53 protein-coding genes (1 of these 53 running past the window's edge) are annotated in these 57,671 nt (G+C 60.4%); 43 read left to right on the top strand and 10 right to left on the bottom strand.

Features of this window, described 5'->3' with window-relative positions:
* The 34 genes from ACESY8_RS09675 to ACESY8_RS09510 all read left to right on the top strand — a co-directional run.
* On the top strand, nt 1-2,432 hold the 3' portion of the coding sequence (locus tag ACESY8_RS09675) for an S-layer homology domain-containing protein (RefSeq protein WP_054339534.1). It extends 2,446 nt beyond the left edge of the window; only the last 2,432 of its 4,878 coding nucleotides appear in the window; the start codon falls outside the window, past its left edge; it ends in the stop codon at nt 2,430-2,432.
* A gap of 80 nt (nt 2,433-2,512) precedes the next feature.
* Nucleotides 2,513-6,067: an S-layer homology domain-containing protein gene (locus ACESY8_RS09670; protein ID WP_434307781.1), complete on the top strand. Its 3,555-nt coding sequence runs from the start codon at nt 2,513-2,515 to the stop codon at nt 6,065-6,067.
* Nucleotides 6,068-6,238: 171 nt separating this feature from the next.
* Entirely contained in the window at nt 6,239-7,171 is a 933-nt protein-coding gene (locus ACESY8_RS09665) for a tyrosine-type recombinase/integrase (protein ID WP_195447735.1), read from the top strand.
* A gap of 285 nt (nt 7,172-7,456) precedes the next feature.
* On the top strand, nt 7,457-7,840 hold the full coding sequence (gene flgB, locus ACESY8_RS09660) for a flagellar basal body rod protein FlgB (RefSeq protein WP_050001717.1): 384 nt from the start codon (nt 7,457-7,459) through the stop codon (nt 7,838-7,840).
* A 12-nt stretch (nt 7,841-7,852) separates the two neighbouring features.
* Nucleotides 7,853-8,302 carry a flagellar basal body rod protein FlgC gene (gene flgC, locus ACESY8_RS09655; RefSeq protein ID WP_009260624.1) on the top strand — a complete coding sequence of 150 codons (450 nt, stop codon included), beginning with the start codon at nt 7,853-7,855 and terminating at the stop codon, nt 8,300-8,302.
* Nucleotides 8,303-8,359: 57 nt separating this feature from the next.
* Nucleotides 8,360-8,689, top strand: coding sequence for a flagellar hook-basal body complex protein FliE (fliE, locus tag ACESY8_RS09650; RefSeq protein ID WP_007489248.1), 330 nt, complete (start codon nt 8,360-8,362; stop codon nt 8,687-8,689).
* Nucleotides 8,690-8,716: 27 nt separating this feature from the next.
* Nucleotides 8,717-10,324 carry a flagellar basal-body MS-ring/collar protein FliF gene (gene fliF, locus ACESY8_RS09645; RefSeq protein WP_498794720.1) on the top strand — a complete coding sequence of 536 codons (1,608 nt, stop codon included), beginning with the start codon at nt 8,717-8,719 and terminating at the stop codon, nt 10,322-10,324.
* Nucleotides 10,321-11,364, top strand: coding sequence for a flagellar motor switch protein FliG (gene fliG / locus ACESY8_RS09640; protein WP_007489250.1), 1,044 nt, complete (start codon nt 10,321-10,323; stop codon nt 11,362-11,364). Before fliF ends, fliG begins: the two co-directional genes overlap by 4 nt.
* A complete protein-coding gene (locus ACESY8_RS09635; RefSeq protein WP_434307780.1) occupies nt 11,357-12,148 on the top strand; it encodes a FliH/SctL family protein in 792 nt (263 codons plus the stop codon). Before fliG ends, ACESY8_RS09635 begins: the two co-directional genes overlap by 8 nt.
* A gap of 33 nt (nt 12,149-12,181) precedes the next feature.
* On the top strand, nt 12,182-13,483 hold the full coding sequence (locus ACESY8_RS09630; protein ID WP_009260627.1) for a FliI/YscN family ATPase: 1,302 nt from the start codon (nt 12,182-12,184) through the stop codon (nt 13,481-13,483).
* 17 nt (nt 13,484-13,500) lie between these two features.
* Complete coding sequence (locus tag ACESY8_RS09625; protein ID WP_009260628.1) at nt 13,501-13,947, top strand: flagellar export protein FliJ; 447 nt, start codon at nt 13,501-13,503, stop codon at nt 13,945-13,947.
* Nucleotides 13,948-13,983: 36 nt separating this feature from the next.
* Entirely contained in the window at nt 13,984-15,132 is a 1,149-nt protein-coding gene (locus ACESY8_RS09620) for a flagellar hook-length control protein FliK (RefSeq protein ID WP_434307779.1), read from the top strand.
* 22 nt (nt 15,133-15,154) lie between these two features.
* Entirely contained in the window at nt 15,155-15,760 is a 606-nt protein-coding gene (locus ACESY8_RS09615; protein WP_007489259.1) for a flagellar hook assembly protein FlgD, read from the top strand.
* Nucleotides 15,761-15,799: 39 nt separating this feature from the next.
* Nucleotides 15,800-16,180: a TIGR02530 family flagellar biosynthesis protein gene (locus ACESY8_RS09610; protein WP_007489260.1), complete on the top strand. Its 381-nt coding sequence runs from the start codon at nt 15,800-15,802 to the stop codon at nt 16,178-16,180.
* 112 nt (nt 16,181-16,292) lie between these two features.
* Nucleotides 16,293-17,369, top strand: a complete 1,077-nt coding sequence (locus ACESY8_RS09605) for a flagellar hook-basal body complex protein (protein WP_054339423.1) — start codon at nt 16,293-16,295, stop codon at nt 17,367-17,369.
* 67 nt (nt 17,370-17,436) lie between these two features.
* Entirely contained in the window at nt 17,437-17,658 is a 222-nt protein-coding gene (locus ACESY8_RS09600; protein WP_007489263.1) for a flagellar FlbD family protein, read from the top strand.
* Nucleotides 17,659-17,698: 40 nt separating this feature from the next.
* A complete protein-coding gene (locus tag ACESY8_RS09595) occupies nt 17,699-18,556 on the top strand; it encodes a motility protein A (protein WP_009260631.1) in 858 nt (285 codons plus the stop codon).
* 33 nt (nt 18,557-18,589) lie between these two features.
* The gene (locus ACESY8_RS09590) at nt 18,590-19,357 is read left to right on the top strand and encodes an OmpA/MotB family protein (protein WP_054339424.1); all 768 of its coding nucleotides are present in this window, start codon (nt 18,590-18,592) and stop codon (nt 19,355-19,357) included.
* A gap of 51 nt (nt 19,358-19,408) precedes the next feature.
* Nucleotides 19,409-20,422 carry a flagellar motor switch protein FliM gene (locus tag ACESY8_RS09585; RefSeq protein WP_009260633.1) on the top strand — a complete coding sequence of 338 codons (1,014 nt, stop codon included), beginning with the start codon at nt 19,409-19,411 and terminating at the stop codon, nt 20,420-20,422.
* 5 nt (nt 20,423-20,427) lie between these two features.
* On the top strand, nt 20,428-21,684 hold the full coding sequence (gene fliY / locus ACESY8_RS09580; protein ID WP_007489267.1) for a flagellar motor switch phosphatase FliY: 1,257 nt from the start codon (nt 20,428-20,430) through the stop codon (nt 21,682-21,684).
* 28 nt (nt 21,685-21,712) lie between these two features.
* Complete coding sequence (locus ACESY8_RS09575) at nt 21,713-22,078, top strand: response regulator (RefSeq protein ID WP_007489268.1); 366 nt, start codon at nt 21,713-21,715, stop codon at nt 22,076-22,078.
* Nucleotides 22,079-22,091: 13 nt separating this feature from the next.
* On the top strand, nt 22,092-22,454 hold the full coding sequence (locus ACESY8_RS09570) for a FliO/MopB family protein (RefSeq protein ID WP_007489269.1): 363 nt from the start codon (nt 22,092-22,094) through the stop codon (nt 22,452-22,454).
* A gap of 3 nt (nt 22,455-22,457) precedes the next feature.
* Nucleotides 22,458-23,117, top strand: a complete 660-nt coding sequence (gene fliP, locus ACESY8_RS09565; protein ID WP_007489270.1) for a flagellar type III secretion system pore protein FliP — start codon at nt 22,458-22,460, stop codon at nt 23,115-23,117.
* A 12-nt stretch (nt 23,118-23,129) separates the two neighbouring features.
* Nucleotides 23,130-23,375, top strand: coding sequence for a flagellar biosynthetic protein FliQ (locus ACESY8_RS09560; protein ID WP_007489271.1), 246 nt, complete (start codon nt 23,130-23,132; stop codon nt 23,373-23,375).
* Between the two features lie 11 nt (nt 23,376-23,386).
* Nucleotides 23,387-24,157 (top strand): flagellar biosynthetic protein FliR, encoded by a 771-nt coding sequence (locus tag ACESY8_RS09555; RefSeq protein WP_007489273.1) that lies wholly within the window; start codon nt 23,387-23,389, stop codon nt 24,155-24,157.
* A 7-nt stretch (nt 24,158-24,164) separates the two neighbouring features.
* Complete coding sequence (gene flhB, locus ACESY8_RS09550; RefSeq protein WP_009260636.1) at nt 24,165-25,229, top strand: flagellar biosynthesis protein FlhB; 1,065 nt, start codon at nt 24,165-24,167, stop codon at nt 25,227-25,229.
* Nucleotides 25,230-25,258: 29 nt separating this feature from the next.
* Nucleotides 25,259-27,346 (top strand): flagellar biosynthesis protein FlhA, encoded by a 2,088-nt coding sequence (flhA, locus tag ACESY8_RS09545; RefSeq protein ID WP_007489277.1) that lies wholly within the window; start codon nt 25,259-25,261, stop codon nt 27,344-27,346.
* A 20-nt stretch (nt 27,347-27,366) separates the two neighbouring features.
* The gene (locus tag ACESY8_RS09540; protein WP_225123287.1) at nt 27,367-28,170 is read left to right on the top strand and encodes a sigma-70 family RNA polymerase sigma factor; all 804 of its coding nucleotides are present in this window, start codon (nt 27,367-27,369) and stop codon (nt 28,168-28,170) included.
* Between the two features lie 25 nt (nt 28,171-28,195).
* Nucleotides 28,196-28,948, top strand: a complete 753-nt coding sequence (locus ACESY8_RS09535; protein ID WP_009260639.1) for a flagellar hook-basal body protein — start codon at nt 28,196-28,198, stop codon at nt 28,946-28,948.
* A gap of 16 nt (nt 28,949-28,964) precedes the next feature.
* Nucleotides 28,965-29,696: a flagellar hook-basal body protein gene (locus ACESY8_RS09530; RefSeq protein WP_054339425.1), complete on the top strand. Its 732-nt coding sequence runs from the start codon at nt 28,965-28,967 to the stop codon at nt 29,694-29,696.
* A 13-nt stretch (nt 29,697-29,709) separates the two neighbouring features.
* Nucleotides 29,710-30,330 carry a chemotaxis protein CheC gene (locus ACESY8_RS09525; protein WP_007489282.1) on the top strand — a complete coding sequence of 207 codons (621 nt, stop codon included), beginning with the start codon at nt 29,710-29,712 and terminating at the stop codon, nt 30,328-30,330.
* The gene (locus ACESY8_RS09520; RefSeq protein WP_007489283.1) at nt 30,323-30,805 is read left to right on the top strand and encodes a chemotaxis protein CheD; all 483 of its coding nucleotides are present in this window, start codon (nt 30,323-30,325) and stop codon (nt 30,803-30,805) included. Before ACESY8_RS09525 ends, ACESY8_RS09520 begins: the two co-directional genes overlap by 8 nt.
* 40 nt (nt 30,806-30,845) lie before the next feature.
* Nucleotides 30,846-31,787 (top strand): chemotaxis protein, encoded by a 942-nt coding sequence (locus tag ACESY8_RS09515; protein ID WP_007489284.1) that lies wholly within the window; start codon nt 30,846-30,848, stop codon nt 31,785-31,787.
* On the top strand, nt 31,784-33,070 hold the full coding sequence (locus ACESY8_RS09510) for an EAL and HDOD domain-containing protein (protein ID WP_007489285.1): 1,287 nt from the start codon (nt 31,784-31,786) through the stop codon (nt 33,068-33,070). The genes ACESY8_RS09515 and ACESY8_RS09510 overlap by 4 nt, the downstream gene beginning before the upstream one ends.
* Nucleotides 33,071-33,086: 16 nt before the next feature.
* On the opposite strand, the gene ACESY8_RS09505 is transcribed toward ACESY8_RS09510, so the two are convergent.
* Complete coding sequence (locus ACESY8_RS09505; protein WP_007489287.1) at nt 33,087-33,377, bottom strand: P-loop domain-containing protein; 291 nt, start codon at nt 33,375-33,377, stop codon at nt 33,087-33,089.
* A 128-nt stretch (nt 33,378-33,505) separates the two neighbouring features.
* Here ACESY8_RS09505 and selD point away from each other — a divergent pair, with 128 nt between their 5' ends.
* Both selD and udk read left to right on the top strand, forming a co-directional pair.
* A complete protein-coding gene (selD, locus tag ACESY8_RS09500; protein ID WP_082382948.1) occupies nt 33,506-34,549 on the top strand; it encodes a selenide, water dikinase SelD in 1,044 nt (347 codons plus the stop codon).
* An 87-nt stretch (nt 34,550-34,636) separates the two neighbouring features.
* Nucleotides 34,637-35,254 carry a uridine kinase gene (gene udk / locus ACESY8_RS09495; protein ID WP_054339427.1) on the top strand — a complete coding sequence of 206 codons (618 nt, stop codon included), beginning with the start codon at nt 34,637-34,639 and terminating at the stop codon, nt 35,252-35,254.
* A 233-nt stretch (nt 35,255-35,487) separates the two neighbouring features.
* On the opposite strand, the gene ACESY8_RS09490 is transcribed toward udk, so the two are convergent.
* The 3 genes from ACESY8_RS09490 to ACESY8_RS09480 are packed head-to-tail and all read right to left on the bottom strand — an operon-like array spanning nt 35,488 to nt 38,327.
* Nucleotides 35,488-36,063, bottom strand: coding sequence for a hypothetical protein (locus ACESY8_RS09490; RefSeq protein ID WP_204681612.1), 576 nt, complete (start codon nt 36,061-36,063; stop codon nt 35,488-35,490).
* The gene (locus ACESY8_RS09485; RefSeq protein WP_054339342.1) at nt 36,060-37,958 is read right to left on the bottom strand and encodes a M56 family metallopeptidase; all 1,899 of its coding nucleotides are present in this window, start codon (nt 37,956-37,958) and stop codon (nt 36,060-36,062) included. Before ACESY8_RS09485 ends, ACESY8_RS09490 begins: the two co-directional genes overlap by 4 nt.
* A 3-nt stretch (nt 37,959-37,961) precedes the next feature.
* Nucleotides 37,962-38,327, bottom strand: a complete 366-nt coding sequence (locus ACESY8_RS09480; protein ID WP_009260644.1) for a BlaI/MecI/CopY family transcriptional regulator — start codon at nt 38,325-38,327, stop codon at nt 37,962-37,964.
* Nucleotides 38,328-38,493: 166 nt separating this feature from the next.
* Here ACESY8_RS09480 and ACESY8_RS09475 point away from each other — a divergent pair, with 166 nt between their 5' ends.
* The 3 genes from ACESY8_RS09475 (at nt 38,494) to ACESY8_RS09465 (ending at nt 41,713) form a co-directional block, all read left to right on the top strand.
* Nucleotides 38,494-39,978: a DUF1846 domain-containing protein gene (locus ACESY8_RS09475; RefSeq protein WP_054339343.1), complete on the top strand. Its 1,485-nt coding sequence runs from the start codon at nt 38,494-38,496 to the stop codon at nt 39,976-39,978.
* A gap of 130 nt (nt 39,979-40,108) precedes the next feature.
* A complete protein-coding gene (locus ACESY8_RS09470; protein WP_009260646.1) occupies nt 40,109-41,050 on the top strand; it encodes a helix-turn-helix transcriptional regulator in 942 nt (313 codons plus the stop codon).
* A gap of 57 nt (nt 41,051-41,107) precedes the next feature.
* Nucleotides 41,108-41,713 carry a type 1 glutamine amidotransferase family protein gene (locus tag ACESY8_RS09465; protein WP_007494186.1) on the top strand — a complete coding sequence of 202 codons (606 nt, stop codon included), beginning with the start codon at nt 41,108-41,110 and terminating at the stop codon, nt 41,711-41,713.
* Between the two features lie 105 nt (nt 41,714-41,818).
* On the opposite strand, the gene ACESY8_RS09460 is transcribed toward ACESY8_RS09465, so the two are convergent.
* The 4 genes from ACESY8_RS09460 to dusB all read right to left on the bottom strand — a co-directional run bounded on the left by ACESY8_RS09460 (nt 41,819) and on the right by dusB (nt 46,700).
* Complete coding sequence (locus ACESY8_RS09460; protein WP_498794719.1) at nt 41,819-43,897, bottom strand: elongation factor G; 2,079 nt, start codon at nt 43,895-43,897, stop codon at nt 41,819-41,821.
* Nucleotides 43,898-44,188: 291 nt separating this feature from the next.
* Nucleotides 44,189-45,058, bottom strand: a complete 870-nt coding sequence (locus ACESY8_RS09455; RefSeq protein ID WP_054339344.1) for a zf-HC2 domain-containing protein — start codon at nt 45,056-45,058, stop codon at nt 44,189-44,191.
* 33 nt (nt 45,059-45,091) lie between these two features.
* Nucleotides 45,092-45,688, bottom strand: a complete 597-nt coding sequence (locus ACESY8_RS09450) for an RNA polymerase sigma factor (protein ID WP_007494176.1) — start codon at nt 45,686-45,688, stop codon at nt 45,092-45,094.
* Nucleotides 45,689-45,725: 37 nt separating this feature from the next.
* Entirely contained in the window at nt 45,726-46,700 is a 975-nt protein-coding gene (gene dusB / locus ACESY8_RS09445; protein WP_009260650.1) for a tRNA dihydrouridine synthase DusB, read from the bottom strand.
* A 128-nt stretch (nt 46,701-46,828) separates the two neighbouring features.
* On the opposite strand from dusB, the gene rd reads away from it, so the two are divergent.
* On the top strand, nt 46,829-46,987 hold the full coding sequence (gene rd / locus ACESY8_RS09440; RefSeq protein ID WP_009260651.1) for a rubredoxin: 159 nt from the start codon (nt 46,829-46,831) through the stop codon (nt 46,985-46,987).
* A 61-nt stretch (nt 46,988-47,048) separates the two neighbouring features.
* Here rd and ACESY8_RS09435 read toward each other — a convergent pair whose 3' ends face one another.
* On the bottom strand, nt 47,049-50,357 hold the full coding sequence (locus ACESY8_RS09435; protein WP_204681602.1) for an S-layer homology domain-containing protein: 3,309 nt from the start codon (nt 50,355-50,357) through the stop codon (nt 47,049-47,051).
* Between the two features lie 295 nt (nt 50,358-50,652).
* Entirely contained in the window at nt 50,653-52,896 is a 2,244-nt protein-coding gene (locus ACESY8_RS09430; RefSeq protein WP_498794718.1) for a SpoIIE family protein phosphatase, read from the bottom strand.
* Nucleotides 52,897-53,314: 418 nt separating this feature from the next.
* Between ACESY8_RS09430 and ACESY8_RS09425 the strand changes: the two genes are divergently transcribed.
* From ACESY8_RS09425 to ACESY8_RS09415, 3 genes are all read left to right on the top strand, one after another.
* Nucleotides 53,315-53,884: an RNA polymerase sigma factor gene (locus ACESY8_RS09425; protein WP_044945252.1), complete on the top strand. Its 570-nt coding sequence runs from the start codon at nt 53,315-53,317 to the stop codon at nt 53,882-53,884.
* On the top strand, nt 53,865-55,259 hold the full coding sequence (locus ACESY8_RS09420) for a DUF4179 domain-containing protein (RefSeq protein WP_434307776.1): 1,395 nt from the start codon (nt 53,865-53,867) through the stop codon (nt 55,257-55,259). The genes ACESY8_RS09425 and ACESY8_RS09420 overlap by 20 nt, the downstream gene beginning before the upstream one ends.
* 88 nt (nt 55,260-55,347) lie before the next feature.
* Complete coding sequence (locus ACESY8_RS09415) at nt 55,348-57,618, top strand: copper amine oxidase N-terminal domain-containing protein (protein ID WP_054339351.1); 2,271 nt, start codon at nt 55,348-55,350, stop codon at nt 57,616-57,618.
* The last annotated feature ends 53 nt before the right edge of the window (nt 57,619-57,671 follow it).

Genomic DNA, 57,671 nt, shown 5'->3' with positions numbered 1-57,671 from the left:
CCAATACCGATGTCCGGCTGGTGTTCAGCGAGGGGATTCAGGACGCGGGGACGAACCAGAACCTGTATGAGCTCTATCAGAAGGTGGCGGCTGGCACCGAGCCGAAGTCAAAGCTGGCCGGGCTGCTGCGGGACAGCATCAAGCTCTACCAGGACACCGGAAACGGCCCGGCCACTCAGGTTGTGGATTACAAGGATGACAAGGACAACTGGACGATCAATTACGAAAATGTGGTGATCAAGCAGGAGGATGGCAAGACGGTGGTCGTGTTCCCGGGTTCGGGCGGAAGTGCCGATGCCGCCCTCAACCTCCAGAGCGGTGCGACTTATTACTTTGAGATTGAGGCCGGAAAGATCGCGGATACCTCTGAGAGTAAGAATGTCATGGGTAAGGTGACTCTGGACAAGTTTACAACGGTATTTGCCCAGGTAAATATTTCCACTGTCAACCAGGCTGAAATCACGGTCGGATCGGGTCCCGATAATAAGAAAACGGTTAATGCGGTATGGAAGCTGGACCCTGTGACCACAGATAAAGTAGGCGACTTCATTGATTGGGATATGCTCATTTGGACGGATACCAATCTGAGCTTTAACCTCTATCGGAGCACCGACGGAGGTCCGTGGGAGCAGTTGAACAAGAAGGGCGAAGTTACAATTACGCTTTCCTCTGCAACTGAAGGCTTTCTGGGCGTCAGTCTGACCAAGGATTTCTTGAAGGTGGGCGAAACGATGACCGATTTTGACCCGCTTAACGAACTCAAGGAAGGACAGACCTACGAGTACGCCATGGAATTTACCAGCGTGAACGGGGAGAGGGACAAGCAGGCGTGGAACGGACGGGTCAATATCCGCGTCAACGTGGTGGCGGGAAAAGACAATGATCTGCGTATGATGGCGACATCGGTGACGGAACAAAACTGGATGGACACAGTGGTAAACGGCGATCTCACAGACATTGGGCTGCCGAAAGACTTTACGTTGAAAGTGCCCTTCAGCGACCAGAGTATCCCGGAGTTTACAAGCGGATACCCCAAGTTTACTCCTGGTGCGACCGATGCACAGATGGAGCTGCTGCTGAACCGGCCGGGTACGGTCTACTATGTAGTGGCGCCGAAAGGGGATATCCTGACAACGGACAAGGACGGCAATAACTATAAGGATGAGCCTCACTATTCCAGCCTCCCTATAGAAGGCGACAGTACAATTACTATGCCCTCTTTCAATCAGCCGCAGGTCATGGATATTTTGAATCCGGAGAAGAGTTACAGTAAAAATCCCAGTATCAAGTATGACAATACTGCATGCCAGTCCAGCGTGGTAAAGCTTTCGGTGGAGGATCTGTCTCCACAGACAGACTATATCGTTTACTTTGTCATTCAGAATACGGCGCAGAACTATTCTGAGGTACAGTGTTACCGGTTTACCACGACAGATGTGGGGACGCCCTATATTACGTTGAACAACCAGAGCCCGGATGTACAATTTAAAACCTCGGAGAGCTCGGAGCTGAATTATGTTCTGGTGGCATATAATCAGATTCCCGATTTTCTGAAAGGAAAATTTGCCACTGAGGCCAATATGGACCAAGAAGATTTAAAGAAGTTCCAGAGCTCTGGCTTGAATCCGGATATGACTATCCTTGAGGCGCTGATTGAAACGGTGCGTCAGGGAAGCGGAAATGAAGGGCCCTCTGTCTTTGATATGTATGCAAAGGCATCTCTCCGCGACCGTGTTGGGAAATTGATTCGGCGGAATCAATCCGGCGACAGCATGACTACCGTGGCGTCCGGCCCGATCAGCCTGGAGAAAAATGTACCGCAGGTAAAGCAGTTTGAGCAGTACATGAACATGAATACACTCTATTACTGTCTCGCGGTTGCCCGGAACAAGGACGGCACGGAGGATGGCTTTAAGGCGATCGGCGGGGTCAACATCCCGGACAATGATCCGCCGGTTCTCACCGTAACGGGTGGAAAGGCCAACGCCACGGGTACAGGCTGGTCGGGAACCGTGACGCTTTCGTTCAGTGAAAATCTGTATTGGCTCAGCGAGGACCGGCAGACGCTCAAGGAGGTCTGGACCAAGAAGCCTGAAAATGCAACCCAGGGCCAGAAGGCGGTCTATATTCTGGACGAGGCATTCGGCATCGGCGGGAGTGCGGCGAAAAAGCTGAAACTGGCGAGCGGGGCTCTCGCCTCCCCGAGCGGCACATTCACATTCAGCTATGAGGGAGTCGTGGAGGGAGACACGCTGGTGTTCTTTACCACCGGTTACGCCAGCGATATGAACATGAACGGACGTGGGATGGAAGCAAAGACAAAAACAATCCTGACCTATGTGACAGAGGCAGGCGGCACCGGGCAGTTCCTGACAAACGGACGTTTTGTCATTACGCAAGGTGCGATTGAGGGGGATTCTCCCACTACGTAGCCGCGAATCATGTTGGAAAGCAGGGGACGGGCAGACCCTGCCCGTCCCCTGCTTTCCAGAGAACAAAGGAGTGATTTTCCGTGAAAAAGAAGGTGGGGGTAAGGGTGCTTTCCCTCCTCCTTTCCTGTGTTTTGTTGGGGACAATGCTCCCGGCGGCGGTGGCTTCGGCTGATCCGGCGCCGACCTACAGCATAAAGGTGGAGCCGTCGAGTATTGACCTGGTAGAGGGCGAGTCCCTCCCGCTTAAGGCCATCGTAACATCGGATACAGGCCCGCTTGATGAGGATGGACTGAAAGGCGCGGGGCTGTCGATCCGCTGGGAGAGCGGGGACATTGGCCGGGTAAGCGTGGAATCAACAGGCACCCTGACCACCAAAGTGATGGCCGTAAAAACAGGGGAAACGACCGACGAAAAAAAGGTTACCATTACTGCCTATCTGAACAGTGGGACAGGTGATATCGGCAATGCAAGCTGTGAGATCACGGTAAAACCGGCGGTCACTCCTGGAATATCCATTGACCCGCCTGCCGTTACGGAGATTGATATTGGGCAGACCCTCCAACTCAATGCCAAGGTTACACCGGAGGGGGCCCCTTTGACCTGGAGAAGCGAAAGCCCCTCGGTTGCCACCGTGAACAGCGCTACGGGTGAAGTCAAAGGCATGGCCCCCGGCAAGGCCGTCATCACGGCGATTTCGGAGAGCAATACGGACACCTGCGAGATCACAGTAAAGGGTATCCTTCTGGATGAAACCTCTCTGACCATGAACGAGCGGGACACCCACACGCTGAAAGCGAATCCGTATGGCTCGCTGGGGACGTTGAAGTGGACAAGCAGCAAACCGGAAATCGTCACGGTCACCGGGGACGGCTACCTCTATGCCAAGGCCCAGGGCGACGCGGTGATTACAGTTTCCGATGCCAGCGGGAATTATCAGGCCGCCTGCTCCGTCACCGTCAAGCGCAACACCGCTGATATCATTTTCGGCTCGGCGGGGGCGGGGGAGCCGCTGGCCTTCTCCTCCCTTCGCTCCAAACTGCAAAACCAGTGCAGCAGCGTGTTGGGAAGCTCTCTGCGCTATATCAGCGGACTGACAGTGGACACCCGGCAGGGTACGCTCTACTACCAGTACAAATCTGAGGGAGATACCGGAAAGGGCGTGGGCACCGGGGAACAATATTATGCCGATCCGTCTCTGGGGCAGATGTCCCTCTCGGAGCTGTATTTTGTGCCGAAGCCGGATTTCAGCGGAACCGCCGTCATCCACTATACCGGCTATGCCAGCGGGAGCTCCTTTTTCCAGGGGACGATTGAGGTCACGGTGGAGGAGCAGGAGGATGTCTCCTACTCCGTGGCCGGACAGCAGCCCCTCTCACTGAACGCGGATGACTTTAACCGGATTTGCCGCAGCCACACGGGCCGGGAATTGAGCTATGTCATCTTTTCCCAGCCGGACAGCGGCCGGGGGACACTCTATTACAACTATATCTCCGAGCAGAATTACGGCAGCAAGGTGGACACCTCCAAGCAGTATAAGCGCAGCGGAAGCCCCAACCTGTCCGACATCACCTTTGTGGCTGCCGCAGGCTACCGGGGAGAGGTGGTGATCCCCTATACCGGCTATGACAGCAACGGAAGCTCCTTCCGCGGACGCATTACCATCCGCGTCTCTCAGGCTCAGAACACCGGGGATCTCACCTACACCATTGCCCAGGGCGGCAAGGTGACCTTTGATGACGACGATTTTAACGACCTGTCCAAGGCTGTGACGGGCTACCCCCTGGATTACGTGCAGTTTGAGCGGCCGGATTCCTCCAAAGGGGCGCTTTACTACGACTACTCCAGCAATGGCAGCTATGACAGCCAGGTGACGGAGGGACGCAGCTACTACCGTTCCTCCTCCCCCTATCTCCGGCGAGTTACATTTGTAGCGGGGAAGGATTATTCCGGCACGGTTCATATCCCGTTTACCGGCTGGGACACCAAGGGCAACCGCTTTTCCGGCACAGTGGCGGTGGAGGTGGGGCGCACGGGTGACGGCGATGTGCGCTACTCCACCTACCGGAACGGACGGATCACCTTTGATGACGGCGATTTCAATACCCTGTGCCGGGAGCTGACCGGCACTACGCTGAACTATGTGCGCTTTGAACTCCCGGACGCTTCGGAGGGGACGCTGTATTACAATTACAGAAACGGCAGCTACGACAGCAAGGTATCCGAAAGCCGGAACTACTACCGTTCCAGCAGCCCCTATGTGGACCGGATTACATTTGTCCCCAAGAAGGACTTCTCCGGCACCGTAGACATCCCGTTTACCGGCTGGAGCTCCGCGGGAGAGAAATTCTATGGAACGGTAATCATCGGCGTGGACAGCGGCGACACAACGATACGCTATCAGACTAAACATGGAAAGCCTGCCGCATTCGCGGACGGGGACTTTGACGATTTGTCGGAGCTGCTGACCGGAGAGCACCTGAACTATGTGCGGTTCCAACTGCCGGACTCCGGCGAGGGCACTCTCTACTACGACTATGATGACGGGAAATACGCCAGCAAAGTGTCCGCCAGCCGGAATTACTACCGCTCCAGCAGCGCCTATTTGGACCGGGTCTCCTTCGTTCCGGACGAAAATTTTTATGGTACGGTGAAAATCGGCTTTACCGGATGGAACACAAAGGGGGAGCGCTTTGAGGGCACCATCGAGATTACAGTGGAAGAACCGGCCGGCGCCAGCGAAATTGTATATACCACCCTGGGGACGGCGCTGCCCTTCCGTAGCCAGGACTTTCGTACCGCCTGCGCCGCACGCGGAGAGGGCGAGCTGCGGGAGGTGCGCTTTACCTCCCTGCCCTCCGGGAGCGCGGGGCGGCTGTACTACAACTACCGGGATATCAGCGAAAAGGGGACCGAAGTGCGCACCGGTACCCAGTACACCCCGGACGGCAGTCCGAACCTCTCAGATCTCACTTTCCTGCCCAAAGCGGGCTTCACAGGCAGCGTCCAGATTGGCTATGAGGGCACGGACAGCCGTGGAAAGACCTTCCGTGGGCAGATCCGCATCCAGGTAAATCAGGGATCGGGCTCCCGTTACTTCCAGGATATGGGCAGCTATGCCTGGGCTGCGCCCTATGTGGACCTGCTGTATGAGGCCGGCGTAATCACTGGTACCGGCGGCCAGCGCTACCGCCCCGCCGACGCGGTGAGCCGGGGGGATTTCATGCTGATGCTCTACCGGGCGTTCCAGCTTACCCCGGCCAGCGGCTCCGGGTTCCCCGACGTTCCGCCGGGCAGCTACTACGCCCAGGCAATCCAGGCGGCACGGGCCGCCGGGATCGCCAGCGGCTATCCGGACGGGGGCTTCCATCCCCAGGAGCCTGTCACCCGGCAGGATGCCATGGTGCTTCTGGAGCGCACCATGCAGGCCACGGGCTGGAGCCTCGGGGCAGCGAATACCGGCTATCTCTCCGGATTCCGGGACGGCGGAATGGTGGCGCCCTATGCGCAGGAGGCCATGTCCCATATGATAGAGTATGGTATCATCACCGGTACGCCGGAACAAAAACTGAATCCCATACAGTCGATTTCACGGGCGGAAATGGCGGTTATGCTCGCGCGTGCAATCACTTTCTAAAAGAATTCAAAGGCCCCCCGGCCATAGTGGAAACACTATGGCCGGGGGGCCTTTTGCGTTTTATGGACTAATAGTGTAAGAAATATCTAAAATAATAGCTTTCTGGATTTCATTATGTGAAAAGACTAAAATGGGTATTACTATAAATGAAATGGAGGGAATAAAACCAGTATGCAAAAATTAGTGAATCAGACCTATCAATTGGCGGAAAATGCAGTGGAATCGTTTAGAAAGCAGCTTATATTGGATGAAAAGAGAGAAGCGACCATCCAAAAATATACTCATGATGTTCGACGCTTTTTATCGTATCACGGAAAACAGACCGTCTGTAAGGAGGATGTGATCCAATACAAGGCCTGGCTGGCGGAGCATTACGCTGTGCGCAGTACCAATTCCATGCTGATTGCACTGAACCAGTTTTTACGCTTCCAAGGGGCCGGGGACTGCTGCGTCAAGCCGCTTAAGGTACAGCGGCAGACCTTCTGCGATAAGAAAAAAGAGTTGAGCCAGGCCGAATACTTCCGCCTGCTGGAGGCAGCCCGACGAAATGGGGATATGCGGCTCCACCTGGCGATTCAGACGATTTGTGCGACTGGAATTCGGGTAAGTGAACTTGCCTATATCACGGTGGAAGCGGCCCGTCTTGGAAGAGCAATTGCAAGCAATAAGGGGAAAAGCCGTATCATACTGATACCAAAGGAGCTGTGCCGAAATTTGCTGGACTATGCCAGGGAGCGTGGAATCCAGGATGGACCAATTTTTGTTACCCGCGGGGGGCGGACACTGAACCGCAGCAACATTTGGAATGCCATGAAACGGCTGTGCAAATCTGCACAGGTTGGGCCGGAAAAAGTATATCCGCACAACCTAAGACACCTGTTTGCCCGTACTTTTTATAAAAAAGAAAAGGATATCTCGCGTCTGGCGGATATCCTTGGGCATGAAAATGTCAACACGACCCGGATCTACGTTGTCTCCAGCGGGGCGGAACACCGGGAACAGTTAGAATCGCTTCACCTGACAGTTCCGTATCAAGCGGCATGCCAAAATCAGGAACAACATAATGAGACATTATGTTGTTATGCACTCGACAAAATACCCTAAAATACGACTCTAATTTTATACCATATTTCTATTTACTTCAAGTCCCATATTCGCAAAAACAGAAGTTTATTTTTTTGGCTACAGTTGTGAAAATCGCAGTTGTTTTATATGTATGATAAGAAGCCGCTCCGAGTAAGTCTTCGCCTATACTCCATTATCTAAAAAAGCTGCTTCATAATTGCAAAATATCCGACTTGGTTTAATAACATAATGTCTCATTATGTTGTTGAATCAAGCCGGCTGTTTATAGGAACCACCCAAAAAAGAGGGAAGGAAGGCGCTGTTGTGAATATTCTGAACAGCAACTCCATGCTGATGCTTCAGCGGTCCATGGGATTTCTTTGGAGCAAGCAGGACTGTATTTTAAATAATCTGGCCAACGCAGAAACCCCCGGTTACAAGACCCAATATGTCACATTTGAGGAGAGCCTGAGGGATGCGGTCCAGGCCGCGGCGGACAAGCCCCAGCCGGGCGCCGCCATGCGTGAGGCAATTGCAGACACCCCGGTACAGCTTCACGAGGCGCAGGAGAGCGTCCGGATGGACGACAATGGGGTGGATATTATGGAGCAGTCGGTGGAGCTGGCGCGAAATGGCTATCAGCTCCAGTATGTCATGAGTGCTATTTCGGGTGAACTGTCGCTGCTGCGTACCGCAATCCGGGGATAAGGGGGAATCAAAGTGGCGTTTATGAGTTCAATGAACGTGGTAGGCTCGGCTCTGACTGCGGAAATGCTGCGCCTGGATGTGATCTCTGAAAATATAACGAACATCAACACCACCCGTACCGAGGGGGGCGGCCCCTATCGGAGAAAGGTTGTGGTGCTGGAGGAGCAGGGGGAGCGCACGCCGTTTCAGTTGGCGCTGGCCCGCGCCGGAAGCGCGGCGGCTCCCGCCCAGGCCGGAGGGGTGCGTGTGGTGGAGATCGCCGAGGATCCCTCGGATTTTAAGCTGGTGTATGACCCGACCCACCCGGATGCAAATGCGGAGGGGTATGTGGAGATGCCCAACGTGGATTTGATCAAAGAGATGTCGGACGCTATGGCGGCCAATCAGGCGCTGTCGGCCAACATTACTGCGTTTAACGTCCTGAAGCAGGTCGTGGCCAAGGGACTGGAGATCGGAAAGTAAGCCTGTGCCGCAGGGAATGGGACGGTTTTGCACGGGACACACGAAGGAGAGACGAGTATGAGTGTGCAAGCAATCGATAGGATTCAGCCGCTGTGGACGGACTTGCAGACAGAGGGCATGCGCCTGGATGCGGGCGCGGAAGTGGGCGGTACCCGGCGTACCCAGCCGACCCTGTTTTCTGATATTTTTCAGTCGGCCATTGACCGCGTACGGGAGACGGACGCGGCCAAAAATGAGGTGGCATATCAACTGGCTACCGGCCAACTGGACAATCCGGCGGCGCTGATGACTTCCATCACGGAGGCGCAGGCGTCGCTGGAACTGTTGATTCAGCTCAGAAATAAGGCAGTGGAGTCCTATAACGAGCTTATGCGCCTCAGCGTGTAAGGTTTGCCGGAGCTGGGGGTAACAAGTGTGCAGGAGAAAATAAAAGGATACCTGGGCAAGGTGGTAGGCTGGTGGAAGGCGGCCGGGAAAAAGGTGAAGCTCTTCCTGATAGCCGGCCTGATTGCGGTCGTGGCTGTCGTTGCAGTCGTATTGGCGATGCAGATGAACCAGCCCTATACGACCCTGTTCACCGGGCTCAATCAGACGGAATTAAATGAAATTGTGTCCTATCTGTCCGAGCAGGGAATGGCCGATTACCGGATTGAGGGAAGCGATACAATTCTGGTGCCGGCGGAGCAGGAGGTACGGCTCAAGGCGGCGTTGGCCCAGCAGGGCTACCCCAAGTCCGGCTTCGCCTACTCCATGTATTTGGATCATGTGGGGAGCCTGACCACGGAGGGAGAACGGGAGCAGTTGGAGCTCTATGAGCTCCAGGATCGCATTGCGGCGGTGGTTCGTTGCTTTGACGGGGTCCAGGAGGCCGTCGTGGATATCACGCCGGGGGAGGACAACACCTTCATTCTGGACAGCGAAAACAAGTATGATGCCAGCGCCGCCGTTTTTGTGACCATGCGGGACGGAGCAGAGCTCACTCAAAAGCAGGTGCAGGGCATCCGCAATTTTGTCAGCCACTCCGTTCAGGGACTGGAAATTGACAATGTCACCATCACAGACTCTTACGGGAACACCTATTCTGCGGGGGATACCTTTACGGATATCCAGGATTTGTCCACGCTGAAGCTTCAGTTGGAGGAGCAGATCAATAATAAAATCCGCACCAGCGTGCTACAGGTACTCACACCGATTTACGGTACGGAGAACGTCAAAGTCAGTGTCAACAGCATTGTGGATCTGGACCGCAGCTATACGGACTCCACCGATTACAATCTGGAGGACTGGGCCAATGACGGCAGTACCGGCGGTGAGGGTATCATCGGGGAGAAGATCTATGAGGGGGACATCCTCCTTCCCGGCGGCGACACGGCCGGAGGTGTGCCTGGTACGAGCACCAATGCTGATCTGAACCAGTATGTGAACGAGGACGGGGAGACGGATGGAGAAGGCCAGATCGTCCACGTCTCCGGAGATAAAAAATACCTGGTGGATGAGACGAATCAGCAGGTGGAGCACCTGTCGGGCACAGTGAGCGATGTCATGGTATCCGTCACGATCAATCAGGCGGCGGCGGACGGTACGGATGCGGCCGCGCTGTATCCTCACGTTGCCCGGGCAGCGGGCATCGCCACGGCAGATCAGCGGGACAAGATCTCGGTGTTGATCAGCCCCTTCTACCAGGCGGATGAGCCTGTGCTCCCGGTGCCGGAGGGAATCCCGGCCTGGGTGATCTACGCGGCCGCAGGAGGCGGCGTGCTGTTCCTGGTACTCCTGCTGGTGATCCTCCTGCTGGGCCGGGGCCGCCGGAAGCGGCGCAAAGAACTGGAGGCGGCGGGACTGGCCGCCGTGGCCCAGACGGAGACCGCTCCGCTCACGCCGCAGGAGGGGGCGGATATTATGAATCTTCAGACGGAAAAGAGTATGGAACTGCGGAAGGATGTCCGGAAGTTTGCCGAGGACAATCCAGAGATTGCGGCTCAGATGGTCAAGAGCTGGCTGCGTGAGGGGGATGGCGAATGAGCGAGACAGCTACCGGAGGGGCAGCCGCTTCTCAAGCTGCAAAACAGTTGACGAGACAGCAAAAGGCAGCGGCCGTCGTGATCTCTCTTGGCGCGGAGAAGGCATCCCAGCTCTATCAGTACATGGACCCCGATGATGTGGAACAGATCACCCTGGAGGTTGCAAAGCTGGGCTATGTAGATGCCGCTACTACAGAAGACGTCCTGAATGAGTACTACCAGATGTGCCTGACCAACAAGGCTGTAACGGAAGGCGGCCTGGAGTACGCCCGCGCGGTTCTCGAAAAGGCGTTTGGAGAACAGGCCGCAGACAACTTACTGGAAAAAGTAACCAAGTCCTTGAAAAACCGGGAATTCTCTTTTCTCAACAAGGCGGATGGCAAGTCGCTGTTTGCGGCGCTGCAGCACGAGCGGCCTCAGACGATTGCGCTGGTGCTCTCCTATATTGACCCGGAGAAGGCGGCCGCCGTGGTGGAGGAATTGGACTCCAATACCCAAGTACGGGTGGTGGAGAGCATCGCCAATATGGAAAGCGCGTCTCCGACCGCCGTAAAAATCATTGAGGCGGAAATGGAGAAAAAGTTTACAAACCTGCTCACTTCCAACCAGGTCAAGGTGGGCGGTGTGGACTATGTGGCGGGTGTAATGAACAACCTGGACCGCACCAGTGAAAAAAGTATTTTCGACCATCTGTCCGAGCATAATGCCGAGCTGGCTGACGAGATCCGGAAGCGGATGTTCGTGTTTGAAGATATCGTCACCATGGATGAGCGCTCGGTACAGCGTTTCCTGCGGGACTGCGATCCCAAGGATCTGGTGCTGGCCCTCAAGGGCGCCAACAGCGAGGTTTCCAACAAGATCTTCCAGAATATGTCCACCCGTATGGCCCAGAGCATCCGGGACGATCTGGAGATCACCACCAACGTCCGCCTGCGCGATGTGGAGGAGGCCCAGCAGCGCATCGTGGGGATCATCCGGGATCTGGAGGAGAAAAACGAGCTGATTATCCTCAAGGGCGGAAAGGACGATATTATTGCCTAATATATTCAAACGCTTTTTGCAGCCCAACACCTCCGACTTTGTGTTTCCGGACGTGGAGGAGCTTGTGGAGGAGGAGCCGGCGGATACCGCGGGCGAGCAAGAGGGAGAGCCGGAGGAATCAGCTCCAGAGGCAGAGGAAAAGGACACCCCCAGCGCGGTCGACTTTGCACAGATTCAGGCGGAGAAGATTCTGGAGGATGCCAGGCGGCAGGCGGAGGACTACCTGGCCCGGCGGCAGATGGAGGCGGAGCAGGAGGCCGAGCAGGTGCGCCAGCAGGCCCAGTCTGAGGGCTACCGGCAGGGCTATGCAGAAGGGCTGCGGCAGGCCGGGGTCGAGGGCCAGGCGGAGCTGCAGAAGCAGCGGGAGCAGCAGGCCGAGGAGCTGCAGGCTTTTTTGGAAAAGGCCACCGCCGCCCGGGAGGAGCTGCTGCGGGAGACGCGGGGCGAGCTGTGTGAGCTCAGCCTGGCCATTGCGGAAAAGGTGATCCATGTCAGCCTGAACAGCAGCAGTGAGGTGGTGGCACGGATGATCCAAGTGGCCACTGAAAAGCTCAAGCGGCGGGAGTGGGTGCACATCTACGTGGGCGGCTGTGCCGCCAAGGAGGTGTCTGCCATTACGCCGGAGCTGATGACGGCTCTGGCCGGCCTGTCCGACCACATCAAAATCATTCCGCTGTCCGACGATGAGGCGGGCACCTGCATCATTGAGATGCCCGATGAGATCATTGATGCCAGCGCCTCCACACAGCTCAAGAATATCCGCGACCTGATACACGAGATATAGGGCGGAGGCAGCGCAAGGAAGGGACCCAAAGCCATGTTCCAGGAGATGATCCGGCAGATTCAGCGGGCCGAGACGATCAGTTATACGGGGAAAATTGAAAATATCGTCGGCATGTCCATCGAGGCATCCGGCGGACGGGCCGCTGTGGGTGATATCTGTCAGATCTACAACGGGGACGCGGGCGGCCAGGTAATGGCCGAGGTGGTTGGCTTTAAGAATGACCACATCCTGCTGATGCCCTATTCAGACATGAGCGGTATCTCTGCGGGAAATTTTGTGCGCAACACCGGGCGGAGGCTCAGCCTGCGCATGGGCCCCTTCCTGAAGGGGCGGGTGATTAATGCACTGGGGCAGCCCATCGACGGCAAGGGCCCTTTTCAGGGCGGCACGCTGTTCTGTGTGGAGAACAACCACTACATCAACCCCATGACCCGCCCTCCCATCCGGGAGCGGATGGAGTTCGGCGTCAAGGCCATTGACAGCATGCTGACCATCGGAAAGGGACAGCGCATCGGCATTTTTGCCGGCTCCGGCGTGGGCAAGAGTACCCTAATGGGCATGATTGCCAAAAATGTAAAGGCGGATATCAACGTCATCGCCCTGGTGGGGGAGCGCGGCCGCGAGGTGCTGGAATTCATGGAAAAGGATCTGGGGCCGGAGGGGATGCGGCGGTCTATCCTGGTGGTGGCTACCTCTGACCAGCCCGCCATGCTGCGCAAGCAGTGCCCCTCCGTGGCCACCGGAATCGCGGAGTTCTTCCGGGACCAGGGGTATGACGTGCTGCTGATGATGGACTCGCTGACCCGGTTTGCCATGGCCCAGCGGGAGATTGGCCTGGCGGTGGGTGAGCCGCCGGTAAGCCGCGGCTACACCCCATCCATCTACGCCGAGCTGCCAAAGCTGCTGGAACGCAGCGGCAACTTCCAGAAGGGCTCCATCACAGGGGTCTATACCGTGCTGGTGGAGGGCGACGACACCAATGAGCCCATCGCGGACACGGTGCGCGGTATTCTGGATGGGCACATCGTGCTTTCCCGGCGGCTGGCCAACAGCAACCATTTTCCGGCCATTGACATTGGGGCCAGCATCTCCCGTTTGATGGCGGACATCGTCTCCGACGAGCACAAGCGGCTTGCGGCCCGGGTGCGGGACGTGATGGGGATTTATGAGAAAAATGCCGATCTGGTTTCCGTGGGCGCGTACAAGGCGGGCACCAACCCAAGGCTGGATTATGCTTTGGGAAAGATGGACGGGATCAACCAGTTTTTGACTCAGGGAGTGGACGAGGCGTTCTCCTATGAGGAGGATCTGGAGGCCATGCGGAAGCTCCTGTAAGAGAAGAGGGGACAGGGATGAAGCGGTTCCAGTTCAGCCTGAATACGGTGTTGAGCTACAAGCAGCAGGTGCTGGAGGAGCTGCAGAATGAGCATGGACAGCTCCTTTACCAGGTAAGGCAGCAGGAGCTGGTGCTCCAGGCGGCGGAGGAGCGCTACCGGGGCCTGAACCTAGAATTCCGGCAGGCGGAGACGGAGGGCCTGACCATAGCCGAGGCCCTGCGGTATGAGAGCGGCCTGCGCTTTCTGGAGGATGAGATCCAGCGGGAGGCCAAGCGCCTGCGGGAGTATGAGGCCGCAGCGGAGGAGAAGCGCAGGCAGGTAGTGGCCGCCCGGCAGGATACCGCCTCCCTGGAAAAGCTCAAGGACAAGAAGTGGGAGGACTATCAGAAGCAGGTGCAGAAGGGCGAGGAACTGCTGATTGAGGAGCTGGTGACCGCAGCCCGGGCCCGGACGGCGGTTTGACCGCCCGGAGCCACACCCTGAAAGGAGGTGAGAACCATGAATACAACTGATTTATTGCTTCAGATGACCTTGGCAGCCACACAGATTGCCCAAAACACCACTCCGCCGGTCAGCGGTCGGACGGAGGATGCCGGTGACCGGCGGGACTTCTCCACTCTGCTGGCAGAGAAGCGGGTGGAGGCGGCCGGAACGGAAACCGGACGCGCGGTTCCGGAGAGCCAAAAGGGTGAGGTTCCGGCTGCGGCCGATGGGGGTGCGCTCAGCCAGGGTGCGCAGTCCGTACCCCAGGCGCCGGGGCTGGAGGAGCTGTTCCGGAGCCTGCTGATGGGCGCCCAGGCAGCGCCGGAGGGCGACGTATCCCTCCAGCAGGTCCCGCAGACTGCGGTTCCCGGCATGGCCCAAGCTCCGGCTGCGGCGGAAGAAGGGGCCGTATTGCTTCAGCCCGGGCAGCAGAACGCCGGAGGGGGGCAACTCCCGGTACCGGCGGAGCCGGCGCTTGCGGGTGAGGCGGAGTCCACGGTCCAGGCGGAGGTCCTTCCTGCCGCGGAGGATGGTGGTACAGCCACGGCCCAGGCGGTTACCCCTGCGGCCCGGGAGAGCGGCGCGCAGACCCCGGCGGACGCTGGAGAGACGGCGGGCCGTCCGGCCGGCGGGGAGCAGGAGCTGCCCGAGCTGGACAGTGTGCAGACGGAGGGGGCGGCGCAGCCGCTCTTTGACCGGACAGAGCACATGCCGGTGAAGGTGGGCGAGGCGGATACCCTGGACGCCACGGAGCCCGATTTTGCACCTAGGCTGGCAAAGGCCATTACCGAAGCGGAGCAGGAGGGAGCCAGGCATGTCGAGCTGAAGCTGGCGCCCGAGCATCTGGGAAAGCTGTCTGTCGAGCTGACGCAGGGGAAGGACGGTGTACTGCACATCGTATTCCACGCGGAGAACGAACAGGCCATGAAGCTGCTTCAGGAGCACTCCGCGACGCTGGTATCCATGCTGCACGGCAGCCACAGCGGCGAGATCCAGGTGGAGGTACCCCGGCCCCAGCAGGGAGAGCAGCCCTGGCAGCAGCCGGAGCAGCAGCCCGGACAGCAGCACGGCCGCAACCCACAGGAACAGGGACGGCAGCGCCAGAGTACAGAGGACTTCCTGCAGCAGCTTCGGCTGGGCTTGCTGGGCGTAGAAGCGGAGTAACAGAAAAAAGGAGTAGCACGCAATGAGCAGTGAATTTATGCCGATGGCGCTGGACAGTCTGGCCCGACAGCAGAGCGCGCGGGCTGCCGGCAGTGGTGCGAGCTCCCGCATTACGGAGGAAGAGCTGGAGGAGCTGGGCATTCCGGTAAACAAGCCGGGAGAGAACGACATGGGCCTGGACTTTAACGACTTTCTCCAATTGATGGTGCAGCAGCTTCAGAACCAGACCATTGACAACACCACGGATACCGGCGAAATGCTTAACCAGCTTGTGCAGATGTCCACCGTACAGATGTTGTCCAGCGTTAAGACCGGACTGGAGACCCTGGTGGATGCCAGCACCCTGACCTATGCGGCCTCCCTGGTAGGGAAAACCGTCACGGTGGGCCAATATGACGAAGACGGGAAGCTCCAGGAGATTGAGGGAGTCGTGACGGGCACCGGAAACTATCAGGGGGTACCCGTGATCTTCGTGAATGACGAGATGTATCCTTTGAATTCCATCATGGCGGTGGGCAAGCTGCCGGAGATTCCGGAGGAGCCCGAGGGGCCCGGTGAGGGCGGTGACGGCGACGGAACGGGAGAAGGCGGAGAGAATCCGCCGGAGGAGAGCGCCCGGACGATTTGAGCGGGCGGCAGGGGCCGTCCAAAGGAGGGATAGAGCGGAATGGAGCATGCGGTAGAGGGCCTCGGCAGCCCCGCGCTGGGACGGGGCCATACATACAGCACCGGGAAACAGACCTCTTCCGGCTTTGGAGCAGTGCTTCAGCAGGAGCTGGCCCGGGCAGATGAGCGGCAGATCGCCTTTTCCAAGCACGCCATCGCGCGGGCGGAGGAGCGCGGGATCGCAGTGACACCCGCCCTTCTGGACCGGCTGACCGACTCCGTAGAGCGGGCGCAGGCCAAGGGAGCGACGAATATCCTGGCGCTGGACCAGAGCCTCGCCTTTATCATCAATGTCCCCCACAACCGGGTGATTACCACCCTGTCCCAGGACGAGATGAAGGAGAATATCTTTACCAACATTGACGGCGCCGTGATCCTGTGAATCACAGAGGGCAGGACCGAAAGGATGTCCTGGGGGAGGCCGGATGGGCCGTCCCCCGGCGGTGCCGGAGAAATGTCAATGAATCAGAGCACGCAAAGGAGAGCGAATCCAAATGGCTTTGACAGGAGCAATGAGTGCCGGTATTTCCGGCCTGAAGGCCCACATGGATGCACTGAATGTAGTGGGCAACAACGTAGCAAACGTAAATACCCAGGGCTACAAGCCCGGCCGGGTCACCTTTATGGAGAGTATTTACAGCACCCAGTCCGCCGGCTCCGCCGGAACGGCTACGGTGGGCGGCACCAACCCCCGGCAGACCGGCTATGGTGTGGGCATCGGCACCATCGACCTGGATATGAGCAGTCAGAGTCTGGACTCCACCGGACGGGGGATGGACTGCGCCATTCAGGGCGACGGCTTTTTCCTGGTGGGAGATAAGACCCACGATATCGACAGCATGGACGCCCTCAAGGGACTAACCCTGACCCGGGTGGGCAACTTTGAATTCCGGGATGGCTATTTGACGGACGGACAGGGCAATGTGGTCTATGGATTTATCACGCGGTCCAACGGGGATGATCCCGGAACCACGCCGGGAGATAAGCCCAGCACTGACTTGGTTCCCATCCGCCTTCCTATGAAGTCTACCGACCCGAACAGCAAGGGCGACGCGGTTTATGTGGGCGTGGATGATCAAACTGGTGCGAATGTATATCCAGACAATGACCCGGCTGCCACAGTGGACGGCTTTGTAGATCTGGAGAACATCAGCATCGACAAGAACGGTAAGATCACTGGTACCAACAAGGACACCGGCGACCCGGTGGTGGTGGGCTACATCGCCCTGGGCAGTGTGGAAAACCTCAATGGCGTGCTTCATACCGAGGGCCCTTATTACACGGCGGGCAATGCCGCTGGGGATATCCGGGTGGGTACCCCTGGAAACTCCGTCACCGGAAACCTGAGAAATGACAAGATCACGGACGGAAACAACGTGGTTGACCCCGATTCCGCACTGGCTGAGGGCAGCGGCGCCACACTGATGACCGGCTTCCTGGAGGCCTCCGGCACGGATCTGGCCACCGAGTTTGCCAACATGATTATTTACCAGCGGGGCTATCAGGCAAATACCCGCATTGTTACGGTGACCGACACCATGCTGGAAGAGCTGGTCAACATGAAGCGCTAAGAAATGGAATTGCCGATCTCCCCCACGCCGCCAGGCGTGGGGGGATTGGGCAGGGGAGGGCGGCACGATGATTGAACTGAGAAAAATGAACAATGAGCGTTTTTTGCTCAACCACAACCAAATTGAGTGCATTGAGCTGATTCCAGAGAGCAAAATCGTCATGATGAATCACGACTATTACATCGTACGGGACACGGTCGAGGAAATCATCGAGAAGATCGCAAAGTATAACGCCAAGGTACAGGACATTCACCGCGAGATAGCCGTCGTGGAGCGGTATAAAGAGTGATGTGTCTGCTCTGCATCTTCGTGCGGGAGGAGAACCAAAGATGAACATTGTTTATTTGCTCGGAATTGTCCTGGCGTTCGTATTTGTAATATTCGGAATTACCTTCGATCCCGGCGGGACCGGAGGGCTCATGGTCGGTCCGTTCAATCTGGATACACTGATCAATTTTGTAGATCCCGCCAGTATCCTGATCGTACTTGGCGGTACGCTTGCGGTGGTGGTGGCCTGCTACCCCAAGCTGGCCAAGTCCTTCCCCAAGCACTTCAAAATCATGCTCCGGCTGGACGCGTTCAATCCGGAACAATATGTGGAGAAGCTGACCGAGCTGGCGCAGATTGCCCGAAAGAACGGCCTGCTTGCCTTGGAGGAGAAAGCCAAGGAGCAGGAAGACCCCTTCTTTCAGCAGGCAATCATGCTCATTGTAGACGCCAACGACCCGGACCGGGTGCGCAGCATTCTGGAAAATGATATCGAGCAGACCTCGGAGCGCCATCAGGAGGTTATCGCCATGTATGAACGGGGCTCCAACGCGGCCCCGGCCTTCGGTATGATCGGTACCCTGATCGGACTGATCAACATGCTGAAGAATCTCTCCGACTCCGACATGGAGACCCTTGGTCCCAGTATGTCGGTGGCGCTGATCACGACCTTCTATGGCTCTCTGCTGGCCCATGTTGTATTCAACCCCATCGCGTCGAACCTGACGGCCCGGGACGAAGAGGAGATCCTTTGCCGTCAGATTATCGTGGAAGGCATCATGGCGATCCAGTCGGGCGAGAACCCCAAATTCCTTCGGGAGCGCCTGATGACCTTTATGAACCAAAAACTCCGGGAAGGCGGAGAATCCGGCGGCGGCACCGGAGAGAAAAAAGAGCGGAAGCGCCGCAAGGAGAAATAAGCCGCGGCTTGCTTCAGGGAGGCGGTACCCACGATGAAAAAGAAAAAAAGCGGCGGCGGCGGTGCCAACTGGATGGATACCTACGGCGATATGGTGACCTTATTGCTGTGCTTTTTTGTCATGCTCTACTCCATGTCTACCCTGGACAAGGAAAAGTGGATTGCACTCGTACAGTCCTTTAACCCCACCGAGGAGGTGACGGAAACCCAGCCCCCCTCCGCGTCCGGGGGTGAGGGAACCGGAACCCAGGAGGATATCGACCAGGACATGGAGGAGCTCTACCAGGCGATGCAGGACTATGTCCAACAGGCTGGAATGGCCAATCAGGTGACACTGGGCGAAGGAAACGGCTACGTCTTTATCTCCTTTGACGACACCGTGTTTTTTAGTGGAGACAGCTACGAACTGCGGGATGAGGGCAAGGTTGTATTGGACGAAGTCTCCCAGATTATTTCAGAGGTCAGCAGCTCCATCGACGAGATCCGTGTCCTGGGTCATACCGCCCAGGCCGTGCCCGGTCGGGTGAACAACGTCACGGCGGACCGCTTCCTGGCTTCCAACCGTGCCACAGTGGTTACTATTTACCTACAGGAAAAAGACATAATTGACCCGGCCCGGCTGGTCAGCGTGGGCTATGGCGAGTGGCGTCCCGTGTCCAGCAACGACACCTCTGCGGGGCGTGCGGAAAACCGGCGTGTGGAACTGATTGTCACAGGGCTGGACCTGGACGACGAGGCCGGAGATAACATTACACAATATTATACCATGCGGGAAAGTACCGGTACTTCTGCCAATCCTTGAGTGTGCAGGGAGACGGGGGGAAGGCCCAAACTCTGCCGAGGAGGGATGAAGATGGCGGAAGTTTTATCTCAGAGCCAAATTGACGCTCTGCTGAACGCGGCCCGTAACGGCGAGATGGATTTGGCCGCGAAGGCAGAGAGCAGTTCCGAGAAAAAATACCGTAAATATGATTTCTACAGCCCAAGGAAGTTTACCAAAGACCGGCTTAAAATGCTCAGCGGAGTCTTTGAAAATTACACCAGGATCATTAACTCCAGAATCAACGGACTGCTGCATACCACCTGTGAGATAGAGGTGGAATCCGTGGAAGAGCAGCGCTATTACGAGTTTTCCAACGCGCTGTTGGAGGGGGACGTGTTGGCCCTGGCAGATGTAGCGCTGGAGGGGCAGGTACAGCCGGACGAGACGCCGGTGCTGTTCCACTTTTCCACTACGCTGATGCTGAGCATGATGGACCGCCTGATGGGCGGCGACGGAGATGTGGACAGCCGACTCCCCGCCGGCTACAATTTCACCAATTTGGAGCTGAGGCTCTATGAAAGCATTGTAAAAGACCTGATTTCCGTTCTGGGCGGAAGCTGGGAGAATTATATCGCGTTGGATTTCAAGCTGCGCAGAGTGGAGACGAATCCGACTCTGGTACAGCTCATTGGCCTGGATGAGACGGTTGTTATTGTTGGGATCAATATCCGCTTTCCAAACTGCTCCGGCCGTGTTGATGTCTGCCTGCCCGGAATGATGCTGACCAATATTTTTTCCAGAATTGTGTCATTAAATCAGGCAGGACACGGGAGTGGGGAGGACAACTCGGATGAAATCATGGATATACTGCGGGATTCCACGCTGGAGATCACGGCCGAGCTGGGCCGTACCGAGGTAAAGCTGCAAGATGCCTATTTCCTCAATATAGGTGATGTCATTGACCTGGGACATCCGAAGGACGAGCCCATCTATCTGTATATTGGAGGAAAGCCATGGTTTGGTGGGAAGCTGGGTGTGCAGAACAACTCCATGGCAGTGAAGATTGGGGAAAACTACTATAACGAGGGAAGAAGGGACGAATAAGCGACATGGCGCAGAATATATTTAGCGCGATGGAATTGGACGCCATCGGCGAAATGATGAACATCAGTCTGGGCTCTTCTGCCACTGCGGTTTCCAACCTGCTGGATCACCGCGTTGATATTACGACGCCGAAGGTTACAGTGGTACCCATCAGTGAGTTTACCCTGGGTGAGCTGGAGCCCGCCATCGGCGTGGAAATCAAGTATGTCTCCGGTCTGGAAGGCAGCAATATTATGCTGCTGAAGCGGAGCGATGTGAAGGCAATTGTAGAGCTGCTGATGGGAACCGAGATCCCAGAGGAGGAGTTCGAGCTCAATGAGCTGACGATCAGTGCGGTGTGCGAGCTGATGAACCAGATGATGGGTGCGGCCTCCACTGCTCTGTCCGATTTTCTGGGGCGTCCGGTCAATATCTCAACGCCCCAGTCTTTCTCGCTGGATGATTTGGAGGAGATCAAAAGGGAGCGCTTCCACAGCGAAACCGGGATGCTGGTGGCGGTGCACTTTATCCTGGAAATAGAGGGCGTCCTCAAGAGTGAGTTTGTCAATATCATGTCCGTGGAGCTGGCCCGGGAGCTGCTGGCTGGCTTTGGGATGGGCATTCAGGACACCGGGGAAGCAGAGGCGGATGCCACCCCAGCCGCACAGCCCGCACAGCCGGAGCCCTCCTCCGGCGCAGGCGGGAAGCTGAGTCAGGAAGAAATTGAGCGTCTGATGGGCGGCGGTGTTTCCACACCGGCTCCAGAGCCTGCCGCGGCTCCGTCTTCCAGCGGAAAGATGAGTCAGGAGGAGATCGAACGGCTGATGGGCAGCATGTCCGCAGCCCCGGCGCCGGAGCCAGCTCCCCAGCCGGCCCAGGCCTATCAGGCCGCCTCCCCCCAGCCGGTTTATCAGCAGCCTGTGTATCAGCCCCCGGTGCAGGAGCCGCGGGTCATTAACAGCAAGCCGGTCGCGCTGCCCAATTTCGCGGCGGCGGAATCGCTGGGAGCCGAACAGAAGGAAAACCTGGAGCTGATTATGTCCGTACCCCTGGAGGTGTCGGTAGAGATTGGCCGGACCCGCCGGAAGGTAGAGGATATTTTAACCTTCTCCAAGGGCTCACTGGTTGTTCTGGACAAGCTGGCTGGAGACCAGGTGGATGTCTTTGTGAACGGCCTGTGCATTGCGCGGGGAGACGTAGTGGTTATCGACGATAACTTCGGCGTGCGTATCACAGAGGTACTCCAGAAGCCGGAACTGTGGAGCCTGACAAACTTCAAGTGAGACTGAAATAAAAAAGGGGATTAAGAACATGGCTAAGATTCTGATTGTTGACGACGCAGCCTTCATGCGGAAGGTGATCCGGGACACGCTGACCAAGAATGGCTTTACCGACCTGCACGAGGCGGTGGACGGCAAGGATGCTGTGGAAAAGTATTTTGAACTCCAGCCGGATTTGGTCCTGATGGACATCACCATGCCGAACATGGACGGACTGGAGGCGCTGAAGGCCATCCGCGCCAAGGACAACAAGGCCAATGTGGTGATGTGCTCCGCCATGGGCCAGGAGGCCATGGTAGTCGAGGCGGTACAGGCCGGCATCAAGGATTTTATCGTCAAGCCCTTCAAGGAGGACCGCCTGATGAAAACGGTCAATTCCATCCTGGGGAATCCCTGACGGGAGCGGGCCAATGCCGGAAGTGCTTTGGACCATCTGTGCAATTCTGGGCGTCCTGGTGCTGGCCTATCTGTTTACCCGCTATGTTGCCGGACGGGGACAGGGCGGCGGTCCAAGCCGCCTGGGAAAGCGGATGCTTACAATTTTGGACCAGGTGGCGGTGGGAAAGGATCAAAGGCTCCTCCTGGTCCGCGCGGGCGAAACGTATTATTTCCTGGGGGTGACTCAGGGGAGCATCACCTGTCTGGAAAAGCTCACTGCCGAGGAGGCCGAGGCCTGGATGGGCGGCGCAGACGGCGCCGCCGCGCCCAAGATGGGGTTCCAGGAAGCGCTGCACAGCGTGCTGGAGCAGCGGAAACAACAGAGGAGGCCATAGCCGGTGGATGCGCTGATCAATGTAAATGGCGAGAACGTACAGACCCTTCAGATCCTGTTTCTGACCACCCTGTTGACCCTGCTGCCCTCCGCAGTTGTGATGATGACCTCCTTTACCAGGTACATTATCTCCTTCTCCTTTCTGCGCTCGGCCATGGGGCTGCAACAGAATCCACCTAATATGGTCCTCGTGGGCATCGCCCTGTTTCTCACGCTGTTTACCATGTCTCCGGTCATCAGTGAGATCCAGACCACCGCATACGAGCCATATATTGCGGAGGAGATTACCCAGGAGGAATTTTTGCAGCGGGCGGAGAAACCCCTGAAGGAGTTTATGGCAGGCCAGGTGGAGGAGAGCTCGCTCAAGCTCTACTGCGATCTGGCAGGACTGGATACGCCGTCTGCGGCATCGGCCGCGGAGCTGCCGCTGCGGGTTTTGGTTCCGGCCTTTATGACAAGTGAGCTGAAGCATGCCTTCCTGATTGGATTTTACCTGTACATCCCGTTTGTCCTGATTGATGTAATCGTGGCCTCCACGCTGATGTCCATGGGCATGATTATGCTTCCGCCCAGTATGATCTCCATGCCGTTCAAGCTGCTGCTGTTTATCGCCCTGAATGGGTGGGAGCTGCTGTTCTCGACCCTGGTGCAGAGCTTCCGATAGGAGAACCTAAATATGGAAGTAGTTGACATTTTGCGGGAAGGGGTGGGCGTCGCGCTTCGGATTGGCGCACCGCTCCTGATTCTGAGCATGCTGGTCGGTATTCTGGTCGCCATTTTTCAGGCGGTAACCCAGATCCATGAGCAGTCCCTCTCGTTTATCCTCAAGATGATCGTGGTGGTGGCTGTACTTCTGGTGGGCGGTGGATGGATGCTGGAGACGCTGCTGGATTTCAGCCGGTATCTGTTTACGCTGATGTAAGGGTGTGGGACATGGTCGATTGGGCACAGCTCTATCTCTTTGAACTGATTTTTATGCGCATGTCGGGCTTTCTCCTGTTTAACCCGCTGCTGGGACGCTCCAATCTCCCGGCCATGGTCAAGACCGGTATGGCGCTGGTGCTCTCCATTCTGGTTTTTGGGACGGCCGGGACGGGGGTGCCGCAGCCGGATACCCTGGTGGAGCTGGCGTTTCGCCTTCTGCTGGAGCTGGGAATCGGCCTGGTTCTGGGATTCGTAATGCGGGTGGTGTTTTCCGTTGTCCAGATCGGCGGAGAGGTGATCGACACACAGATGGGTATGACAATGGCGCAGATCTACGACGCCAGCAGCCAGGCCAACCTGTCGGTGACTGCATCACTGCTCAATATCCTGCTGATTCTGGACTTCTTTGCGGAGAATGGACACTATACCCTGATGCGCCTGCTGACCACCTCCGGTGAGCTGGTTCCTTATGGCGCTGCCGCCCTTGGCGATGGAGTCTACGCCTATGTCATTGAGCTGTTTCTCGCCTGTATGCTCCTGGCGGTAAAGCTGGCTATGCCGATCCTGGCAGCGGAGCTGCTGGGAGAGGTAGGCATGGGGGTGCTGATGAAGGCGATCCCGCAAATCAACGCCTTTGTCATCAATATCGAGCTGAAGGTGATCATCGGGCTGCTTTTGTTCTTTCTGCTCTTGACGCCGATCAACGAATTCCTGCTGGAGCTGGAGAGCGGCATGCTCTCGGAGCTGGGGCGGATACTGCGCCTGATAGGGGGAGCGTGAGAAGGCTTTGGCAGACAGTTCAAAAACCGAAAAAGCAACCCCTAAAAAGCGGAGAGACGAGCGAAAAAAGGGTAATGTCTTTTTCAGCAACGATGCAGTTTCCGTGGCGGTGCTGCTGGCCAGCTTTTTTGTACTCAAGCTGACTGCCACGCCAATGGTGGAGCAGATTTACCGCTTTTTGCAGTACGCTATGGGGCTTGTGGCCGGCGCGGCGCACACTGGATTGCAGGACAACCTGAGCGGCCTGGTGCTGGAGATGCTGAAGACCTTTCTGTTTGCGGCGGGACCGTTGCTGGCCACTACGGCGGTGGTAGCGGTGGCGGCGACCTTTTTCCAGACCAAGCTGCTGGTTTCCGGGGAGGCGCTGAAGCCAAAGTTCAGCCGGATTAACCCTCTGCAGGGGATCAAGCGCCTGTTTTCACTGCGCAGCGTCATTGAGGCGCTGAAGGGGATTTTAAAGATAACGGTTCTGCTGTTCCTGATCTATCAGTTCCTGGTGGGAATTGTAGATACCTTTACGAAATATCTCCACACCGATCTGGCCGTTGCCTGCGCCCATCTGGTGGATGAGGGCTTCCAGATGGTGATGCAGATCGCCATAGCCTTTGTGGTGCTGGCCGGCGCGGACGTGTTTTACCAGTGGTGGGACTATGAGCGGCAGTTGCGCATGTCCAAACAGGAGATCAAAGAGGAATACAAACAGATGGAAGGCGATCCCCAGGTCAAGGGAAAGATCAAAGAAGTGCAGCGCAGGATGGCCCAATCCCGTATGATGCAGCAGGTGCCAAAGGCAGATGTGGTTATCCGAAACCCGACGCACTTTGCAGTGGCGCTGCGCTACCGCCCTGAGACGGATGGGGCGCCCATTGTCCTGGCAAAGGGACAGGACGAGCTGGCCGGACGCATTGTGCGCAAGGCGGAGGAGCATCACATTGCCATTATTGAAAATGTACCGCTGGCCAGGGCGCTGTATGCCACGGCGGAGCTGAATCGGGAGATCCCGCCGGAGCTGTATAACGCCGTGGCGGAGGTGCTGGTGTACCTCTACCGCATGGATGAAAAGCTGAAGTAGCGGCGAGAAAGTAGGAGCCTTGGAGAGCTATGAGACGGATACTGAACAACTCCATATCGCTGCTGGTCGTGATCATCGTTCTCTTTCTGGTGGTGCCGCTGCCCAAGCAGGCGCTGGACATCCTGATTGTACTGAACATTGCCATTTCCATCATGATTCTGATGATCACCATGAGCATCTCGGAGGCGCTGGAGTTCTCTATCTTCCCCTCCCTGCTGCTGATAACGACCCTGTTCCGCCTGGGCCTCAACGTATCCTCCACACGCCTGATCCTCTCCGAGGGCGGCGATGCGGGTATGGTAATCAAATCCTTCGGTACGCTGATTACCCAGGGGAATATTGTCATCGGAATTTTGATTTTCTTAATCATTGTACTGGTGCAATTTATTGTGATCACCAAAGGAGCGGAGCGCGTCTCCGAGGTGGCCGCCCGCTTCACGCTGGACGCCATGCCCGGAAAGCAGATGGCCATCGATGCGGATTTGAGCTCCGGCCTTATTGACGAGAAGGAAGCCCGGCTGCGGCGTTATAAGATCCAGAAGGAGGCCGACTTCTACGGCGCCATGGACGGCGCAACCAAGATCGTCAAGGGCGACGCCGTCATGTCGCTGATTATTACGGTCATCAACTTTGTGGCAGGCTTAATTATCGGCATCGTGCAGGGCGGCGGAGATCTGGCTACGGTTTTGAACCAGTATTCCATCGCCACCATCGGCGACGGTCTGGTGTCCCAGCTCCCGGCCCTGATGATCTCCACCGCTACCGGTATGATCGTCACCCGTTCCGTGTCGGACGGCAGCCTGAACAGCGACGTGCTGGGACAGTTTAAGGCCCAGCCCAGGGCGATCCTGGCCACCGGCATTATTTTAGCGCTGCTGGGGCTGGTGCCCGGTGCTCCCACGGCGCCGCTCCTGCTGGTGGGCTGCGGCCTGGGTATTGGCGGCTTCTTGAGCGACCGGAAGCTCACTGAGCAGAAGGCACTGGAGGAACAGCCCGCCCCGGAGGCGGCAGCCGCCCCGGAGCTTCAGGCGGCCAGCGAAACCGACTACTTCAAGGACATCAACAATGTCTATTCCCTCCTGGCGGTGGAGCCGATCGAGATGGAATTCGGCTACAGCCTGATCCCGTTGGTGGATGAGAAAAGCGGCGGCAAGCTGATCAGCCGCATTGTGATATTCCGCCGGCAGTATGCCCAGGATATGGGCTTTGTCATCCCCTCTATCCGCCTCCACGACGGTGCGGCGCTGGGAACCAACCAGTATGTGATCAAAATCCGGGGGGAGGAGGTGGCCCGGGGAGAGATTCTGGTGGACTATTATCTGGCCCTGGAGCCGTCCAATCCGGCGGGAACGATTGACGGGATTGAGACGGTGGAGCCGGCCTACGGCATCCCCTCCCGCTGGATTTTGCCGGAGAACAAGGAAATGGCGGAGATCTACGGGTATACGGTTATCACACCCCTGACCGTTATGCTTACCCACCTGTCGGAGACGATCAAAAAGCATGCCTATGAGCTGCTCAACCGCTCGGAGACCTTGCAGCTTGTGGAGAATCTGAAAAAGACGGAGCCGGAGCTGGTGGCCGATGTGATCCCCAACGTCATCTCCTACGCCAACCTGGAAAAGATCCTGCGCAGCCTGCTGCGTGAGGGCATCCCCATCCGGGATCTGGCGGCCATTCTGGAGGCGGTGGTGGAGGCCAGTACCACGACCCATGATATCGACATGATCACCGAACAGGTGCGCGGCGCATTGGGACGGACCATTACCCGGAAGTTCTGCGAAAATGGGCAGCTTCGGGTAGTGACGCTGGACGCGGAGCTGGAAAAGAAGGTACTGGCCGCCCTGACCAAGAACGAGCACGGCGTCTATCTGGCGCTCAGCCCTGATATTGTGCAGCAGATCGTACAGCAGGTGGGAGAGCTGCGGAAGAAATTTGAGGAGCTCTCCCAAACGCCCATTCTGCTGACCAGCCAGATTATCCGTGTCTATCTCAGCCGTATGCTCGCCACGTTCTATCCCGACATCTATGTGCTCTCCTTTAATGAAATCACGAGCAATGTGCAGATACAGGCCATTGGCAACATTACACTTCAGCCGCAGGAAAAGCGTGCATAGAGATGGGGAAGGGTATCTGCATGAATAAGTTAAAACAGATGGAAACGGCCCTATCTCCCGGCGGAGGTCAGCAGGCGGTCGACCAGATGGACAATCAGACCCTTCTGCTGCGCTACAAGGAGACGGGGGATATGGAGCTGAAGTGGGCCCTGGTGCTGCGGTATACCGATCTGGTACGCCGGATTGCGATTCAGACCTGCGGGCTGTTCAGCGGGTTTACCCAGTTGGATGATGTGATCCATGAGGGAATTTTGGTTCTGCTCAGCGCTGTGGACAAGTATGACCCCGAAAAGGAGGTCAAGTTCGAGGCGTACATCGCAAAGCGGCTGCGGGGAATGGTGATCGACCTGGTACGCAAGCAGGACTGGATTCCGCGGAGGGTCCGGCAGAAGGCCACCCGGCTGAAGCGGGCGGCTGAGGAGCTGTCCATAGAGCTGGGCCATACCCCCAGCGATCAGGAGATGGCAGACTACCTGAAGCTCAGCCAGAAGGACTATGAGGAGCTCCTCTCTGAAACGGCGTTTTCCAACCTGATGTCTTTCGAGGTGCTTTTGGACACCTATGGGAATGTAACCGGCAAGGCACTGTCCGGCAATCCGCCGGAGGATGCTTATCAGCAAAAGGAGCTGCACGAGGTGCTGCGCCGGGGAATCGCCTCCCTGCGGGAGAATGAACGGCTGGTGCTCTCCCTGTATTATGAAAAAGAGCTGACCATGAAGGAGATTGCACAGGTCCTTGGGGTCAGCGCGCCGCGTATTTCACAAATCCATAACCGGGCCATTCAGCGGCTCCAGGCCTACATGAAGCAGTACATAGGAGCGTAGTACACAGCAGAAGGGAGAAGGCCATATGACAAAAGGGTTTTACAACCTGACCTCCGGCATCCTGTCCCAGAGCCGCCGGCTGGACACGGTTGCCAACAACATGACGAATCTCTCCACCTCCGGGTATAAGGCGGAGCAGTATACGGACAGCACCTTCCAGGAAGTGCTGATCAGCCGGGTAGGCAATAAGGACAAAAGCAGCCCCACCGTGATCGGTGAGGAGAGCTATATCCTGGCTCCCAGTCAGCTCTATGTGGACTATAGCCAGGGAAGCCTGGAGGAGACGGGGCTGACGCTCGACTTCGCCATCGAAGGGGATGGCTTTTTCGCCATTCAAACGGCTCAGGGCGTCGAGTACACCCGCAGCGGCAGCTTTTCTCTGGATGGGGAGGGCTATCTCTGCCTGCCCGCCCATGGGCGGGTCCTGGGGGCGGATGGACAGCCGGTCTATCTGGCCACCGACCGTATCCGGGCCGATCAGGCAGGGAACCTCTATACAGAGGGCGGCGGCTATGTGGGCCGGCTGGGCCTGTATGCCTTTGCGGACAACGGGCTGCTGGAGAAAAATGAGAGCGGCCTGTTCGGTGCGAATGGGCAGGCGCCGGCTCCCTCCCAGGCAAAGCTCCACTGGAAATGGGTGGAGAATGCCAACGTGGACATGCTCCAGGAGATGAGCGATATGATGACGGCCCAGCGGGCGCTTCAGAGCGCCGCACAGGTGCTGAAGCTCTATGACGGCGTGCTGACCAAGGCGACAACAGAGCTGGGACGCTTATAAGCAGAGGAGGAGAACGATGCTTCAGGCTTTTTATACCGCCACGGTGGGCGCGCAGCAGCAAATGGAGCGCATGGGAGTCCAGGGCAATAATATGGCCAACGCGAACACCTTTGGATTCCGGGCGGAGAAGCCCGCCTTTGAGGCTCTGATGTACCGGATGGTAGACGGTATCGGCGGACAGCAGCTCCCCAAGGGCAGCGGTACCCGCATGGTGTCCACCATCACGGATTTCCGCTCCGCAGCGCTGGAGGAAACGGGGCGCAAGCAGGATTACGCCATTGTGGGCGACGGCTTTTTCGCCCTGTATGACCAGGATACCGGAGAGATTTCCTACACCCGGGACGGCTCCTTCGCCCTGTCCTCGTTTCAGCAGACAAAGGAGGACGGAACAACGGATACGCTTTACTATCTGGCGGATGGAGAGGGCCGGCAGGTTCTGGACACCAACGGCTATCCCATTGTGGTGACGGACGCTGAGGCGCGCCAGCCTGTGGGCGTGTTTACCATTCAATACCTGGACGGCCTTCAGCATGTGGGCAGCGGCCGGTTTGTGACCACGGAGAAAAACGGTGCGGTGTGGATGAGCCCCTCGGAGGTGCGCCAGGGCTATCTGGAGAGCTCCAATGTGGACTTGGCTTCTGAGATGGGAAAGGTGATTGAGGCCCAGCGGACATACAGCTATGTCCTGCGCATGATGCAGACAGCGGACGAAATCGAGACGACGGTCAACAACCTGACAAACGGATAGGCAGGGAAAATACGTGAAAAATTTTAATGAACTCAGCGGCCTGGAACTGGATACGCTCCGGGAGATCGGCAGCATCGGGACGGGCAACGCGGCGACGGCCCTCTCCAGCCTGCTCCAGTGTGAGGTGCGCATTGAAATGCCGGAGGTGCGCATCCTCGGTTACAACGAGGCTATCGACTGGATCGGCGGGCCGGAGGTGATCACGGCCGGTGTGCTGGTGCGTCTGGGCGGGGAAATCAACGGTATTATGCTCTCGGTACAGCAGATGGACTTTATCAATCAGGTGCTGGGCCGCATGATGAACCGGACGGTTTGCGAATATGGGCAGCTCTCGGAGCTGGACCGCTCAGCCCTGGTAGAGGTGGGCAACATCATGATCTCCACCTTCGTCAACGCCCTCTCTGGATTGGCTGGGGTAACGATTCAGCCATCGGTGCCTGGCTTTGCTGTGGACATGCAGGGGGCGATTATTACGGTGCCCATGGCGGAGTTTGGAGGACAGTCGGATTACATTATGACCATCGGCACCAATTTCATCTGCGAAAAGCACAGCGTGCCCTGCCGCCTCCTGCTGTCACCTGACGTGCGTTCCCTCAATTTCCTGCTGCGGAAGCTGGGTGTTTTGGATGAATGACAAGCTGGTGGTTGGGATCGCCGACATGAAAATGGCGCAGGGCAGTGGGATGCTGGTGACTTACGCCCTGGGCTCCTGCATTGGAATCTGCTTCTATGATCCCATGCTCAAGCTGGCCGCCCTGCTCCACATCATGCTGCCCCTGAATCTGGAGACGGGGCGGAAGTCCCCGCTCAAGTATGCGGATACCGGCATCCGGGAGACGCTGCGGGAAATGGAGCGGCGAGGCGCCAAACGGGCGCGGGTTACAGCCAAAATTGCCGGCGGAGCCCGCATGTTTGAGGTAGCCGGCGGTGGAAATCTGGGCAATATTGGACAGCGGAATATTGAAAGCGTCCATATGACGCTGCGTACAGAGGGCGTCCGGCTGCTACAGGAGGATGTAGGCGGCACGGTGGCCCGGACCCTGCTCTTTGACGCGGCCACCGGACAAGGCTGTGTCCGCTGCTACGGAAAGCCGGAGCTCATTTTTTAGCCGGTAGGAATAGAACAATCTGAAAGTGGGGGAATGGGTCATGGAAAACAACAAAGACGGAATTTTATTGGAGACGGGGACAAACGAGATTGAGATCATGGAGTTTACCATTGACGGAAATCTCTACGGGATCAATGTGGCCAAGGTGCGTGAGATTATGCTGTCGGCGCCGGTGCACCCAATGCCCCATGCCCACCCGGCAGTGGAAGGGATTTTTAAACCCCGGGACATCGTGATTACCGTGGTGGATCTGCCGGAGTATCTCAGTGGACATACCGAACCCAAAGGGGAAAAGGATCTCTTCATTATCACCAATTTCAATAAAATGCACATTGCCTTCCGCGTCCATACGGTAGTGGGGATCAGCCGTATCTCGTGGCGGGACATCCAGAAGCCGGACAACACGGTTTCCGGGGGCGCAGACGGGGTTGCCACCGGAATCGCTCAGTGCGGCAAGGACTTGGTCACGATTCTGGATTTTGAAAAGATTGTGGCCGAGATTGCGCCGGAGACCGGTATCCAGCTCAGTGAGGTGGATGCTATGGGTAAGCGGGAGAAGCGAAGCGAGCCGGTCTGGGTCGCGGAGGACTCCATCCTACTGTCCCAGATGATCCGTACCGCGCTGACTAAGGCGGGGTATACCAACCTGCGCATGTTCCAAAACGGCGCAGAGCTGTGGGAGGCGCTGCAGGCGTGTAAGGACGGCGGGGGCCCCACCGGACAGGTTTCTATTGTGATTACCGACCTGGAGATGCCCCAGATGGACGGCCATAACCTCACCAAGCGGATCAAGGAGGATAAAGAGCTACAGGCCATTCCAGTGATCATTTTCTCCTCCCTGATTACAGAGGAGATGCGCCGCAAGGGCAAAGAGGTCGGTGCGGATGAGCAGTTGAGCAAGCCGGAAATCGGGCATTTGATCGGAATTGTGGACCATCTTTTGGAGCGCAGCAGACGGAAGCGGGAGGCAGGACAGGCATGAGCAGCAAATATATCGTTCGTCAGCCCATCAAAGACCAGGCAAATAAGATCATCGGCTATGAGATCCAGTACCATGGGGAAAACCAGGCCTTTGGCGACAACGGCAAAAACGTCAGGGAGAACGACTTTGCCGCAGCGGACACCATTTACAATTTCCTCACCATGAATACCGATAAGCTGCTGCGCGGCTCACTGAATTTTATGACCTTCACCACCACGCTTCTGATGAAAAAAACGCCCCACCTCTTTGACAAGGGGGAGCTGGTGATCCAGATTGACGACAGCGTTATCATTCATCCCCTGGCCATGCATATGGTGCAGCAGTATGCAAAAGAGGGCTATCAGGTGGCGGTCAATGAATTCCAGTTTGCCCCGCGCTATCTGGGAATCCTGGACCGGATCGACTACATTAAGCTGAACATCCAGACCACGCCGGAGCTGACGCTGAAAAACATCATCGACATCGCCCACAGCATGAAAAAGCAGTGTATCGCCGTGGGGATTGACCGGGAGGAAACCTACCAGAAGGCCGTCAAGCTGGGGGTGGATGCCCTGGAGGGCCCCTATGTGGCGGAAAAGCTGACCACACAGACCCACAGCAGCGGATATTTGCAGAGCAACTTCTTCCGCCTAATGGTGGCGATGACGCGGGACGAGCCGGATGTGGAGGAGATTGAGCAGATTATTTCCGTAGATGCTACGCTGACCTATGGCCTGCTGCGGATGGCAAACTCCTGCTATTATGCGCTCCGCCACCGGGTAACCAGCGTACGCCAGGCGATCATGACTATGGGCCTGAGCGAACTGCGTCAATGGGTCTACCTGCTGAGCGCCAGCAATGCCGAGAATCAGATGGAGGAGGGCGCGGAGGAGTTTCTCAGAATGTCGTTCATGCGGGCCAACTTCTGTAGCAAGCTGATGAACTACGCAAAGGATATGCCGATCTCCAAGCCGGATGCCTACTTAATGGGGATGTTTTCTACCCTGAATTATCTCATTGATGCTCCGCTGGCGGAGATTCTGAAGCCCATTCCTCTGTGTGCGGAGGCTAAGGAGGCCCTTTTACAGCATACCGGCCGGGCTGGAATGCTGTACGATCTGGCCCTGAGCTATGAACATGCGGATTGGGAAAAGATTGATAGACTGACCGGAGAGCTTGGAATTCCTACGAATCTGCTGACCAGTCTCTATTTTACCTGTATGGAAGAGGTAAACCGGGTTTGGATCGAAATGAACCGGCCGGTGCAGGGACAGATAACCGATGACACAAAGATAGATACCTAAAGTATCCTTCTGTTGCTCAGCCATGAGGAGCGGTACCGTCCACAATGGCGGTGTTCAGGGCGGGGAACACCACCGCGTCCAGGGAGTCCGGGTCGCCGGAGCAGGCGATGTACTCCACCGAAGCCCCCTTCTCCTCCATGGCCTGGGCCACCCGGCGCATCAGGGAGGACTTGCCGCAGCCCGGCCCGCCCTTCAATATGTAGATGGTTTCGGCCTGCTCGGGCTCAAGCAGCTGGTCGTACAGGGAGTAGAAGCCGGTGGGGGAATTGGCGCCCAGATAAAAACAAACCTTTGCTTCCGCTTGCATAAATGACCCTCCAAGTCTCTAGTTTCTCACTCCAGCGTATGCGTGGAGGGGGAGGGGGGTGCGGCGCGGTATGGTTGCCTTTTGCCTGGAGGCTGTGGTACACTATAAAAAAGAGAGGGGGTGAGTCTATGCCGTATGAGAAGCTGCGCCTGACCGCCATGACCACGGCCGGTGGGTGAGGGGCCAAGCTGGGACCGGGTGTCCTGCAACAGATTTTGTCCGGGCTGCCCCGGACGCTTGAGCCCAACCTGCTGGTGGGCTACGACTCCAGCGATGACGCCGCGGTGTACCGCCTCACGGATGAGCTGGCGCTGATCCAGACGGTGGATTTCTTCCCGCCGGTGGTGGACGACCCCTATGACTTTGGGCAGATCGCGGCGGCCAACGCCCTCTCCGACGTGTACGCCATGGGGGGCGAGCCCAGGCTGGCCATGAATCTGCTGGCCGTCCCCTCCTGCCTGCCGCGGGAGGCGGTGGGGGCCATCCTGGAGGGGGGCGCGGCCAAGGTGGCGGAGGCTGGCGCAGTGACCGCAGGCGGCCACAGCATCGAGGACGCGGAGCCCAAGTACGGCCTGTGCGTCAGCGGCCTGGTCCACCCCGGAGCGGTACTGACCAACCGGGGGGCCAGGGAGGGGGATCTGCTGGTGCTCACCAAGCCCCTGGGTACCGGTATCCTGACCACCGCTGCCAAGGCGGAGCTGCTGAGCGGGGCGGAGTACCGGGCGATGACGGATCTGATGGCGGCGCTCAACCGGGACGCGGCCCGGGCGGCCGTGCCCCTGCGGCCCAGCGCCTGCACCGATGTGACGGGCTTCGGTCTGATCGGCCACGCCAGGGAGATGGCGGAGGGGGCCGGGTGCACCATCGAGCTCTGGCCGGGGCGGGTGCCCATCGTGCCCCAGGCCCTGGAGCTGGCCCGGGACGGCATCATCCCGGCGGGGGCCTACCGCAATCTGGAGTTTGCCGGGCCGGAGGTGGAGACGGCGGGGAGCTTCCCACAGGCGGTGCTGGACTGCCTCTACGACCCCCAGACCTCCGGCGGCCTGCTCCTGGCCATTACGGAGGAGCGGGGGGCGGAGCTGCTGCGCCGCCTGGCGGACGCGGGGGTGACCGCCGCCGCCGTCGGGCGGGTGCGCCCCCGGGGTCCGCGGCGCATTGTGCTCAAACCCTAGCCGGACAGGGGGGGGGGGGGGGGGGGGGGAGGCTTGTACCTCCCGCCGCCCTGTGTTATACTGTAGAAAAAACAGGGGGGCGGAAGCATGGAAACCATGATTATCGGCATCGCGGGGGGAACCGGGTCGGGCAAGACAACCCTCACCCTGCGGCTGAAGGAGCACTTTGGGGAAGATGTGTCGATTCTCTACCACGACAACTACTACAAGCAGCACGACGACATGCCCTATGAGGAGCGGTGCAGGCTCAACTACGACCACCCGGACGCTTTCGACACGGAGCTGTTGATCGCCGACCTCCAGGCGCTGCGGCGTGGGGAGGCTGTTCACAGTCCCACCTACGACTACACCGTGCACAACCGGGCGGCGGAGACGGTGGAGGTGCGGCCCGCCCGAGTGATTCTGGTGGAGGGGATTCTGATCTTCGTGGACCCCGCCCTGCGGGAGCTGATGGACATCAAGCTCTTTGTGGACACCGACGCGGATGTGCGCATCCTCCGCCGCATCATGCGGGATGTGAAAAAGCGGGGGCGCTCTCTGGACTCGGTGGTGCAGCAGTACCTCACCACCGTCAAGCCCATGCACGAGCAGTTTGTGGAGCCCTCCAAGCGCTACGCCGACCTCATTGTGCCGGAGGGCGGCAAAAACGCGGTGGCCCTGGACATGATCATCCAGCGGGTCAAGAGCCATATGGAGCAAAAATAAAAGAAGCAGCGCCGCCCATCGGGCGGTGCTGCTGAGGCTGTTGATAAACTTTTCAGGCGAAGGTTTCGGAGGGAAAGATAGTGTGAAAGAAAACCGTCAGGGTTTTCTTTCGCGTTTGATCAACCGACTTTTTGAACCTTTTTGAAGGTTCAAAAAGTCCCGTAGCCTGTCGAAAAGACGTTTTCGACAGGCTGCGCGGCGCCGCCCATCGGGCGGCGCTGCTTCTTTCTGACTCATGGCTCCGGTTCCTCCACGGGAAAGAGGGCGCGGAGGGAAAACAGGCCGCAGACGATCACCGCGCAGACCCCCAGCCAGAGCAGGCTCAGCAGGAGAAGCAACGGCTCTGCCCACCGCCAGCCGGCCGCATAGGGCAGCAGGCAGACGGCCACCCGGAGCACCGCGTCGATGCTGCGGCACACCCGCAGGCGGCGTCCCAGGGGGGAGAGGCCGCTCTCCCCCGACTGCCGGTCGGCTAGGGCGGCCAGATCGGTGAGCAGCTGGAAGTGGAAATAGAGGGCCACACAGGTGATCAGGGTGGAGAGGAGAAAGAAGCGGCCGGTGAACTCCACGCCGGTGAGGAGAAAGGCCAGCCAGTCCACCCCGGACACCGCGCCCAGCAGGATGCAGAAGGGCCTGAGCAGGGGCAGATCCCGCAGCTCCCCGGCCAGCAGACCGATCGCGGAGAAAATCAGGAGGTAGCCCGCCCAGTCGGGGAGCAGATCCAGGTTGTTCAGGCGGAAGTGCAGATGGATGAGGAGATAGGCCCAGGCGATGCGGCTCAGGGCGCTCCGAATACCTGCGTGATTCATGGCGTCACCTCCGCGGGATAGGCGGTGCAGGTGTAGGTATGGCCGTTGTAGGTAAAGGTCAGAGCCAGGGCGGCAGGCATGGCTGACAGCTCCATATTGGGCCCTTCATATAGCTCGCCGGGGACAAGCGTGTACTGGTATGGGGTGTCCAGCAGAGCCGCCGCCGGGGCGGCGGGGTGGGCCATAAGGATGGCATCCACCATGAGATCCACGGCCTCGCCGGTGTCTTTCCGGCTGACCCGGAGGCCGAGGGCATCGCGCATTGTGGTGAAGCTGGCGTCAGGATGGGGGACCGGGTCAAGCTGATAGGTGGAAGCCCAGGCGGGCAGGTCAGTGGATGTGGAGAATATGGCGTTGTTCACGTTGAGCTGGAGTTGGACATCTACCTCCACGTGAAGAGTTACAGTCTCTGCCACATAGGTGGTGTAAGGCGCTTCCGAACTGGGACAGAGGTAAATTCCCTCCTGGTTGGGGTCCGGCCGCACGGTCAGATCCCCCAGCGGCTCCACTGTCCAGAAGTCCCCGTCGGGCCGTACCGCCACCTGCTGGTATACGATGCCATAGGTGTTGTCCTCCGACAGAGGGGAGAAAAACAGCGTTCCGGTATAGCCCTCCGCCCCGTCAGGCAGGAGGTTCATTACCGACCACTCCGCCTGCCAGGCGGGGCGGTGCCAGTGGAACCCCAGAGTCCAGAAAGGGGAGTCCTCCAGCTCCACCTCTTGGTAGGGGACCAGGGTGTCCTTCCAAACGGCCTCCCGCCCCTCCTCCGGCAGCACCATGGCATAGTACAGGGGGCTGTCGCTGAGCAGCGCCTTGGCATAGGTGTCCAAGGCTCCGGCCACGGTGGTGGGGCGGTTGAGCTGTGCCTGAGCCAGGGCAAGAGCGCCCCGGTCGGTTCCGCCGGGCACCTCCACCGCCCCGCCGGTACCCCCCAGGCAGGTGAGGGCCAGCACCACGGCCACACAGCCCGAGGCCAGGGCCATCCCGGCGGGGTAGCGCCTGAAGCGGGCGATAGCCTGGATGCGGGCCTTGATGTTGCGCCCGCCGTTGGCCATGGAGGAGGTGCCGGGGGCGCGGGCGTACCGGCCGTCGGCCATGGACAGGAGAATCACGCCGTAGGCGCGGCGCTCCTCCCCCTCCAGCCGCTCCAGCACCCGCTGGTCACAGAGGGCCTCGCAGTCGTTCTGTATCCGGTCGCAGCAGTACCAGATCAGTGGGTTGCACCAGTGCAGGCACCGCAGGGCGCACACCCCCACCCCGGCCCACACGTCGCCATGGCGGAGGTGGAGCAGCTCGTGGAGGAGCACCTTGTCGTCCACCGGCCGGTCGGGGAGCGCCAGCACCGGGCGCAGGGGGCCGCAGACGAAGGCGCTCTCCAGCCCGGGCAGCACCACCACCCGCCGGGGGGCCTTCAGGCCGTACCGCGCCGCTACGCCCTCCACCTGGGCCAGCACCTCCGGGGCGGGGGAGAGGCCCCGCCGGATGGCAGCGCGCAGGCGCGTGTAGGACCGGAAAAACCACAGGGCCAGCAGGAGCACCCCGGCGGCGTAGACGTAGAAGAACACGTCGGTGATGCTCCCCGGCACAGGCAGGCCGCGGGGAAAGAGGGGCACCGGGGCCAGCACCTCCGTTACGCCGTAGGGATCGGTGAGAACGGAGGACAGGGGGAGTTCCACCTGGAGCCTGGCCGCCTCCAGCACCGCCCGCCCGCCGGGCACCAGGGTGCGGCCCAGCAGGCCGGCGGGCAGGAGGGCGCGCAGGGCCAGAATGGCCCACACCCCGTACTGCCACCGGGGGGAGAGCTTGTCCAGAAAGAGGCGCTTTGCGGCGAGCAGCACCGCCGCCGCCACGGACAGGGCCAGGGTCTGAGCGAGAACAGACCAGAGGTTGTCCACGGCTCACACCTCCATCTCGTCCAGCAGCTTCCGCAGCTCGTCCCGCTCCTGAGGGGTGAGCTTCTCGTCCTTCAAAAAGGCGGCCACCAGTTTGCCCGCCGAGCCCTGGTAGGCCCGCTCCAGCAGGCCCCGGCGCTCCGCCGCGGCGCAGTCCTCCCGGCTCACCGCCGCCCGGTAGCGGTGGGGGAAGTCCTCCTTGCGGATGTCCACCAGGCCCTTGGCCTCCATGCGGGTGAGGTAGGTCAGCACCGTGCTGCGGCTCCAGCCCGTATCCGGACGCAGAGCGTCCACCACGGCCCCCAGGGCCAGCCCCTCCGGGGCCACCCAGAGGGCGTTCAGCACCCTCCACTCCTTGTCACTCAGCTTCATGTCACAGCCCTCCTACAGTTGTCGCATTCGTAATGATACTACACCTGTAGGAGCTACCTGTCAAGAGCGGTTGTCAATTTTGCCGAAATGGGAAAAAGGGCTTTGAGGGGGACGGCGGATGTGGTAAAATAACAGATTGAATGAATGACAGGAGAGGATGAGAAAGATGGACAAGCTCGGCTTTGACAATCAGAAGTATCTGGAGCTCCAGTCGGCCCACATCCGGGAGCGGATCCGCCAGTTCGGCAACAAGCTCTATCTGGAGTTCGGCGGCAAGCTCTTTGACGACCACCACGCATCCCGGGTGCTGCCCGGGTTCGAGCCGGACAGCAAGATCCGTATGCTCAAGGAGCTGCGGGACTCGGTGGAGGTGGTCATCGCCATCTGCGCCAGCGACATCGAGAAGAACAAGATCCGGGGCGATCTGGGCATCACCTACGACGTGGACGTGCTGCGGCTCATCGACGCCTTCCGGGGGGAGGGCCTGCTGGTGGGCAGCGTGGTGATCACCCAGTACGCCGGACAGCCCGCCGCCGACGCCTTCCGCCGCCGGATGGAGCACCTGGGGGTGCAGACCTGCCTCCACTACCCCATCGCAGGCTACCCCCACAACACCGGCCTGATTGTCAGCGACGGGGGCTACGGCAAAAACGACTATATCGAGACCAGCCGTCCCCTGGTGGTGGTGACGGCCCCCGGCCCCGGCAGCGGCAAGATGGCCGTCTGCCTCTCCCAGCTCTACCACGACTACAAGCGGGGGATCAAGGCGGGCTACGCCAAGTTTGAGACCTTCCCCATCTGGAACCTGCCCCTCCAGCACCCGGTGAACCTGGCCTATGAGGCGGCCACCGCCGATCTGGGGGATGTGAACATGATCGACCCCTTCCACCTGGCCGCCTACGGCGAAACTACGGTGAACTACAACCGGGACGTGGAGATCTTCCCCGTCCTCTCCGCCATGTTTGAGAGGATCATGGGGGAGTGCCCCTACAAGTCTCCCACCGACATGGGGGTGAACATGGCGGGCAAGTGCATCGTGGACGACGAGGCGGTCTGTGCCGCGGCCCGGCAGGAGATCGTCCGCCGCTACTACACCGCCCTGTGCGACCGCCGGGTGGGCGCCGCTGGCGACGAGCTGGTGAACAAGCTGGAGCTGCTCATGCAGCAGGCCCATGTGGATCCCTCCATCCGGCCCGTGGTGGCCGCCGCCGCCCAGGTGGCCGAGGAGACCGGCAACCCCGCCGGAGCCATTGAGCTGCCCAGCGGCGAGGTGGTCACCGGCAAGACCACCGACCTGATGGGCGCCTCCTCCGCCACCCTGCTCAACGCCCTCAAGCGCCTGGCGGGCATTGATCACCAGCACCACCTCATCTCCCGGGAGGCCATCGAGCCCATCCAGGCCGTGAAGGTCAACCACCTGGGCTCCGTCAACCCCCGGCTCCACTCCGATGAGACGCTGATCGCCCTGGCCATCTCCGCCACCACCAACCCGCTGGCCAAGCGGGCGCTGGATCAGCTCTCCGCCCTGCGGGGGTGCGAGGCCCACTCCACCGTCATCCTCTCCCCGGTGGACAGCAGCACCTACAGCCGCCTGGGCCTGCGCCTCACCTGCGAGCCCCAGTATGAGACCAACAAGCTTTACCACAAGTAGGAAGAATGGTTGAGCACTGGCACTTCCGCAGATCCGGAGTGTGCCCGTCATCGAAAAGAACGGATTTCTCACCAGCTTTTAAACTGGTGAGAAATCTGTTCCTTCTGCTTTCAGGGGAAAGGAGAGCAAAATGAGAATATACCGTCTGTTGGGGCTGCTCTCGGTACTTGCCGAGGTAGAGCATATAACGGTTCAGGAGTTGGCGGTGCGGTTTGAGGTATCCAGGCGGACGATCCTCCGAGATATTGAAACCCTGAACGATGCGGGGTTCCCTGTTGCCTCACGGTCGGGGAGAGGGGGCGGAGTCTCCATCCTGAAGGGATACCGGCAAGACAAAAGACTGCTTTCCAGGGAGGATATCGCTAGCCTGTTTACCGCCCTGGATGGATTAAAGAGCCTTGTCGGAGATGGCTCGGTTTCGGCACTGCTGGCCAGACTGGTTCCGGTCCCGGAGACTGACGCACGCTCCCGCAGCCGCTATCTGCTTGACTACACCCCGTGGTTTACGGACAGCATTACCTGGAAAAAGCTCTCTGAGCTGCACCGCGCAATTTGTAACCGCATGGTGTGCAAAATGGATTATGTGTCAAAAACAGGGCGCCGGACCCGGTTGGTAGAACCCCATAAGCTGGTGTTCAAACAGTCTGACTGGTATTTGTATGCGTTCTGTCGGGAGCGAAGCGCGTTCCGCCTGTTTAAGCTCAGGCGTATCGTCTCCTGCGTCCCCTATGGGGAGCGCTTTTCCACGCGCCAAATGGACGAAACAACATTTGAACAGCGGTTTGGAGGGGGCGGCCTGTCTGCCGTGAAAAAGGACGGATATTACCAGATTGTCCTGGAATATGAGCGCCGGGACGCATTTACCCTGACAGAGAAAATAGATGCCTGCCTGTTGGATGCGCCTGGTGGGGGGAGTGACACCGGCCGGATCTGTTTTTATGCCCCCGAACTTTCCTTTGCACGGGAGCTTGTCATGGGGCTGCTGGGCAAGGTCAGGGTGGTCGCGCCACCTGAGCTCCGTGAGGAGCTCAGAGATGAGCTGAAAAAGATAAACGACTTTTACAAAAGGTGACAGCTAAGCTGTCACCTTTTTTGTGTTAAGCTGTCTACAGAAAGGTGGTATGAAGGGATGAAACAAATCCTGGTATTTATTTTTGATGGCTATGCGGACTGGGAACCGGCCTATGTATGTGCGCAGTTAAATGCACCTGGAACTGGATATGCGGTGAAAACCATTGGGCTTGACCGGGCGCCCAAGGTGTCTATGGGGGGCTTCCGTGTCACGCCCGATTTTACTGTCGCTGACTATCCGCGGGATGCCGGCCTGCTGCTGCTGACCGGCGGGACAGCGTGGCTGGAGCGGAAAAATGACGCTGTCTTGCCGGTTGTACGGGAACTGGTCAGATGCCATATCCCGGTGGCTGCAATTTGCAACGCGGTAAACTTCCTGGCGGAAAACGGTTTTTTAGACCAGCGCAGACATACTGGGAATACCCTGCCCTTCCTCAAATCCCAGGCTCCGCACTATAAAGGGGAGGCATATTTCGTTGAGGCGGAGGCGGTTTGTGACAACGGCATTCTTACCGCCAACGGATTCGGAGCGCTGGAGCTGGCAAAAGAGATACTGCGGCTGCTGAAATTTCGGTCAGAGCAGGAGCTAGCGGAATGGTATGCATGGAATAAATTCGGCCTGTATTCGCCAGGACACAAGGGGCGTACCCCAAGCGGACTGTGATCTGCCCGGTATCATCGGGTGGCCGGATGGGCAAAGCGGCGGGGGATACGCTGCTTTAAAGAGAGGGGCGGGCTGAAATCAGCCCGGCCCTTTTTACATATTGGGTTAGTCGGCCTCGTCCTGCATCGCCTTGGCGGCCTCGATGGCCTTCTCCTGGACGGCGGGAGGGGCGTCCTCGTAGCGGACGAAGCGGAAGGTGAAGGAACCGCGGCCCTGGGTCATGGAGCGCAGGTCGATGGCATAGCGGCCCATCTCGGCCATGGGCACTTCGGCCTCCACGATCTGGTTGCCCTCGCCGTCGGGGTTCATGCCCATGACGCGGCCCCGGCGCTTGTTCAGATCGCCGATGACGTCGCCCATGTAGCTGTCGGGGATGGTGACCTTCAGCTCGCCGATGGGTTCCAGCAGCACAGGGCTGGCCTGGGGCATACCGGTCTTGTAGGCGATCTGCACGGCGGTCTTGAAAGCCATTTCGGAGGAGTCCACCGGGTGATAGGAGCCGTCGTACAGGGTGGCTTTCAGGTACACCACCGGGTAGCCGGCCAGCACGCCGTGAACCACGGCCTCCCGCATGCCCTTCTCCACGGCGGGGAAGTAGTTCTTGGGCACCGCGCCGCCCACGACCTCCTCGCAAAACTGGAGCTCCTCGGTGTCGCCCGGCTCAAAGCGCATCCACACGTCGCCGAACTGGCCGTGGCCGCCGGTCTGCTTCTTGTGGCGGCCCTGCACCTCCACCTTCTTGCGGATCTTCTCGCGGTAGGGCACCCGGGGCTCGGAGAGCTCGGCGTCCACGCCGAAGCGGCTCTTCAGCCGGGAGAGAATCACGTCCATCTGCATGTCGCCGGTGCCGGAGACCACCATCTGGCGGGTTTCGGCGTTGTTGACCCAGTTGAAGGTCAGATCCTCCTCGTTCAGGCGGATGAGGCCGGCGGCGATCTTGTCCTCCTGGCCCTTGGTCTTGGGGGTGATGGCCACGGAGTAGCAGGGCTCGGGGAAGGGGATGGGCTCCAGCTTGACCACCTTGCGGGGATCGGAGAGGGTGTCGCCGGTCTTGACCTTCTCCATCTTGCCGATGGCGCCGATGTCACCGCACTCCAGCTCCTTGACCTCCTCGGCCTTCTTGCCCTTCATCACGTACAGGCGGCCCAGCTTCTCCGTGGCGCCGGTGCGGGAATTGACCAGCTGCATGTCGGGCTTGAGGTTGCCGGAGATGACCTTCACGAAGGAGTACTTGCCGTACTGGTCGGAGACGGTCTTCCACACCAGGGCGGCGGGCAGGGCGCCGGGGAAGGGCACGAACTCGTCCACCTCGCCGTCGGCGTTCTCGCCCATGAGGGGGCGGCCCTCCAGGGGGGAGGGCAGCAGCTCCACGATGATGTCCAGCAGCATGCGGGTGCCCAGGCCGGAGACGGCGGAGCCGCACACAACGGGGAAGAGGGACAGGTCTTTCACGCCCTGGCGCAGACCCTGGATCATCTCGGCGTAGGTGAAGTCCTCACCGGAGAAATACTTGTCCATCAGCTCCTCGCTGGTCTCAGCCACCGACTCCTTGAGGGCGTCGTACAGCTCGTCCAGCACGGGCTTCTTGTCGTCAGGGACGTCGATCTCGATGCGCTCGCCCTTGGGGCCGGCCTCAAAGGCGCGCTTGTGGAGCACGTCGATAAAGCCGATGACCTTCTTGTCCGCGTTCCAGATGGGGGCGGCCACGGGGGCGATATTCTTGCCGAAGCGCTCCCGCAGGGTATCGAAGGCGGCGTTGTAGTCGGAGTTCTCCTCGTCGGTCTTGGAGATGTAGAGCAGCCGGGGCAGCCTGCGCTGCTCGCACAGCTTCCACGCCTTCTCCGCGCCCACGCTCATGCCCGCCTTGGCGGAGCAGACGATGATGGCCGCGTCGGCCACCTGGAGGGCCTCGATCACCTCGCCGGAAAAGTCAAAGTAGCCCGGCGTGTCCAGCACGTTGATCTTACAGCCGTTGTACTCCACGGGAGCCACCGCGGTGGAGATGGAAATCTGACGGCGGGTTTCCTCGGGGTCGTAATCGCAAACGGTATTCCCGTCGGCGGGATTGCCCAGCCGCACGGTGCCACCGGTCAAATACAGCATGCTCTCGGCCAGGGAGGTCTTACCATTTCCACCGTGGCCCAGCAGACAGACGTTGCGGATGTTTTGTACGGAATAGCTCATACTTGTTTCCTCTCCTTACATTTGGAATCGTCTGGGCAGGGCTCCCGAGGGGGACGGAGGACTGCCTGTTGTTCATTATACATTAAATCAACCGGAGATACAACTGAAATTTTAGAAAAATCGCGCAAAATACCCCGCCGCAGTCCGCAGGGGGGAAATTTGCACGCGGGAGAGGGGGAGGGAATGTCCGCCGGGAGACAAGCTTGGGGCCGGAGCCGAGCGGGGAGACAGACTCAATGTGCCGCAGCCGAATAAAAACACGCGGCCGGTAACACCGGCCGCGTGTGCAGGTCAGGAGGGTTCCGCAGTGATGGGACTCCCGTCCAGAGGGACGGAGTAAAGAGCCCCGTCCTCCGTCTGGAAGCGGTAGGCCGTCCCGTCCTCCGACCGGCCAAGGGAGGTTAGAGGCGCGTCGGGCTGGCCCAGCCACTCCAGCAGCGCCTGGCGTGCGCCCTCCTCCGTCAGGGCGGAGGAGGGGGGATGGGTGTCCTGCGGGGCGTCCTCGGGCATCAGGGACATGACGGAGGGCCCCGCGGACGGGGTAGGCTGGAGCGCGGAGACAGACGGCTCCTGAGCAGACGCCGGCATCTGGCTGCCCTCCGGCCCGTCGGCGGGTGGCGTCACGTCCCGGTTCTGGGGCCTCTCACCGGCGGAGCTGTCCTTCCGGTTGGCGCCGTCGGCGCTGCCGCTGGCGGCCTCGGCGGGCTCCCCGGCGGGGCCCGCGCGGTCCTCCTGAGCCGGGGCGGTTTGTCCGGCGCTCCCGCCGGAGGCCGCTCCGGTCAACCCGGCAAGATTGGCTCTGGGTACGCTCCCGGAGCTGCCCGGAGGGCTCCAGAGGTGCACGGCCTGCCCGCCCACCAGTACAAGCACCAGCACCGCGGCCAGAGAGGCCCAGGAGCGCCAGCGCCACTGGCGCTTTCTGGTGTGGAAGGGGGTGCATTTGGAGGCGTGGACCGCCTTCATGATATCGTCCTTCAGCCCGGCGGGGGGCTCCTCCGCCAGAGTGGGCAGAAGCTGGTGCAGGGTGGAGAGATCGGCCCGAAGCGCCCGGCACGCCGGGCACTGGGCCAGGTGCTCGTCCAGAGCCCCGGCCTCCTCCGCCGTCAGCGCCCCGTCGAGCTGCGCGCTGATGAGCTCCAGCGCCTGTTCACAGGTCAGCATGCCGCCGCCTCCTTTCCGTCCCGTGGATCTGGTTTATGCTTTGGACGAGGGGGAGCCGAAAAAGTTCCCCTGTTCCAGCAAATATTTGCGCAGGGCCAGCCGGGCCCGGGCGATGCGGGACTTGACGGTGCCCTCCTCCACCCCCAGCAGGGCGGCAATCTCCCCATAGGAGAGGCCCTCCAGCTCCCGGAGAATCAGCACCTGCCGGTGCTCCTCCGACAGGGCCCGCAGGCCCGCCCGCAGGGTGTCCCGCAGCTCCTGCTGCTCCGCCTGGCGGTGGGGACTGTACCGCTCGTCGGGCAGCTCGGCCTGCCGGGCGCCCTCCTCATCGTCCAGGGAGACCGTCATGGACAGGGTGCTACGCCGCTTCTCCCGCCGCAGAAAGTCGATGCACACGTTGCTGGTCAGCCGGTAGAGCCAGGTGGAGAAGGAGCTCTCCCCCTGGAATTTCCCCAGGCCCTTCCAGGCGTTGAGAAAGGCCTCCTGGCACAGCTCCGCCGCGTCGTCGGGATTGCCCGTCATACGCAGGGCCAGATGGTAGATGCGCCCCTGATTCTGTTCCACCAGGGCGGCGAAGGCCCCCTCGTCCCCCTGCCGGGCCCGCTGTACCAGCGCCTGTTCCTCGGTCATGCCTTTCTCACCTCCTTGCCGGCGCGTTTGCCGGCGGTCAGTCCCTCAGATCCCGCTGTATGCCTGCGGTGATGCGGTCAATGTCCTCCAGAGTGGAGATTTTGCTGATCTGTTCCTTATAATACCCCGCGTAGGGAACCCCCTTGAGGTACCAGGCGTAGTGCTTCCGGGCCTCCAGGCAGGCGATGTGCTCTCCCTTCTGAGCGGCGGAGAGGCGGAACTGCCGCACCGCCGTCTCGCACCGCCGGGCCAGCGGCGGCAGGGGCGGGACCGGCCGCCCCTCCAGGGCGGCCTGGGCCCGCGCAAAGAGCCAGGGATTGCCGAAGCAGCCCCGGCCGAGCATGGCCATGTCGGCCCCGGTGTATTTGAGAATGTGAACCGCGTCCTCCGGCTCAAAGACATCGCCGTTGGCGAGGACGGGGATGGACACGGCCTCCTTTACCGCCCGGATATAGTCCCAGTTGGCCCGGCCGGAGTACATCTGCACCTTGGTGCGGCCGTGGACCGCCACGGCGGCCACACCGGCGGCCTCCATGGCCTGGGCGAACTCCACGCAGTTGATGGAGCCCTTGTCCCAGCCCAGCCGGAATTTGACGGTGACGGGCCGTCCGCCCGCCCCCCGGATGACCGCCTCGGCCACCTTCACCGCCAGCTCGGGGTTCCTCATCAGGCCGGAGCCATCCCCGGAGTTGGCCACCTTGGGCACCGGACAGCCCATATTGATATCCAGAATGTCCGCCCCCGACTTCTCCGCGGCGATGCCCGCCGCCTGCTCCATGCAGTAAGGGTCGCTGCCGAAGAGCTGCACCGCCGCCGGGTGCTCCCCCTCGCCCAGCTCCAGCAGGGGAAGGGATTTTTTGTCCTGATAGCACAGGGCCTTGGCGCTGACCATCTCCGTCACGGTGTACCCCGCCCCCAGCTCCCGGCACACCGTCCGGAAGCCCAGATCGGTCACTCCGGCCATGGGCGCCAAAGCCAGCTTTGAATTTATGGTGATTTTGCCTATTTTCACAGTGTCCCCCAATGTGTTATAAATAGTAAATGTATCATACCACAAAGGCGGGGGTTCGGCAAGGCATGGATTCCCGGCCTCCGGGTGATACTATGAATTGCGATTTGATCAAAAAGGAGACTATAACCATGGATAAGTATGTCTGCGATATCTGCGGCTACGTGTACGACCCCGCTGAGGGCGATCCCGACAACGGCGTGGCCCCCGGCACCGCCTGGGAGAGCGTGCCTGAGAGCTGGGTATGTCCTCTCTGCGGCGTCGGCAAGGAGCACTTCTCCAAGCAGTAAGACAGCGCAAAAAAACGCCTGTACCATGTCGGTACAGGCGTTTTTTTGCGGAAAAGCAGGCTTACTGCTCGTAGCGTGTCCAGTCCTCCACAGGCTGGAGGCCGGTCCAGGTTTCGTGGACAGTGTCGGCCTTGCGCCCGTAGTCGTGGCTGTTGGTGGCCTCCTGGACCGCCAGATAGTACCAGGCATCCGGCGGGTTGTCGGGCCAGGTGATCATGCCGTCCAGCAGATCGTCCGCGGTCTCGGGCAGGCGGCCCAGCACCCGGTTCACCAGTGTCATCGCCTCGGCCCGGCTGATGCTCCGGTCAGGGGCGAAGCTGCCGTCCGGCTGGCCTTCCACCCAGCCCTTCACCGCCGCCTGGTTGATGTACTCCGCCGCCCAGTGGCCGCCGATGTCGGTGAAGCGGTCCGCGCCGTCATAGGGCGCACTGTCAAAGCGGGCCGCGATGGCCGCGAACTCGCCCCGGGTGATGGGTGCGTCGGGGTCAAAGACCGCGGGGGCGCGGCCCTCCACGATGCCCATGGCCTCCATGGTGGCCACGGCGGTGGCGTACCACGCGTCGGGGGCCACGTCGTGGAAGGGGCTGGTCTCGGTCAGGTACTCCGCCCGGGCCTCGTCGGTGAGCAGGCGGAAGAAGATGGTGGCCACCTCGGCCCGTGTGATGGTGGCCTCGGGGTGAACCAGGCCGTCGTCCCGGCCGATGATGTAGGCGAAATGGTCGTCGCCGTTGAGCCGGTCGGGCACGCCGGTCTTTTCCCAGCCGGCGTACACGGTCTTGTTGGAGGTCATGCGGATGTCGTCGATGGGCTCGGTCAGGGCCTTGTCGGCGTACCAGCCGGTAAAGGTGTAGCCCTCCCGGACGGGCTGCTTGTCCAGCTCTACCAGGGTGTTGCGGCGGTACCGCTCACTGTCGTACTTCGTGCCGCCGTTGCTCTCATAGCGCAGGGTGTAGTAGGTGGTGCCGCCGTGATCCCCGCCGCCGTGATCCCCGCCGCCGGTGTCCTTTTTTGCCCAGGACAGCACAAAGGGGGAGAAGCCGTAACGGTCCTGATCCACAATGAGCTGGATGCCGTGCTCGGTCAGCACGACCTCCTCCACCTGCAGGGAGAGCGTTTTGTTGCTGGCGGCCTCGCCCTTTTCATTGTTGATGTTTGCGGCCGCCTGATTCACCATCGCCTGCACCTCGCCGTTGGTTGTGTACTCGCGGTGCAGGCCGGTGAAGTGGAACACGTCGAAGTCATAGCTGCCCGCCGTCTCATAGGTGATCCCGTCGGGGTAGGGCCAGTAGATGACGAGCTGCCGGTCAGCCTTGACCCAGACGTTGCCGTCTCCGGCGTCCACCAAGTCGAAGTATTTGCTCTCATACTGGCGGTCGTTGGGGTTGTCCAGACCAAGCGCGTCGGCGTTGTCGATGACGGCCTTTTCCAGCATGGTCTGGCCCACCTCGGATTCCGCGCCGCCGTCCAGCTCGTAGCTGCTGAGCACGTCGTCGAACAGGATGCTTGGCTGCTCATCGCCCACCATCGCCCAGTTCTCGTGGCCGTTGACGGTGTACTTCGTGCCCGCGGGCGCAACTACGCCCGCGTTGGAGCCGCCGTCCGTGGCGGTCTCCGCTGCGGCTGTGTCGCCGGCGGCCGCCTCCACGGTGCTGTGCGCACTGTGAACTGCGTCGAAGGTGTAGGGCTCACCCCCGGTGGCGTCATTGGTCACCGAGCGGACGGTCAGCGTGCCAACGCCGTACCGCAGGGCGTATTTCTGGCCGTTCACCTCGGCATACAGGCCGGGGTTGCCCGCACCGCTGGCGTCGGATGTGCTGATGGCGGCATAGAGGTGAGTGAAGTGGTTTCCGGCGATGTTGTCTGTACTGGCGGGAATGGTGCACGCCTCATCCGCAAAGTAGAGGCAGGAGGCATCGGCGGCGGTGGCGGGGTCCGCCGAGACGATATCCCACACCTTTCGGCCGTCCTCGCCGATGGCCTGCTGGCCCCCTTCGCCGCCGTAGGGCGCCAGCTTCCAGGACTTTTCCGTACCGTCCGCGCCGGTGCCGTGGAAGGTGATGCCAGCCAGATGCTCCGCCGGGATTTCGCTGCTCTCCACGTAGAAATGGGGGGCGGGGATTCCGCTGTCGGCGTCGGGAAGGTGGGTGCCGTCGACGTCCTCCCAATAGTCGGAGCTGCCGCCGATATACAGGGTCATATCCACCGGCGTAATGGTAACCGGACCGACCTCCTCCAGGGTGATGGAGCCGTAGAAAGAGAATTCATAATTTGCATATGCGTTCCTGATACATGGTCCATCCAGCGCCCACTTGCCGCTGTAGCTCAGTACTGAGCCGGACTCGGGGGCCAGAGCCTGGCCGTCCCCGCGGAAATATGCGTCGGTCTGTTCCCAGAGGTCGGTTCCCTCCATGTAGTCGCCGACGCCCCGCTCATGGCAGGACGTGTGGCCGGAGGGGGATGTGCTCAGGTTGGCCATATCGTCGCCGAAGGCGAAGGCAAACATGGACTGGTACCAGCCGTCATAACCGGCAGTCTGAAGCCCGGACTCCGGCCACTTTAGCTGGAAGGTGTCTCCCGGCCCCTTTCCGGAGGGGAAGTAGGCCCAGCGCATCACTTCAGGGTGTGCCTCCTCTAACTCAGTAAATTGTTCAGCGGTGCAGGAGAATTTCATGGCATTGCCCTTCTGGATATCCTCAAAGAAGGCGGGGGCGACCGCCATGATCGCGTCAAAAGAGGCGTAATCCGTGCTGTTCTTCTTGTTATACCAGGCCACAAAGTAGTTTGTCAGGCTGTCATAACCCTCTTCCGCCAGGGTGTCGTAGAGGGTGACAATCTGCTCAAGCGAAATATTGACCGAGCTGGTGTTAAACAGGTCTTTGAGCATCTGGTTGGAAACCATGCTGCTGGTAAAACGGAAGGGGATCCACTGTCCGTCATAGCCCAGCACGGGGAGCAGTTCACTCTGTTCCATGCCGCTTGTATCGGCGGATGCCAGGGTGAAGCTGCCGGGTTTGTAGCGGTAGGAATTCCCGGACTCATTGTGGATTTCAATGTCAAACTGCGCCGCGTCACCAGGATACTGCACGGTATCTGCAAGGGCGTCCGCCAGCTTGCTCAGTTCGAGAACCTGGTCGCCCTCTGCACCCTCCTGGATGGTGTAGACCAGCTTGGCGGGCGCGTCCCCGGTTTCTTCGACAAATTCACAGCTTACCGTGTCGGACTGCGGCTTGTAGTCCACGGTGCAGGTCGGCTCCGGCCAGTCGATTTCGGCGCCGTCCGACTGGGTGGCAGGCTCTGCCGCATATGCGGCGGGTGCTGTTGTCAGCAGCGTGGAAAGGGCGAGCAGCGCTGACAAGACTCGCTTTTTCATAAAAAACGTTCCTCCTTATTCAAAACAGGTGCCTCTATATAAACATCCGAAAATGGATGACCATTTGGAGGGGGAGGGCGAGGAGCTGCGCCTCTTTCGGGCTTTGTTGGGAAACCTCTGCTTTTTCAGCCTGCGGGCAGAAGTGTCAAAACATGCAGACAAAACAAAAGCTATTGCTAAATTTTTAGCAATAGCGCTTGTTTTTGCCCTTCATTTGTGGTATATTATGTAAAAATATGAGGACAGACGTTTGTTTGAAAAGGTAGAGGTTTTCAAACAGAGAGCACCTGCCGGACTACAAAAAACAGCCCCCGGAACCTTTTGGTTCCGGGGGCTGCTGTTTCATCCGTTCCGGCGGGCGAGCTTGAGGACCAGAGCGGTGCGGTCGTCGGGGGGGGGGGGGGGGGGGGGGGGAGACCCCCTCCCCGGCGGTGAGGCCGGCGGGGAGGGCCGTGCCGGTGATGCGGCTGACGGAGTAGCCCTTTTTCACATAGGTGGGGGCGGCGCCGTACTTGTACACCCCGGCCTCACCGGTGAACAGATCCACCCGCAGCAGGTCGATGGTGGTGAAGCCGCCGGCGGCCTCGTCGTTGCGCAGGGCCAGGGCGGAGTTGAGGGTGCGCAGGGCGTTCTCCGGCCGGACGCCCGCCCGGAGAAACTGCTCCAGCAGGCGGACGGCCAGGGCGCTCTCCTGCTCGGCCAGGGAGCCGGAGCCCATGCCGTCGCACAGGAGCACATAGAGGGAGCCGTCGTCGTGCTTGAACCAGGCCCCTGTGTCGCCGGATACGGTCTGGCCGTCCTTCTTTTTGGCGGCCACCCCGGCCACGGCCATCAACGGCTCGCTCTGTACCAGCACCAGCCGGTCCCGGCGGCCCTCCTCCACGGCCCGGAGGGGGAAGTTCACCAGCTTGGAAAGCTTGGCTGTCCCCTCCTCGGTGCGGAGGGGGGCCAGCCCCGCCCCCTCCAGCTCCAGGCGGAGGTGCCCGGCCTGGTCGTAATAGGCGGCCAGGCGGCAATCAATGCCCTGGGCGGTCAGGTATTGCCGCAGGCGCTTTTCCCGCACCGGGTCGGGTACCAGCTCCGCCCCCAGCTCGGCCGCCGCCGTGTTCAGCACCCCGGCCAGCTCGGCATATTGGCGGCACACCGCCGAGCGGTTCTCGCTGAGGCGGCTCTGGAACTGCCGCCGGCACAGCAGGGCGGCCAGCTCCTCGTTGGCGGCAGAGAGAAACTCCGGGAACTTCATGCAGCGGTTGGAGAAGTAGGCGGGGAAGTCTCCACTCTCCCCCCGGCCCCGCTCCAGCATGGCGGGGAGGGCGTCGTTGAGGGCGTTGAAGGTGGAGACGTAGTCCCGCTGCCAGCAGGCGGTTTGCAGAGGGCAGCGCTTGCAGATCCGCCCGGCCGCCCGATCGAAGACGGATGCGGCGTCGTTGTCATTGGGGGCGGCGGGGTGGAAGGCCGACCGCATGGACTCGTACAGGCTCTTGAAGGCGGCTGCCGTGGCCTCCATCCGGGCGCGGACATAGGCGCGGGCCCGCTCCTGGGTGTCGTGCCGGGGCTCCCGGGCCACCAGCGCCCCCACCTGGCGCAGGGCGCGCTCGGGGAGGACCAGAAAGACCACCGAGGCGATAAAGACCTCGTAGAGCAGGGAGAGGTGAAGGCCCTCCGACCAGGTCCACAGCACCGCCAGGGCATTGGAGAGCACGTAGGCCAGGGCGGCGGCCAGCCTCCCCTGCCGGTGGAACACCCCGCACATCACCCCGGAGAGGGCAAAGGCCATGGAGTAGAAGGGCATGCCCCCCGCCGCCAGATCCATCCCAAGGCCGCAGGCCACCCCCACCGTGGCCCCCACGCCGATGCCGCCCTTGCAGGCGGTGGCCATCACCGCCGCCGCGGCGGCGCAGCGGCCCACCGACAGGTCGCCCAGCAGGGTGATCTTGGACAGGGTGAGCAGCAGGGTGCCCGCCAGAATGAGCAGGCTCACCGTCTGCCGGGGGGTGAGGCCCTCCTCCTCCCGCTGCTCCGTCCAGGGGGTGAAGGCGATGCGGTAGAAGTAGGCCGACGCCCCGCACAGGAGCAGCTCGGTGCCGAAGAAGATCAGGCCCTCTGGCGACCAGCCCCGGTCAGATAAGTACACAAAGCCCGTGATGCCGTCCATCCCCGCCGCCGCCAGGGGCATGAACCAGCTCTTGCGGTAAGCCTTCACGTCGAAGAAGGCAAAGGCCAGGGAGAAGGCCAGGATGCAGCCGGCCACGTACCGCAGCCCCTCGGCGAAGCCCTGGAAGGAGAGATAGCCGAAGCAGGCCCCCAGCAGGGCGCAGAAGCCGTCCAGCCCCGAGCCGGAGGCCGCCACCAGCCCCAGCCCGAAGGGGGCGTATCCGCCGAAAATCTCCGCCCCGGAGAGCATGGCCCCCAGCAGGAAGCGGATGACGCACTCGGCCGCCCGCACCAGGGCGGGGGCGCGCAGAATGACCTTGCCGGTCTCCCGGGCCTCCTCCCGGACACGGGCCGCCTTTGTCTTGAGTTTCTCTTTTGTCGCCATGGTTCCGTCTCCTTTTCCAAATCAGGCTTGTCCGCCCTCGTTGAGTGACAGTATAACCCAGTATTTGGAAAAATATGGTCGGAACGCGGCGCGCCGGGAAAAAGGAGGGGAAGGGATGAAACCGCAGGGGCGGTTTCTCAGCGTGTCAAAAAAGTGGCCACGGCCACTTTTTTGAGAGGGATGCGCGCAAGATGGACCTCGATTCCTGAGGGAAAAGTCGGCCCATCTTGCGCGAGCGGTGTCATTTCCGAGGCGCATGTCCCCGGAAATGACGGATTTTCATTTGATTCCTGCGGCTGCGGCCGCAGGAACTCTGCGAGGCTTTCCTCCGGGAAAGGTTCTTTGACAGTCTGTGAAACCGCAGGGGCGGTTTCTGTGTTAAGATCAGTGAGAGCGCGCTCGAAACCGGAGCAGGGAGGTGGTATGGTTGGAGGAGCGGGAGCTGTTGCGCCGCCTGCGGCGGGGGGACCCCTCCGCCCTGGAGGAGCTGATGGACCGGGACATGGGCTTTGCCTGCGGCCTGGCGGGCTCTGTTCTGCGGGGCCGCCCCAGAGACGCGGAGGAGGTGGTGTCCGACGCCTTCCTGGCCCTGTGGGAGCACGCCGGGCAGGTGGAACCGGGCAAGCTCCGCCCCTGGCTGGGCCGGGTGGTGCGCAACAAGGCCCTCAACCGCCTGCGGGCGCTGGGCGGTGAGCTGCCTCTGGAGGAGGACTGGCTGGCGCTGGAGCCCGACCGGCGGCCCGGCCCGGCGGAGGCCGTGGAGCAGGCCGAGCGGGCGGAGCTGATCCGGGCGCTGCTGAACGGACTTCCGCCCCAGGATCGGGCCATCTTCCTGCGCCATTACTACTACGGCCAGACCGCCGCCGACATCGGAGCGGCCCTGGCCATGCCGCCGTCCACGGTGAAGGTGCGCCTGCACCGGGGGCGGAAGAAGCTGAAGGAGCTGCTGATGGAAAGGGGGTATTCCTGTGCCTGTGCGGATGACTGACCTGCTGGACGGCTGGGAAGACGGCTCGGTGGAGCTGCCGCCGCCCGCCGGGATGTCCCCGGAGCGGATCAAGGAGAAAACGATGGAACAAATCAGACAAACCAAGCGGCCCCGCCGGCGCATGGGCGTCCGGCTGCTGGCCTGCGCCGCCCTGGCGGCGGTGTTCACCGTATCGGCCATGGCGGCCTATCACCTCTGGGGGCCGGGAGAGCTGTTCGACCCCTTCTTCACCCTGGAGAGCGCCCCGCTGAACGGCGGGCAGAAGGAGCTGCTGGATCAGATCGGCGCCACCGACCTGCCCCCCGTCACCAGCAACGGCGTCACCCTCACCCCCCTGGCCGCCGTCGCCGACGAGCACACCCTCTACCTCCGCCTGCGGCTGGAGGCCCCGGAGGGCACCGTCCTGCCCGACATGGGGGAGCAGGAGGATCACATCGCCCACGATGTGGAGCTGGTCGACGCGGACACCGGGGAGCGGCTCAACTGGGGCATGCAGAAGGCCCGCTTCCTCCCGGACGACACCCCGGGGGACAACTCCCTGGAGCTGGTGTTCATGCTTCTGGGCGGACCAAACGGGGCCAACTGGGTGGACGGCACCTCCAAGACCCTGACCATCACCGGCCTGATTCTCTGCCCCCGGGAGCCGGAGGATGCCGGGAAGACGTATCTGGAGGGGGAGTGGAGCTTCTCCCTGGACTCCTTCTACCAGGGAAAGGAGGTGGAGATCAACACCATAGGGGCCGTCCGATGGGATGAGGAGACGGAGCGGATGGTCACCCTGGAGGGACTGACGCTCTCCCCCCTGGCGGCCTCCTATACCATCTCCTACCCAGTGGAGGAAAGCTGGGAGTTTGTCGATCTCCAACTGGAACTGGTCTACAAGGACGGGTCCTCCGTGACGATTGACGGCGGCGGTGGGAAGGGCAGTCACGGCCCCGACGGACAGGGCGGAACCGACTATTTTACCGGCGTCCGCAATTTTGACGCGCCCCTGGATTTGCGTGAGCTGGATCACCTCCAGTACGGTGGCTGCCGTCTGGAGATTCCCGGCGAACCCAGAGCGGTGGTGGAAGCGGACACCGCTGAGGCGGTGTGGTACGATGAGACGCACCAGAACACACTGGTGCTGGAAAAGCTGTCCTTCTCCTCCCTCAGCCTCACCTACCGCATGCACTATGACACCCCGGAGAGCGCCACCCTGGCCGACACCGGGATCCGCCTGGTGCTGGCCGACGGGACGGAAATCCCTGTGGATGGCGGCAGCGGCACGGCGGGCGGGACCTTTATGGAGGGCACCACCTACTTTGACGCGCCCGTCCCCCTGGAACGGGTGGATCATGTTCTGTTTGGTGATATCCGGGTTGAGCTGAAATAAGCATGAAAAAATGGGCAGGAGGATGGACAAAGGTAGAGAAAAGTGATACGATGAGTTTGGAAAACGAAATAGACAGGAGGCTGTACCCATGAAACGGAGACTTGCCCTGTCCCTGGCGGCCCTTTTGCTGTTGGGCTGCCTTACCCCGGCGCTGGCGGCGGAGGGGGACGCCGAACTCAGCCTGTACCAGCAGTATGGCCCCTGGGGCGAGTGGCCCCAGGAGCAGAAGGACGCGGCGGAGGAGACCTGGACGGACGGCCAGTGGGACGACTACTGGACGGAGTACGACGCCCAGATGTGGGCGGCGCTGAACCGGTACAACGAGGACTACGATCGGTGGAGCTATGCCCGTTTCGGGGACCCCTGGGACGAGTACCTCCGGGTGGAGAAGGAGGAAATGGGAATGCCCTACCCCGACGGCATCAATGTGAGCCTGAACGGGGCGTATCTGGACTTCGGCGGCACGGCCCCCCTGGCCGCGTCGGGGTGCACCATGGTGCCCTTCCGGGCCTTTCTGGAGGGGCTGGGGGCGGAGGTTGCCTTTGACGGGAGCCGCATCGCGGCGGTGCTGGAGAACGGCGACAGCCTGGAGCTGGTCCTGGGGGCCACTGAGCTGACCGTCACCCAGGGCGGGCGGATCACCACCTTGGACATGGGGGCGGCCCCCTTTGTACAGGATGGGCACACCTACATCCCCGTCCGGGCCGCGGCGGAGGCACTGGGGCTGGACGTATACTGGGACGATACCTATGAGGCGGCCCATCTGACCGACTACGCCGCCCTGACGGCGGAGCTGGACAGCCGGTTTACCGCCGCCAACGGGATTTGGGCTGCGATACGGGATACCATTCCCCGCGAGGCGGGCAAGGGCTATGAGTCCACAGCATCCATGCGCCTCTCCGCCACCCTGTACGGGGAGGAGGAGCACGACACCGCCTCGCTGACGATGGAAGTGAAACAGCTCACCCGGGACGGCAGCTACCGCATGGAGCAGGAGCAGCAGGTGGATCTGGGCGGTCTGGGGGACACCCTCTTTGCGGGTCTCTCCCCGGAGGAGCTGGCCCAGCTCGAAAACCACAGCGTCACCCTCTACGACCGGGAGAGCGGCACCCTCTACCAAAAGGGCGTACAGCTCTATAGCCTGGAGGGAGAGCCGTTACCTGATGACGTTTGGGTGAGTACTCAGGTGGGGGAGCTGCCTGCCGTGAACACCCTGTCGCTCCCCGGGACGCTGGGCGAGCTGCTGGTGGAGGCGTACGGCCATAGCTGGTATTACTACCGCTCCAGCCCCTGGGAGACGGTGATGGACTCCGCCCTGCCCGTCCGCCTGCTCCTGGACGACGGCAACTTCACCCGCAGCGCCTCCGGTGGACGGACCACCTATCGCTGGGCGGTGGATCTGCCCGCCCTGCTGGAGCGGGCCCGTATGCTGGGTGTTATGGAGGACGCGCCCGCTGTGGAGGGGCTGCCTGCTCTGGACATGCATGGGGAGGCGGTCCTGCGGGGCGGTGCGCTGGAGAAGCTGGACGGCAGCGGACAGATGGAGCTGGATGTGCTGGGCATCCCAGCCGACGCCGGCTTTACCCTGGATGCCGCTCCGGGGCGTCTGGAGCTGGAGATGGAGTTCACTGGGGCTTACATCGGGAAGGTGGAGCTAAGCCTGAACGGGAGGGTCACGGAAACCGCTGCGCAGCCCGTCACCACGCCTCCGGCGGGGGAGACGGTAGAGCGCCTCGAGGTGCTCTCCGGCCAGGTGGAGCCGGGCGTGCCCGCCGATTTCGGCGCGGCCCGCTATGTCCAGTGCCTGCTGGATGCCCGACTGGGGCGTGGGTATGACCCGGAGTTTCTGACCGCCCTGGGGGAGACGGAGGAGAGCCTGTCCGCCCAAATTGCGGAGGAGAACGTACAGGCGCTCTGCAACCTGCTGATAATTGAATTCCCCACCGAGGAGATCCGCGGAGAGGCGGCCGGCCTGCTGAAGGAGCTGTACGCCAAGGCGGACTATACCGTGGGGGCCGCCGTCCCGACGGGAAACGGTTCCGAGGTGGAGATAACGGTGCGGCCCGTGGATGCGCTGGCGCGGGTAAACGATGCACTCTGGGAGCGGCTGGACGCGTTCAACGCGGGCTACACCGGGGATACGTCCACAGACGAGGGATATGCGGCCTATGACGCGGCCTGGGCGGAGGATGCGCTGGCCCTCTTCCGGGAGAAGCTGGCCGAGGCGGAGTATCTGTCCGAGACGGTCTGCACCGTGACCGTTCTGGACGGGCCGGGCGGCACCATTGAGGCCGGCCGCGACTCCCTGGATACAGTATACGGCGTGCTGTTCCCAATTTGGATGCTCCAGGAGACATGAACGGAACAAAAAGGGGGGGGGGGGGGGGGGGGGGGGGGGGGGGGGGGGGGGGG

The organism is Clostridium sp. ATCC BAA-442, assembly GCF_964239415.1.
Taxonomy (GTDB): Bacteria; Bacillota; Clostridia; order Oscillospirales; family Oscillospiraceae; genus Flavonifractor; species Flavonifractor plautii.
Note: the sequence above shows the minus strand (reverse complement) of the source record. Positions and strands in the feature narration are given on the sequence as shown.

Bases quoted from the DNA above. Each gene is read 5' to 3' on its own strand.
- ACESY8_RS09665 (WP_195447735.1), top strand. From the start codon at position 6,239: ATGCAAAAATTAGTGAATCAGACCTATCAATTGGCGGAAAATGCAGTG.
- fliE (WP_007489248.1), top strand. From the start codon at position 8,360: ATGAGTGTGCAAGCAATCGATAGGATTCAGCCGCTGTGGACGGACTTG.
- fliG (WP_007489250.1), top strand. From the start codon at position 10,321: ATGAGCGAGACAGCTACCGGAGGGGCAGCCGCTTCTCAAGCTGCAAAA.
- ACESY8_RS09630 (WP_009260627.1), top strand. From the start codon at position 12,182: ATGTTCCAGGAGATGATCCGGCAGATTCAGCGGGCCGAGACGATCAGT.
- ACESY8_RS09625 (WP_009260628.1), top strand. From the start codon at position 13,501: ATGAAGCGGTTCCAGTTCAGCCTGAATACGGTGTTGAGCTACAAGCAG.
- ACESY8_RS09620 (WP_434307779.1), top strand. From the start codon at position 13,984: ATGAATACAACTGATTTATTGCTTCAGATGACCTTGGCAGCCACACAG.
- ACESY8_RS09615 (WP_007489259.1), top strand. From the start codon at position 15,155: ATGAGCAGTGAATTTATGCCGATGGCGCTGGACAGTCTGGCCCGACAG.
- ACESY8_RS09610 (WP_007489260.1), top strand. From the start codon at position 15,800: ATGGAGCATGCGGTAGAGGGCCTCGGCAGCCCCGCGCTGGGACGGGGC.
- ACESY8_RS09605 (WP_054339423.1), top strand. From the start codon at position 16,293: ATGGCTTTGACAGGAGCAATGAGTGCCGGTATTTCCGGCCTGAAGGCC.
- ACESY8_RS09600 (WP_007489263.1), top strand. From the start codon at position 17,437: ATGATTGAACTGAGAAAAATGAACAATGAGCGTTTTTTGCTCAACCAC.
- ACESY8_RS09595 (WP_009260631.1), top strand. From the start codon at position 17,699: ATGAACATTGTTTATTTGCTCGGAATTGTCCTGGCGTTCGTATTTGTA.
- ACESY8_RS09590 (WP_054339424.1), top strand. From the start codon at position 18,590: ATGAAAAAGAAAAAAAGCGGCGGCGGCGGTGCCAACTGGATGGATACC.
- ACESY8_RS09585 (WP_009260633.1), top strand. From the start codon at position 19,409: ATGGCGGAAGTTTTATCTCAGAGCCAAATTGACGCTCTGCTGAACGCG.
- fliY (WP_007489267.1), top strand. From the start codon at position 20,428: ATGGCGCAGAATATATTTAGCGCGATGGAATTGGACGCCATCGGCGAA.
- ACESY8_RS09575 (WP_007489268.1), top strand. From the start codon at position 21,713: ATGGCTAAGATTCTGATTGTTGACGACGCAGCCTTCATGCGGAAGGTG.
- ACESY8_RS09570 (WP_007489269.1), top strand. From the start codon at position 22,092: ATGCCGGAAGTGCTTTGGACCATCTGTGCAATTCTGGGCGTCCTGGTG.
- ACESY8_RS09560 (WP_007489271.1), top strand. From the start codon at position 23,130: ATGGAAGTAGTTGACATTTTGCGGGAAGGGGTGGGCGTCGCGCTTCGG.
- ACESY8_RS09555 (WP_007489273.1), top strand. From the start codon at position 23,387: ATGGTCGATTGGGCACAGCTCTATCTCTTTGAACTGATTTTTATGCGC.
- flhA (WP_007489277.1), top strand. From the start codon at position 25,259: ATGAGACGGATACTGAACAACTCCATATCGCTGCTGGTCGTGATCATC.
- ACESY8_RS09540 (WP_225123287.1), top strand. From the start codon at position 27,367: ATGAATAAGTTAAAACAGATGGAAACGGCCCTATCTCCCGGCGGAGGT.
- ACESY8_RS09535 (WP_009260639.1), top strand. From the start codon at position 28,196: ATGACAAAAGGGTTTTACAACCTGACCTCCGGCATCCTGTCCCAGAGC.
- ACESY8_RS09530 (WP_054339425.1), top strand. From the start codon at position 28,965: ATGCTTCAGGCTTTTTATACCGCCACGGTGGGCGCGCAGCAGCAAATG.
- ACESY8_RS09520 (WP_007489283.1), top strand. From the start codon at position 30,323: ATGAATGACAAGCTGGTGGTTGGGATCGCCGACATGAAAATGGCGCAG.
- ACESY8_RS09515 (WP_007489284.1), top strand. From the start codon at position 30,846: ATGGAAAACAACAAAGACGGAATTTTATTGGAGACGGGGACAAACGAG.
- ACESY8_RS09510 (WP_007489285.1), top strand. From the start codon at position 31,784: ATGAGCAGCAAATATATCGTTCGTCAGCCCATCAAAGACCAGGCAAAT.
- ACESY8_RS09505 (WP_007489287.1), bottom strand. From the start codon at position 33,377: ATGCAAGCGGAAGCAAAGGTTTGTTTTTATCTGGGCGCCAATTCCCCC.
- udk (WP_054339427.1), top strand. From the start codon at position 34,637: ATGGAAACCATGATTATCGGCATCGCGGGGGGAACCGGGTCGGGCAAG.
- ACESY8_RS09490 (WP_204681612.1), bottom strand. From the start codon at position 36,063: ATGAATCACGCAGGTATTCGGAGCGCCCTGAGCCGCATCGCCTGGGCC.
- ACESY8_RS09480 (WP_009260644.1), bottom strand. From the start codon at position 38,327: ATGAAGCTGAGTGACAAGGAGTGGAGGGTGCTGAACGCCCTCTGGGTG.
- ACESY8_RS09475 (WP_054339343.1), top strand. From the start codon at position 38,494: ATGGACAAGCTCGGCTTTGACAATCAGAAGTATCTGGAGCTCCAGTCG.
- ACESY8_RS09470 (WP_009260646.1), top strand. From the start codon at position 40,109: ATGAGAATATACCGTCTGTTGGGGCTGCTCTCGGTACTTGCCGAGGTA.
- ACESY8_RS09465 (WP_007494186.1), top strand. From the start codon at position 41,108: ATGAAACAAATCCTGGTATTTATTTTTGATGGCTATGCGGACTGGGAA.
- ACESY8_RS09460 (WP_498794719.1), bottom strand. From the start codon at position 43,897: ATGAGCTATTCCGTACAAAACATCCGCAACGTCTGTCTGCTGGGCCAC.
- ACESY8_RS09455 (WP_054339344.1), bottom strand. From the start codon at position 45,058: ATGCTGACCTGTGAACAGGCGCTGGAGCTCATCAGCGCGCAGCTCGAC.
- ACESY8_RS09450 (WP_007494176.1), bottom strand. From the start codon at position 45,688: ATGACCGAGGAACAGGCGCTGGTACAGCGGGCCCGGCAGGGGGACGAG.
- rd (WP_009260651.1), top strand. From the start codon at position 46,829: ATGGATAAGTATGTCTGCGATATCTGCGGCTACGTGTACGACCCCGCT.
- ACESY8_RS09435 (WP_204681602.1), bottom strand. From the start codon at position 50,357: ATGAAAAAGCGAGTCTTGTCAGCGCTGCTCGCCCTTTCCACGCTGCTG.
- ACESY8_RS09430 (WP_498794718.1), bottom strand. From the start codon at position 52,896: ATGGCGACAAAAGAGAAACTCAAGACAAAGGCGGCCCGTGTCCGGGAG.
- ACESY8_RS09415 (WP_054339351.1), top strand. From the start codon at position 55,348: ATGAAACGGAGACTTGCCCTGTCCCTGGCGGCCCTTTTGCTGTTGGGC.